Origin of the sequence: Chryseobacterium sp. GVT01B, from assembly GCF_019970045.1 — a bacterium.
GTDB lineage: Bacteria > Bacteroidota > Bacteroidia > Flavobacteriales > Weeksellaceae > Chryseobacterium.
In genome coordinates, this window is the sequence record NZ_JAHXYI010000006.1 from 461,370 (window position 1) to 505,396 (window position 44,027).

Annotated in this window: 40 protein-coding genes (1 of these 40 only partly in view); 18 read left to right on the top strand and 22 right to left on the bottom strand. The window is 35.2% G+C overall.

All coding sequences use genetic code 11. From position 1 onward, the window contains the following. Positions 1–1,287, bottom strand: partial view of an NADP-dependent phosphogluconate dehydrogenase gene (gndA, locus tag LC457_RS17000; protein WP_223600949.1) — the 5' portion only. 132 nt of this gene lie to the left of the window's left edge; the window shows 1,287 of its 1,419 coding nt (coding positions 1–1,287); the start codon lies at positions 1,285–1,287; the stop codon falls past the left edge of the window. Positions 1,288–1,538: 251 nt separating this feature from the next. Between gndA and LC457_RS17005 the strand changes: the two genes are divergently transcribed. Beyond that, positions 1,539–1,898, top strand: coding sequence for a hypothetical protein (locus LC457_RS17005; protein WP_047377503.1), 360 nt, complete (start codon positions 1,539–1,541; stop codon positions 1,896–1,898). Positions 1,899–2,066: 168 nt separating this feature from the next. Here the strand turns inward: LC457_RS17005 and LC457_RS17010 are convergent, their stop codons facing one another. Next, positions 2,067–2,822 carry a response regulator transcription factor gene (locus tag LC457_RS17010; protein WP_223600950.1) on the bottom strand — a complete coding sequence of 252 codons (756 nt, stop codon included), beginning with the start codon at positions 2,820–2,822 and terminating at the stop codon, positions 2,067–2,069. A gap of 693 nt (positions 2,823–3,515) precedes the next feature. On the opposite strand from LC457_RS17010, the gene LC457_RS17015 reads away from it, so the two are divergent. Next, positions 3,516–6,338 (top strand): T9SS type B sorting domain-containing protein, encoded by a 2,823-nt coding sequence (locus LC457_RS17015; RefSeq protein WP_223600951.1) that lies wholly within the window; start codon positions 3,516–3,518, stop codon positions 6,336–6,338. A 50-nt stretch (positions 6,339–6,388) separates the two neighbouring features. Next, positions 6,389–6,826: a hypothetical protein gene (locus LC457_RS17020; RefSeq protein WP_223600952.1), complete on the top strand. Its 438-nt coding sequence runs from the start codon at positions 6,389–6,391 to the stop codon at positions 6,824–6,826. An 88-nt stretch (positions 6,827–6,914) separates the two neighbouring features. Here the strand turns inward: LC457_RS17020 and LC457_RS23525 are convergent, their stop codons facing one another. Next, positions 6,915–7,013, bottom strand: coding sequence for a hypothetical protein (locus tag LC457_RS23525; protein ID WP_374200557.1), 99 nt, complete (start codon positions 7,011–7,013; stop codon positions 6,915–6,917). Continuing rightward, positions 6,985–8,334 (bottom strand): hypothetical protein, encoded by a 1,350-nt coding sequence (locus LC457_RS17030; protein ID WP_223600953.1) that lies wholly within the window; start codon positions 8,332–8,334, stop codon positions 6,985–6,987. The genes LC457_RS23525 and LC457_RS17030 overlap by 29 nt, the downstream gene beginning before the upstream one ends. Before the next feature lie 229 nt (positions 8,335–8,563). Here LC457_RS17030 and LC457_RS23420 point away from each other — a divergent pair, with 229 nt between their 5' ends. After that, positions 8,564–8,698, top strand: coding sequence for a hypothetical protein (locus LC457_RS23420; protein ID WP_262904083.1), 135 nt, complete (start codon positions 8,564–8,566; stop codon positions 8,696–8,698). Further along, on the top strand, positions 8,695–8,883 hold the full coding sequence (locus LC457_RS17035; RefSeq protein ID WP_223600954.1) for a hypothetical protein: 189 nt from the start codon (positions 8,695–8,697) through the stop codon (positions 8,881–8,883). The genes LC457_RS23420 and LC457_RS17035 overlap by 4 nt, the downstream gene beginning before the upstream one ends. 163 nt (positions 8,884–9,046) lie before the next feature. On the opposite strand, the gene LC457_RS17040 is transcribed toward LC457_RS17035, so the two are convergent. After that, positions 9,047–10,441, bottom strand: a complete 1,395-nt coding sequence (locus tag LC457_RS17040; protein ID WP_223600955.1) for a LuxR C-terminal-related transcriptional regulator — start codon at positions 10,439–10,441, stop codon at positions 9,047–9,049. Between the two features lie 241 nt (positions 10,442–10,682). Here LC457_RS17040 and LC457_RS17045 point away from each other — a divergent pair, with 241 nt between their 5' ends. Further along, positions 10,683–13,682, top strand: coding sequence for a reprolysin-like metallopeptidase (locus tag LC457_RS17045; RefSeq protein ID WP_223600956.1), 3,000 nt, complete (start codon positions 10,683–10,685; stop codon positions 13,680–13,682). A 343-nt stretch (positions 13,683–14,025) separates the two neighbouring features. After that, on the top strand, positions 14,026–15,261 hold the full coding sequence (locus LC457_RS17050; protein WP_223600957.1) for a PKD domain-containing protein: 1,236 nt from the start codon (positions 14,026–14,028) through the stop codon (positions 15,259–15,261). A gap of 57 nt (positions 15,262–15,318) precedes the next feature. Here LC457_RS17050 and LC457_RS17055 read toward each other — a convergent pair whose 3' ends face one another. The 3 genes from LC457_RS17055 to LC457_RS17065 all read right to left on the bottom strand — a co-directional run bounded on the left by LC457_RS17055 (position 15,319) and on the right by LC457_RS17065 (position 18,807). Continuing rightward, the gene (locus LC457_RS17055) at positions 15,319–16,506 is read right to left on the bottom strand and encodes an alpha/beta hydrolase-fold protein (RefSeq protein WP_223600958.1); all 1,188 of its coding nucleotides are present in this window, start codon (positions 16,504–16,506) and stop codon (positions 15,319–15,321) included. 192 nt (positions 16,507–16,698) lie between these two features. Further along, positions 16,699–17,865, bottom strand: coding sequence for an iron-containing alcohol dehydrogenase (locus LC457_RS17060; protein WP_223600959.1), 1,167 nt, complete (start codon positions 17,863–17,865; stop codon positions 16,699–16,701). A gap of 66 nt (positions 17,866–17,931) precedes the next feature. Continuing rightward, positions 17,932–18,807 (bottom strand): helix-turn-helix transcriptional regulator, encoded by an 876-nt coding sequence (locus LC457_RS17065; protein WP_223600960.1) that lies wholly within the window; start codon positions 18,805–18,807, stop codon positions 17,932–17,934. 310 nt (positions 18,808–19,117) lie between these two features. Here LC457_RS17065 and LC457_RS17070 point away from each other — a divergent pair, with 310 nt between their 5' ends. The 4 genes from LC457_RS17070 (at position 19,118) to LC457_RS17085 (ending at position 22,673) form a co-directional block, all read left to right on the top strand. Further along, a complete protein-coding gene (locus LC457_RS17070; RefSeq protein WP_223600961.1) occupies positions 19,118–19,705 on the top strand; it encodes a TetR/AcrR family transcriptional regulator in 588 nt (195 codons plus the stop codon). Between the two features lie 95 nt (positions 19,706–19,800). Further along, positions 19,801–20,607 carry an SDR family NAD(P)-dependent oxidoreductase gene (locus LC457_RS17075; RefSeq protein ID WP_223600962.1) on the top strand — a complete coding sequence of 269 codons (807 nt, stop codon included), beginning with the start codon at positions 19,801–19,803 and terminating at the stop codon, positions 20,605–20,607. Between the two features lie 262 nt (positions 20,608–20,869). Further along, entirely contained in the window at positions 20,870–22,168 is a 1,299-nt protein-coding gene (locus LC457_RS17080) for an epoxide hydrolase family protein (protein ID WP_223600963.1), read from the top strand. Between the two features lie 46 nt (positions 22,169–22,214). Next, on the top strand, positions 22,215–22,673 hold the full coding sequence (locus tag LC457_RS17085; RefSeq protein ID WP_223600964.1) for an organic hydroperoxide resistance protein: 459 nt from the start codon (positions 22,215–22,217) through the stop codon (positions 22,671–22,673). Between the two features lie 426 nt (positions 22,674–23,099). Here LC457_RS17085 and LC457_RS17090 read toward each other — a convergent pair whose 3' ends face one another. The 4 genes from LC457_RS17090 to LC457_RS17105 form a co-directional block, all read right to left on the bottom strand. Further along, complete coding sequence (locus tag LC457_RS17090) at positions 23,100–23,432, bottom strand: helix-turn-helix domain-containing protein (RefSeq protein ID WP_223600965.1); 333 nt, start codon at positions 23,430–23,432, stop codon at positions 23,100–23,102. Next, the gene (locus LC457_RS17095) at positions 23,408–23,827 is read right to left on the bottom strand and encodes a transposase (RefSeq protein ID WP_223600966.1); all 420 of its coding nucleotides are present in this window, start codon (positions 23,825–23,827) and stop codon (positions 23,408–23,410) included. Before LC457_RS17095 ends, LC457_RS17090 begins: the two co-directional genes overlap by 25 nt. 33 nt (positions 23,828–23,860) lie before the next feature. Then, the gene (locus LC457_RS17100) at positions 23,861–24,331 is read right to left on the bottom strand and encodes a hypothetical protein (protein ID WP_223600967.1); all 471 of its coding nucleotides are present in this window, start codon (positions 24,329–24,331) and stop codon (positions 23,861–23,863) included. Between the two features lie 115 nt (positions 24,332–24,446). Next, positions 24,447–25,334 (bottom strand): hypothetical protein, encoded by an 888-nt coding sequence (locus LC457_RS17105; RefSeq protein ID WP_223600968.1) that lies wholly within the window; start codon positions 25,332–25,334, stop codon positions 24,447–24,449. A 398-nt stretch (positions 25,335–25,732) separates the two neighbouring features. Between LC457_RS17105 and LC457_RS17110 the strand changes: the two genes are divergently transcribed. Both LC457_RS17110 and LC457_RS17115 read left to right on the top strand, forming a co-directional pair. Beyond that, positions 25,733–28,684 carry a two-component regulator propeller domain-containing protein gene (locus LC457_RS17110; RefSeq protein ID WP_223600969.1) on the top strand — a complete coding sequence of 984 codons (2,952 nt, stop codon included), beginning with the start codon at positions 25,733–25,735 and terminating at the stop codon, positions 28,682–28,684. Continuing rightward, positions 28,677–29,315 (top strand): response regulator transcription factor, encoded by a 639-nt coding sequence (locus tag LC457_RS17115; protein ID WP_223600970.1) that lies wholly within the window; start codon positions 28,677–28,679, stop codon positions 29,313–29,315. Before LC457_RS17110 ends, LC457_RS17115 begins: the two co-directional genes overlap by 8 nt. A 102-nt stretch (positions 29,316–29,417) precedes the next feature. On the opposite strand, the gene LC457_RS17120 is transcribed toward LC457_RS17115, so the two are convergent. Both LC457_RS17120 and LC457_RS17125 read right to left on the bottom strand, forming a co-directional pair. Next, complete coding sequence (locus LC457_RS17120) at positions 29,418–29,939, bottom strand: ankyrin repeat domain-containing protein (RefSeq protein ID WP_223600971.1); 522 nt, start codon at positions 29,937–29,939, stop codon at positions 29,418–29,420. Between the two features lie 5 nt (positions 29,940–29,944). Then, entirely contained in the window at positions 29,945–31,468 is a 1,524-nt protein-coding gene (locus tag LC457_RS17125) for a catalase (RefSeq protein WP_223600972.1), read from the bottom strand. Between the two features lie 263 nt (positions 31,469–31,731). Between LC457_RS17125 and LC457_RS17130 the strand changes: the two genes are divergently transcribed. Next, positions 31,732–32,253: a TlpA disulfide reductase family protein gene (locus tag LC457_RS17130; protein WP_223600973.1), complete on the top strand. Its 522-nt coding sequence runs from the start codon at positions 31,732–31,734 to the stop codon at positions 32,251–32,253. A 503-nt stretch (positions 32,254–32,756) separates the two neighbouring features. Here the strand turns inward: LC457_RS17130 and LC457_RS17135 are convergent. From LC457_RS17135 to LC457_RS17145, 3 genes are all read right to left on the bottom strand, one after another. After that, entirely contained in the window at positions 32,757–33,572 is an 816-nt protein-coding gene (locus LC457_RS17135) for a ferritin-like domain-containing protein (RefSeq protein ID WP_223600974.1), read from the bottom strand. A gap of 24 nt (positions 33,573–33,596) precedes the next feature. Further along, a complete protein-coding gene (locus LC457_RS17140) occupies positions 33,597–34,307 on the bottom strand; it encodes a ferritin-like domain-containing protein (protein WP_142718147.1) in 711 nt (236 codons plus the stop codon). 76 nt (positions 34,308–34,383) lie between these two features. Next, a complete protein-coding gene (locus LC457_RS17145) occupies positions 34,384–34,953 on the bottom strand; it encodes a fasciclin domain-containing protein (protein WP_142718148.1) in 570 nt (189 codons plus the stop codon). A gap of 377 nt (positions 34,954–35,330) precedes the next feature. Here LC457_RS17145 and LC457_RS17150 point away from each other — a divergent pair, with 377 nt between their 5' ends. Together LC457_RS17150 and LC457_RS17155 are read left to right on the top strand one after the other, a co-directional pair. Continuing rightward, entirely contained in the window at positions 35,331–35,900 is a 570-nt protein-coding gene (locus tag LC457_RS17150) for an RNA polymerase sigma factor (protein ID WP_223600975.1), read from the top strand. A gap of 6 nt (positions 35,901–35,906) precedes the next feature. After that, positions 35,907–36,728, top strand: a complete 822-nt coding sequence (locus LC457_RS17155; protein WP_223600976.1) for an anti-sigma factor domain-containing protein — start codon at positions 35,907–35,909, stop codon at positions 36,726–36,728. Positions 36,729–36,737: 9 nt separating this feature from the next. On the opposite strand, the gene LC457_RS17160 is transcribed toward LC457_RS17155, so the two are convergent. Continuing rightward, positions 36,738–38,537, bottom strand: coding sequence for a hypothetical protein (locus tag LC457_RS17160; RefSeq protein ID WP_223600977.1), 1,800 nt, complete (start codon positions 38,535–38,537; stop codon positions 36,738–36,740). Positions 38,538–39,067: 530 nt separating this feature from the next. Here LC457_RS17160 and LC457_RS17165 point away from each other — a divergent pair. Continuing rightward, a complete protein-coding gene (locus LC457_RS17165) occupies positions 39,068–39,232 on the top strand; it encodes a hypothetical protein (protein WP_223600978.1) in 165 nt (54 codons plus the stop codon). 205 nt (positions 39,233–39,437) lie between these two features. Then, on the top strand, positions 39,438–39,923 hold the full coding sequence (locus LC457_RS17170; protein ID WP_223600979.1) for a hypothetical protein: 486 nt from the start codon (positions 39,438–39,440) through the stop codon (positions 39,921–39,923). A gap of 212 nt (positions 39,924–40,135) precedes the next feature. Here the strand turns inward: LC457_RS17170 and LC457_RS17175 are convergent, their stop codons facing one another. From LC457_RS17175 to LC457_RS17190, 4 genes are all read right to left on the bottom strand, one after another. Then, a complete protein-coding gene (locus LC457_RS17175; RefSeq protein WP_223600980.1) occupies positions 40,136–41,119 on the bottom strand; it encodes a hypothetical protein in 984 nt (327 codons plus the stop codon). A 36-nt stretch (positions 41,120–41,155) separates the two neighbouring features. Further along, positions 41,156–42,070, bottom strand: coding sequence for a terpene synthase family protein (locus tag LC457_RS17180; RefSeq protein ID WP_223600981.1), 915 nt, complete (start codon positions 42,068–42,070; stop codon positions 41,156–41,158). 163 nt (positions 42,071–42,233) lie between these two features. Beyond that, on the bottom strand, positions 42,234–43,256 hold the full coding sequence (locus LC457_RS17185; protein ID WP_223600982.1) for a hypothetical protein: 1,023 nt from the start codon (positions 43,254–43,256) through the stop codon (positions 42,234–42,236). A gap of 526 nt (positions 43,257–43,782) precedes the next feature. Further along, a partial coding sequence (locus LC457_RS17190; protein ID WP_223600983.1) for a dicarboxylate/amino acid:cation symporter occupies positions 43,783–44,027 on the bottom strand: 245 nt, incomplete at its 5' end.

Here is a 44,027-nt window from a genome sequence, read left to right on the forward strand (position 1 = left end):
AAAATATCCCAAAGCTGTCTGGATTCCCAAACTTGAAATGCCGTTTGCAGCAGCATATCCGGCTGTTTTTCTCAGGGCTTTGATTTTCGATTTTACCAATTCAGAAATGTCGTGATCAAGCAGAATATTAGAAAGATCAGGGTTTTGAGTATAGGCAGAATAGAATTTTTCCAGCAATACAGAGCGAATGATACATCCTCCTCTCCAGATTTTCACAACATCTTTCAATGGAATTTCAAAACCGTATTCCGCGGATGCCTTTACCAGTAAAGACAAACCTTGTGCATAGCTGATTAATGTTGAAAGAAAAAGAGCATCACCCACTTCCCTGATAAACAATTCTGTATTTTCAGGCTTTATGATTTCTTTTTCAGTATATATTTTAGAAGCCTGAACTCTCTCCTCTTTATAAGCAGATAAAATTCTTGAAGTTACCGCAATATCAATGGTAGGAATAGAAACACCAATTTCCATGGCTTGCTCAGAAGTCCATTTTCCGGTTCCTTTTGCGCCAGCTTTATCTAAAATCTGATCAACAAGATAATTTTCTGTGAATGAATCTTTCTGAGTAAAAATATCTCTGGTAATTTCAATAAGGAATGAATTCATTTCTCCATTATTCCAATCTCTGAAAACTTCATATAGCTGTTCATTATTCAGTCCGGCGCCTCTTTTAAGCAGATCATAAGCTTCACTGATAAGCTGCATAATGGCATATTCAATACCGTTGTGTACCATTTTCACGTAGTTCCCGGCAGATCCTTTCCCCATATATGCTGTACACGCTTCGTTGTCTACTTTTGCAGCAATAGCTTCAAGCATTGGCTTAAGAAGTTTGAAAGCTTCCAGGTCGCCTCCAGGCATTATACTCGGACCTCTTCTGGCTCCTTTTTCTCCTCCTGAAACTCCCATTCCCATAAAGTGCAGTTTTTTTGATGCCAGATCAGCAACACGTCGGTTGGTATCTTCAAAATAAGAGTTCCCTGCATCTATTACGATATCACCTTCATTCAAAAGCGGGGTAATGTTTTCCAGCACTGCATCTACAGGTTTTCCTGCAGGAACCATAAGAATAATTTTTCTTGGAACTTCTAATGCTGATACAAAATCTTCTAAAGAGCCTGTACCTTTTACATTCATTTCTGAAGTGGCACCGTTCTCTAATTCTTTTACTTTCTCCTGATCAAGGTCAAATCCTGCGATTGAAAATCCGTTGTCAGCAATATTGTAAAGAAGATTCCGTCCCATTACTCCAAGGCCAACTATTCCATAACTATATCTTTCCATTATATTGGTATTAATATGAATTTTTAATTACAGAGAATAAAATTACGTAAATGCTTATAAGGAAAAAAATAAAGGAAGAAAAAAATTCATAAGACTTCTGTTTTCCCTTCATTTATAAGCCACTAATATTCACATTTTCACATGGTTTTCTTTTTATAGAATAAAATTCAATCATTATTATGGTAATGATCTATTAAAACAGTCTGTTTTTTGGTATAATTAAACTTATATTTGCCAAAATTTATAAAGTAATGAACTATAAACTTGAACTCAACACTCAGGAGCCTAATTCTAAAATCGTTTTTAATACCATCAAATTTGATTCGTTCAAGATTAATATAGTTGAAAGATATATCGGGTCAATGAAGGCTCGTCCTACATTATGTGAAGTTTTATTTAAAGTAAGAACTTTGGATGATGTAATTATCAACAGAAGAGATGGTAATATAAGAGTAAAGATTAAAGGTGATGATTTTGAAACATATCAGAAATTATCCAGAGACCTGAATTCTTATGAGTACAAAAACAAATTGATCAACAGAAAAGAGGTAGAAGAAAATTATGTTCATTTCATCCTGAGTTTAGTGATCACAAATTACCAGCTTAATTAAGCTGTTCTGAGGATTGTCTCTCTATGTTTGTGGAGAGACAATTTTCAAAAAAATATACTGCATAAGAAGCAGAGAGATTTATTATTCCTAAAACTGTAAAACTACCCGGAAAAAGATTATTTGTTTTTCAGCACTTTTGACCTGAAATACATTTAGGAAAATTAAGGTTTAAATCAAATTATTCGTAATTACGTAGGAGATTGCTTCGATAATATTTTTCACGCCAATTCTTTCGAATAATTTACTTCTGTGAAATTTTATGGTGCTGGGTGATACAAACAATTGTTCTGCAATTTCTTCTATTTTTAATCCTTGAAGATAAAGTCTTATAATTTCAATTTCCCTTGTTTTTAAGGTGATTTTACATTCTTCTGTCCATTTTCCTGTAAAGAGATTATATTTCCAATACGTTTCTGAGATATTGGATATGATCCGGATATTTCCTGCAGTCCGATTAAGGGAATAGGATACTACACAGGCTATTTTAGAAATTTCGCCATCATTATTAAGTTCTATAGGCGTAATTCTTTGATTGACAAGCACATCTATACTATTTTCATTTTTAAGATGGAAATCATAAGTAATGGTGTGTACCTTTTTCTCTTCAGGTGAAAGACATTCAAAGAATTTAAGGCCAGTAGTTCTCACTCTTCGTAGTATTTCAAGATCTTCTTTCTTGGCATATTTCCGAAAAAAATTATAACCCATTTTTTCAACCTCAGCAGCCCGAAAGCCTGAGAAAAGAAGTGGATTCCCTGAAATAAATTCTAGTTTTCTGGTATTAAGATCTTCAATATAAACAGAACCCATACTGGTTCCCAATACTGCTTTGAGCACATTAAAATATTCGTTTGTACTCTCTTTTTCAAAAATTGTTGCACCAGACGTGTTCCCGGGATACAATAAATTTATTTTATCACTCATATTCTTGACATAATAATAAGGGTGAAAAACTATTTTTCTATTGATTACTTTTGCAAACATATTCATAATTAATTTAAATAAAAAAAACATCAAAAATTAATTATAATTAAATGTAAGTTTGCAAAACATTTATTTTAACAACAAAAAACACATAAAATTAACTAATTTTAATAAATATTTAATATTTAAAAAGAAACTTTTATGTATTATGCATGTAAAGAAACAGGATTAAGTTTAAAAAATCAAAAAAAAATTTTTATTATTAAAAAAAAAATTGAATATTCTCTTTACTAAAGCACTTCAACAAAAGTTTATTTCAAATTAATTCATTAAACTTTGATTTAAAAACTATACAAAAGTATAGCCATTTTATATTTTAATTAAATTATTTTTACCCTAAACATAAAATAGAGATTAATCTAAGAAATATATAAGAATGAAGAAATCTAGACCTATTAAAAACTACTTAACTAATGGGCTTATAAGCGGATGTTTTATATCAAACCAACACTAATTTACCTTTGAAGACATTCCATCAATTTTATATCCTGTTATTTCTCTGTTAATCTATTGATTACTTTTTTGATAGAAAATAACACATTGAAACATATAATTCATAAAAAATTAATAAAGTAATCATAATCATTTTTTAAAAAAGAATTCGTAATTTTTAGATTCAAAATTCAGCAATGCATGAAAAGTTTTATATTTAGTTTATTGTTCCTGATATTGAGCTTACCTCTTTTGGCTCAAAGAGACACAGATCATTGGTTTGCACCTTATTATGCCTCTGTAAATTATACACAGGCACTATATCTTTCTACCGATTCTGTAACTCCTTTTGTTGTTACAATTAACAGTAATAACGTCCCGATTGGTAATGTAACCATCAGCAAAGGGGCTCCTCAGATTTTTGTGGTACCGGCTGAAATTATAGCTGCTAATGTTAAATCAGATGCCTTTACCACTATCAATAAAGGTTTATATGTACAAGGAACCAAGCCATTCTACTGTTCATTAAGAATGGTAAGTAATACTACACACGCTGAAATTCTAACAAGTAAGGGAAAAGCCGGGATCGGTAAAGAGTTTTATGTAGCCGGAACTCCTAGTACCGCATCATCATCTTTATATAACTTCACTGCAGGTATATTGGCAACAGAAAATAATACAGTTATCACTACTACATGGAACTCAAATGTCACATTTTTTGGAGGAATACCAGCAACCCACTCGCAAACAATTACTCTTAACAAAGGACAATCTTTTATTTTTGCAGGAGGTCCGGGAGTGGGAGGTCAAAATATATCGGCTTTTATTGGAGCTAAAATTGTTTCCGATAAACCGATTACACTTACCAACGGAAATGTCAATGGAAATTTTGGAAGTAATACTAGTATGGGATCAGATGCGATTCTTGATCAGGCCGTACCTACGGATAGACTGGGAAGCACTTTTGCTATGGTAAGAACCAGATCTACCAATGCCGATCTGGAAGGTGGCATCATTGTAGGAACAGAGAACAATACCCAAATATTCATAAATGGTTCCAACACTCCTATTGCGACCATCAACAGTGGGGAATTTTACAGAGTTTCAGGAAGCAACTATGTTCAGCAGGGAAATTCCGGGCACTTTAATATGTTTATTACGACTTCAAAAAATGTCTATTTATATCAGCTGGTTTCTGTGAATAACAGCAGTGCAACCTGTGGTTTCAATTATATCCCGCCATTGAACTGTTTTTTACCTCGAAAAATTGAAGAAATCGGGAAAATAAATGAAATGCCAACAGGGCCAGGAGTAACAAGTACTGTCCCAACCGGAGCTGTTGTAAAGCTGAATATTTTAACGGAAACCGGAGCTAATGTAACGGTAAACGGAAATACTCCCACCACTGCAGAAGGACCTTTCGCATTGACAGGAAATAGCGGCTGGGTAACATATGCTATACCATCTATCACAGGAAATGTAACGGTGGTTTCTGACAAAGCTGTAACAGCTGGTATTAACGGTGGTTACAGTACATCCGGATACGGAGGTTATTTTGCCGGTTTCTCTTCTATCCCGCTGATTTCAAAAAAAACAGGAGATTGTATTCCGGGTATTGTACTGGAAGTAAATGACAGCTACGACACTTACCAATGGTTCCTGAACGGAAACCCTATTCCCGGAGCCAATACCAACACTCATGCTCCGTTGGTTTCAGGAAATTATACAGTGAAAATTTCAGTAAGTACATGTACACCGGCAACTACCCCGGTTTATAAAGTATATACATGCCTTGTGGAATCTGCAAAAGCGATTACTGTTTGTGAAGGACAACAGGCTATCGTACCAGAATTTACCAATTCTACCCAAACTTATGTTCCAAGTACGGTGACTATCATTACTCCTCCGGCAAACGGTACAGCTACCATTGATGCAGCAGGAGTTATTAACTATGTTCCCAACTTCGGTTATTTGGGTACTGATACTATTGTTTATAAGTTTTGTGGAAACGACCCGGATTTTACAGATTGTGAGCAGGTAACTGTAACATTAACGGTTTCTGAAAGCCCAATCGTCAAAGATGCAGCCTTAAGATCATGTTTCCAGCCATCTGATCCGGTGCTTGGAGTATTTAATTTAACAACAGCTGGAGTTAATATACAACCGGGAACAATTAAGAAGTATTATCCGTCTCCTACTGATGCGCATAACGGGACAAATGAAATTCTGAATCCAGCCAATTACATTGCTCCTAACGGTGTGGTTTACATCAAGGTAAGCAATACCGACGGATGTTACAAAATTGCAGAAGTAACCCTTACTGTTATTCCTCCTACCTACTCAGAAGTATTAAAGGATAAAATTATCTGTATGGAAAATACGACAACATTAGATGCAGGACCAGGCTATACATCTTATGAATGGAGTACGGGAGCAACAACACAATCCATCAAGAATGTAGGGGTTGGAGCCTATTGGGTAGATCTGAAAACCAGAGAATGCACCACCAGACAAACAGTGAAAGTATACGCTTCTGAAAATCCTGTTATTTCAGATATTGCTATTAACAATAATACGGTTACTTTAAACGTAATTGCAGGAACAGCACCTTATCAGTATTCGATGGACAATATCAACTGGCAGGATGAAAATATATTTACCAATATATCTCGTGGAAGCCATACTTTCTATGTAAGGGATTCATACAAATGTGTTCCTCTACAGGTAGAAATTACGGTTCCTAATCTGATCAATGTTATCACTCCTAACGGTGACGGAATCAACGACGTCCTTGATTATTCTGCTTTGGCAAATAAAAATAATTTCACCTTCAGCATCTATGACAGATATGGAAGTAAGCTTCATGTAGGAAATAAATTAAACGGATTTAAATGGGACGGAGCCACGGATGGTAAAAAGGTACCTACCGGAACCTACTGGTTTGATATGGGCTGGAATGAGAATAATACAAAACAAACTCCAATAAAATACACGGGATGGGTTGTAGTAAAAAACAGGAATTAGTTCCAACCTTGCACAGTAAATCATTGGACATTTAAACCTCTATTTTTATTATGAAAAAGTTATTATATATATTCTTAATCATCACTTCAGGCTTACTTTGGGGCCAGAAAAACAGCAACGTTCAATTTGCGGTTTACAATGATGCCATAGGAACTGCCAAGATGTTTGATCTTTATAAAAACAGTATTGAAAAAGTAAACGTTTATAAAACCAAGGCCAGCCTGCCTTCTCATTTAAAGAAATTCGATTACCTTGCTGACAACGGCTTAATAGAGATCAAGTTTAAAAAAAATGAAGGCTATCCTGACAGTTTATCATTGGAAATGCTTAATGAGCAGAGCAATCTTCCTAAAGACAGCCCCGTGTTTATTGAAGGATATCAGTTTAATGACACCTCTATCAGGGTCTACAGTGAAATGATCATCAACATTGAACTTGCAGATTTTAATGGACAAAAGTGCATCCATATTTCCACCATAAAAAATTAATGACTGGCATCAACAGAGTGTTAATTTAAAAACAAGAGGCTATTTCCTAAGTGAAACAGTCTCTTTTATTTTTAATATCTGTTATTCTTTATTTCAACAATCTGGAAAACCAGACATAAATATCTGTATCACCAGGAATATTCAGTTTTTTTCTGATATTATATTTTTTGGTTTGTACGGTCCTCACTGAAGTAAATGTATATTCTGCGATTTCTTTTTGTAGAGAAATTCAGGTATAAGTAAGCGCAAAATCGTATTTCTGTTATTTTTAAATCTGAAACAGTAAGGAGTTCATCAGAAAAACGGGGGCAATATTCATTGAAACGGATCAGGAACCCAGGGTTATTTTCTTTAGCAAGCTGTATTACTTCTTTAAAAATACACTCCTGTACCGGCAACTTGTGTGGCATATCTATTTTATCCAGGTTTTTACTTTTATATTTTTTGTAATAGTGTAAGAACAGGGATATAAAAAGAACAGATATTACTCCGCTGGCAAATAAAATAAACAAAAGGCCTTGTGTCAGTTTTTTTTCATTTCTTTCCTCTGCCTCATCTTTTTTATCAATAATATCTTTTAAAACCTGATTTTGTTTTTCTTTTGCCGTTTGAATATCCAGTAACTGATTTACATAGTATGCTGTACTGTCTTTTTCCTTCATTTCTTCATATAAACTCTTCAGTTCTTTGGCTACAGACTTTTGATGAAATTCATCCTTAAAATGATGTCCCGCAATTTTTTTGCAGATCCACAGGTAATGCCGGGCACTTTTGAAATCTTTAACAGCTCTATAATATTTTGCTGCATTGAACAGATTAAAGTATACTAAACTCTTATTATCCTTTTTTTTTAGATCATCGAGGGATTCCTTAATATAACCTTTTGCCAGATCAAGCCTGCCCATATCAATGTATATTGCAGCGAGATAAGAGGTTGTCATAAAACTCCAACTCAGCTGTGCTTTGTGTATTTTATATCTGTGATTTCTATTTTCTCTGTATATTTTTGAATATTTATAAGCGATTTTTATTTTCTCCAGTGCTTTTTCCTTCTGGTTCATTTCATTATAAAACCCTGCGTACTGCCAATTGATCAGGTAAGTGTAATACGCATTCTTTTGCTTTATTGTCTCTTCATAGATTTCATCCAGAAGACCAAAGGCTGTCACCCTTTCTCCCAGGTTATAATAAAGCATAGACTTAATCATATGCTGATATAAAACGATTTCAAAGTCTGATTCTTCATTAATTAAGCCCTCTTTATCCACTTTATCAATATAATAAAATGCTTTTTTTACATCATTATTTTTATTGTAAATGTTGGCTATTTTAAGGCAGCCCAATGCTGCACCATCATGATAAGAATACTTCCGGCAAATGGTAACAATACTGTCAATTTCATGTATTTCTTTTAAACCTGCAGTGCAAAACTCAATATCAAAAAGAATGCTTTTTAGTTCTTCTTCCGTTTGCTGTGAATAAAAAAATGAGGAAATTAAAAAAAACAAGAAGGTCAGCTTTTGTATCATGGTGTATTCATAATCTGAAATACAATATTAATACTATCCCTCTACCGTACCACTCAAACCACCTACGTATCACATACACAACATCATAAAAATATAATTAAACACCATTTAAATTACAGATTTAGCAATTATTTTTGCCCCGAAAATTATTCTATGCTTTTACAATAAGATAGAAAATTGATCAAAATTTAAAATGCTATTAATTACTATGAAAAATTTATTACCCTATATATTTTTATTGGCCACCATATTGGTAAGAATACAAAATGACAACTGCTCAGGAGCAAAATCCCTTACTGTAGGAGCAAACTTAGCTTTTGCAGCTATTACAACCAACAAGTGAAGTCGGTTTGGGTTCCGGATGTTTCAGGAAAATCTGTTAAAACCATTGAAAAACCTACATCTCAGATGTATTTGAATGAATTTAAAATCAGGACTGTATTTCATTACTTTAAAAATGACGGACGGGACTTTAAAAACAATAAAAACGATCAAAAAATAACACCTATTATTCAGAATCAAAAATAGTTTTTAATAATTAGGAAATCGTGTACCTGCAGGTTGCGTGTTATTTCCCTGGAGGTACTTTTTTTAAATTTTAAAATTCAAAACAATTTATACTTTTTCACATTGACGGCAAAGGTTATTTCATTAATGGAATAGCCTTTGTTTTTATATATATCTTCAGCCCTTATTTCAATAATTTGGAAAACCACACATAGATGTCCATATCACTGGGAATATTCAGTTTTTTTCTTAGATTATACTTTTTGGTCTGTACCGTTCTCACTGAGGTAAATGTATAATCTGAAATCTCTTTGGTAGAAAAATTCAGATAGATGTAAGCACAGAATCTTATTTCCGATATTTTTAAAGGAGAAACTTTTAACAGCTCTTCTGAAAAACGGGGATAATATTCATTGAAACGGGTCAAAAACTCAGGATTGTTTTCTTTGGCAAGCTGTATCAATTCTTTAAAAATACTCTCCTGAACGGGTGACTGATGAGGAACATCAATCTTGTCCAAATTCTTGCTTTTGTGCTTTCTGTAGTAATACAGGAAAAGAAAAATAAAAAGAATACAAATGGTAACACTGACGGATAAGATGAAAAAGAGGCTTTTTGTTTCTTTTTTTCTTTTAGTGGCTTCCAATTCGTTCTGTTTATCTACAGTATCATTTAAAGTCCGGTATTGTTCACTGCTTGAAGACTCTATATCCAGCAGCCAGTTAGAATAATAGCCAATACTGTCTTTTTGTCCCACACTCTGGTATAAAGCTTTAAGTTCACCTGCTACAGCTATTTGATAATTTTCACTTTTATAGTAATTTTTAGCAATATTTTTAGAGATCCATAAATAATGCTGAGCTTGTGAGACATTTTTAATGGCTTTAAAATATCTTCCGGCATAGAAAGCAGTAATATATTTTATCCCAATATCATCTATCTTTTTTTCATTCTGAATCGCTTCATCAATATAGATTTTTGCTGAATCCAATTTATTGAGATCTGTATATATACCGCCAAGATAAGCTGAGGTTTTATAACTGTTACTCAATCTGTTTTTATCTATCCGGTAAAGGTTACCTTTATTCTCTCTGTAAATTTTAGAATATTTATAAGCTGTTTTATTATACTTTAATGCCAGATCCTTCTTATTGACTTCATCATATTTACTGGCATACTGCCGGTTAATTAAGTAAATAAAATAGGCATTATTGGTTTTCATTGCATCATCATAAATCTCATCCAGTTCTTTAAAAGAAGAAACTCTTTCCCCTAATTTCTGGTATAAGAAAGATTTCTGTAGATGAAGGTAAAATATAACTTCAAAGTCAGTGCTGGAATTGATCAGGTTTTCTTTCTCTACTTTATTGATATAATAGAAAGATTTTTTTGTATCATTAAGTTTATCATAGATATTGGCAATCTTAAGATATCCTAATGCGGCACAATTATTATAGGACTCTTTTTTACATACCTTAATAAGACTGTCAATTTTTTCTATTTCTTTGGGTCCGGCGCTGGAATAATCTATATCAAAAAGAACATTCTTCAGTTCTTCCTCAGTACGCTGTGAGTACAAAAAGGAAGAAATCAAAAAGAGCAAAAAAATCAGTCTTTTTACCATAATCCCACTAAAATCTAAATACAATATTAATACTACATCAATGCAGCTCTGCCGAAAAACACATACGTATCATATACTCTATGTAACAAAACCGCAAACATACATCGTTTGAATTACAAAATTAGCAATTACTTTTGAATACTCGAATTTTATATTCAACATTCAAATACCATTGTTAAATACCTAATTTTTTAAAATGAGAAAAACTCTATTATCATTATTTTTGATATCAGGCTTCTGTCTTTCCAATGCCCAAAAGTGGGAACCGGCTTCACAGAAAGTATCTGAAATCCGAAGAGAGGTAAAAATCCAGTATGCTTACAAAACTGATATTACTACTTTAATTCAGTTATTAAAAAACGCAGAGGAAACAGGTGCTAATGCAAAAGCAGTAACAATTCAATTACCAACGGCAGAAGGAACTGTAGAAAAGTTTGCAGTATACAGCAATCCGGTAATGGAAAAATCATTGGCTGAAAAATATGGATTAGGCTCTTATGTAGGTGTCGGGATTGATGATCCTTCCAAATATGTAAGATTCAGCACATCCCCTACAGAAATACAGTCTATGATCATCAAGGACGGTAAATTCCAGTTTATAGAACCCGTTACAGCTGATAAAAAGACTTATGGTGTATTTTATAAAACGCAGAGAACAGATTCTGAAAAAGGATTTACCTGCATGGAAGGTAAAAAAGAACAGGATTTTCACACTTTAAGAAAAGCAGGAAAAAACAAACTTGCAGGAATTAATATTACAGGAAGACCTGCTGCATCCATGTACAGAACTTACAGACTTGCTTTGTCTGCAACAGGTGAATATACAGCACTTTTTGGAGGTGTTGCAGGAGCACTCGCCCAGATGAATAATACTATGACCCGTGTAAACGGTGTTTTTGAAAAAGAATTTGCCATTCACCTGAATATACAGAATTTACCCAATATTATCTATGCCAATCCCGCTAATGATCCTTATACAGATGATTTAAATGGTCAACTGCAACAAACTTTAACCGCTCAGGTAGGTAATGCCAATTATGATATCGGGCATGTATTTAATGCAGCTGGAGGAAACGGAAATGCTGGATGTATTGGCTGTATATGTACCGATCCAACAGTTGCAGAGCCACTAGGTAAAGGTTCAGCCTTTACTCAAAACCAGAATCCTGTGGGAGACACATTTGATATTGATTATGTAGCTCATGAAATGGGACATCAGCTTGGAGGAAACCATACCTATTCTACGGTTACAGAAAGCTCAGGCGTTAATGTGGAACCGGGAGGAGGAACAACCATTATGGCATATGCCGGGATTACAGCCAATAATGTTCAGATGAACAGTGATGCTTATTTTCATTATTCATCAATCAATCAAATCCTTACCAACCTTGAAGCTAAAGTTGGGTGCGGAGTAGCTCAAAATATCGCCAACAATAATGCACCAGCTATTACTCCGCTTATCTCCTATAACATTCCTAAAGGGACAGCGTATTACCTGGATGCTAATGCAGTAGATGCCAATGGAGATCAGATAACTTATAACTGGGAACAGTATGACAGCGTGGGATCTACAAGTTCAATCTCAGGAGACAGCGGCTGGGGCTTTAATCCCGAAGGATCTCTTACCCGTTCTTATCCTGCTGTTGCTTCCGGAAGAAGATATTTTCCAGGCCTTCCTATTGTTATGAGTGGGAAACTGACTAATAAAGACACGTGGGAAACGGTTTCCTATATTCCAAGAGTCTTACATTATGCTGTATCTGTACGTGATAACAATCCGAACAGACCGCTGACTATTTCTGCTGAAAATACAGTAACTGTTGGAAATGACGGACCTTTCAAGTTTAAAGGGTTAACAGCTTCTTCTACTCTGTATAACAATGCGACCAATACTATTTCCTGGGATGTTGCCAATACAAACCAGGCTCCATACAACACAGCCAATGTAAAAATTGAATATACAACCGATTTAACTAATGGATCAGCATGGACAGAACTGGTAGCTTCAACTCCTAATGACGGTAGTTTTGAAATACAGATGCCCGCGACGCTGCAGGGAAATATTAAGCTGAGAATTTCAGCTGTAGGTAATATATTTTATGCTGTCTCCCCTACAGTGACTGTAGGAAATGCTCCGGCTTCTTTAAACAATCCACCAACAGGTCTTACTGCCTTTGAGAATGATATATTAAAAACCTCAGCAACCGTTTCCTGGAACCATGTACCCGGGGCAACCTATTCTGTAAACTACAGAAAAGTAGGAACAGCAAACTGGTCTAATGCTGCCAGCCCGGTTAGTTCTATACTATTAAGTAATCTTGAAGATGAAACTTCTTATGAAGTTCGTGTTGCATCTGTGATCAATAATGTTCCCGGAGGGTTTTCACCTGTCTATAATTTTAAAACAAAAGGATTACGCACCGGATATGATTACTGTCTGATGACTACAGGAGGTAACACTACCAATATGGAGTATTTCAGCGGTATATTAAGGGTAACTTTGGCCAATGTAGATTTAGCAGGTAACGGAACCACCGTTCAGCATGCTTATAAAGATTATTCTGAAGACCCAGCGAAACTGATCCAGCTTACCCAGGGTGCTCAGTATAATCTGAACTATATCGTTTATGCCAATCGTGCGGGAGGGGCATTCCAGGATTGGGTGCAGGTATGGATTGATTACAACAGAAACGGAGTGTTTGAAGCTTCAGAGAGAATAGGTATTAATGGAGCCATTCCTAATGCCAATGGAAGACATCAGGGCAGCTTTGCATTTGCAGTTCCGGCTGATGCCTATAATGGTGACAAAACATTAAGAATGAGAGTAGCCAGCGGATTTTTCAATGCTTCTGCTGATGCATGTACAAGTCCTTCTGTAGATGATAATGGTAATCTTTTCTCTCGTGGTTCAGTATGGGATTTCTCTGTAAAGATCAGCGCTGCTCTTGGGGTCAAAGAATCAGCGCAGTCCTCATCTGATATTGAAATTTATCCTAATCCTGCAGATACATTTGTAGAGGTGAAAAACCTGAAAGGTAAAGCTGATTACAAAATCTACAGTGCAGAAGGAAGACTTGTTCAGGGAGGAAAACTGGAGAGTCAGAGAATCAATGTTGCTTCACTGATCAAAGGAATGTATGTCATCACCATAAAGGATGATAAGACGACTTATAATACAAAACTAATCAAGAAATAGTTGTAATAATTAGTGTACCGTGTACCTGCGGAAGATTATTACTGCCTGCAGGTACTTTTTTCATCAATTATTAAATACAATCAACAAGTAATTCATGATTATATAAAAAAGATAAAACGATATCATAAAACACAATTTTTAATCATTTTTTAGTAGTGTATCTGCAGTATAAGTGATTTACTGCAGGTACCTTTTACAGGAATTACCGTTCAAAAAAAGATAATATATATCAATCTATATTTAAAAAAAACATTTTTAATTCGTCGTTTGTATTGCGTACCTGCAAGATAAGTGGTTTTCTGCAGGTACCTTTTTCTAAATTACATTTCAAAAAAAATAATATATGATAAAAAAACTACTCTTTTTAATATGTATCGGATTTTCAATGTTATCATTCGCCCAATCCGATGAGGTTCTGTTTATAGGAAACAGTATCACGTACTTTAATGACATGCCTGAAATATTTAAAAATATAGCAGCTTCAAAAGGAAAAAATGTTTCCATAACAACACATACTCCGGGAGGAACCGGTTTTGTAAATCACGTTGATGATGCATCATTGTATCAGAAAATAAGATCTAAAAATTACAAATATGTTATCCTGCAGCCCGGAAGTGCTGAATCCCCAGGTTATTCCTTTCCTGTGGCTATTACCGCTGAACGTGGCCGCAAGATCAGGGATTCTATCCGAAAATACAGTCCGTGTTCTAAAATATTTCTCTATGAAATTCCCTATGGCGTCCCTTCTGCCAATGAATACAACACTTATTTTACTATTCAGCAAAAAATAAAGGATTCCATTACTAAGATGTCTAATCTAATGCAGGTGGAAATGGTTCCTGCCGGTGAATCTGCAAGGAATTATTACAATACTACTCAGGATCTTGCTCTTCACGGATCATACAATGATATTCATCCGGGACCGAAAGGAAGTTATCTTGTGGCAGCTTCTGTATATTCAGCAATTTTCCAGGATCATGTCTTTCCATCTACTTTTTATAACGGATTACCACAGAACACTGCCGAAAATTTTCAGCATATTGCGGATCAGGTTTTTTTCAATAATTCTGCACAATGGAACAGCAACGCATTCCATCTTCATGCAGATTTTACAGCAGTAATCAATGGAACAACGGTAAACTTCACCAATCATTCTGCCAATCAGACTTCAGTATTATGGAATTTTGGAGACGGTACTACAGACCCTTCCCTGAATCCTGTTCATCAGTATACTTTTCCGGGAAATTATACGGTTACCCTTACTGTCAATAAAAATTCCTGCTTAGAAACCTTTACGAAAATAATCAGTATTGCTTCGCTCGGAACGATGAATTCTAACATAAAGCCCGAGCTTACATTTTATCCCAATCCTGTTACAGATTTTTGTTATATCAGCAGTAAAGAAAAAATGAAAGACGTTATTATTTATGATATGGCGCAAAGAAAAATTGCCGATTGGAAAAGCCTTCATGTTCATGATATGAAAATAGATTTTTCAACATATAGTAAAGGAGCTTACGTAATCAGTATTCTTTATGAAAATAAGCAGAAAGAAAGCATTAAGATTATCATTAAATAACTAAAAAAGAGCAGAAACACCAAAAGTTTCTGCTTTTTAATGCAAAGTCAGGGAAGATTATTTCCTTTTCAATTCCTGCAAAATCTTCACAGCATTATCGTTTTGTGGATTTAACTGAACTGACTTTTCATAATTTTCAATAGCCAGCCTATTGTTACCGCTTTTCATATAAGCTTCTCCTAAACTATCATATGCATTAGCAGACTTGGGATTTTCCTTCACATTTTCTGTGAAAATTTCTATTGCATGCTGAAAATCCCCATTATTTAACCTTTGGTATCCTGAATCATTGATAAAATCTTCATCAGGAACAATAGTATATCCAAATTCCCTGGAAAGAAAATCATAATGTGTTTTAATATCAGAAAATGATCGTATTGCAGAGGAATCTCTTGGATTAATAAACCATTTTGAATAGATAAACCTAAGCCCGTCATACATACTTTGGTATCCAACTGAAAAATGATCTTCATTCATGTAGGTTTTAAAATCCCATTTTAAAGACTTTGGCGCATATTTTTTAAGCTGTTCATGCAAAGTATTTAAAGGTTCTCTCCCATCAGGCTCATCGCCTATAGAAAGCTGCAGATAGCTGACCTTGTTAGTGTTATTGTTATTTTTATTCAATGCATCAGGAAACTGTTTTAGTATTTCTGAATTTCCATCGTATATTGCAGGACTGATAATGATATATGACTGAAAAAGTTCAGGGTCTTCTTTTTTACAGTAAAGCGCAAACAAACCTCCCAGTGAGTGACCTTCCAGAATATAATAGGGAGCAACCCGAAAATTATTCTTTATAAACGGAATAGCTTCCGTTTTCAGAAAGTTCAGAAATTTTTTTGCGCCTCCGGTAGTACTCAGGCTATTGTCGACTTTGCCATGAAATGTAACTGAATGTATAGGAGTAAAATCTCTTACCCGATCCGTATTTACAATTCCTACCACAATTGATTTAGGAATTCTGTAACGGTCAGAAAGAAATTTTTCCAGTTCGCTTACGTAAGCAAAATTCAGGTCCGGATCCAACAGATAAATCACTGGATATATCCGATCACTTTCAGTATAATCAGACGGAAGATTAATCCATAATGTCCTGTTTTCATCTAGTATTTCAGAGTGAATAATCTTTTTCAATTGTGTTCTTACAGGAAGATTCTCCTGTGCACTTAACAATTGAATCTGAATCAGACCGCATATTGTTAAAAGAAAAACTCTACTTATTATAAACACTTTCAAGTTCATGGTTCCTGGATTTACTCAATTACAATATCATATTGATTAACAATATAATAAAACTAATATACGGCAAATTACTTACAAATAAGCAGTGATATTTTTTTCTAACATTAAATAAAAAGAGAACTCAAATTGAGCTCTCTTTTTACTATATCATTACTACCACTAGGGTATCACAATATTATTGAATGATAAAGACTATTCTGCAACAACTTCTTCTGCATACACAACACCTTCATAACAAGCATTGTATATAGCTTTCAGTTCTTCCAAAACCGGAACCCTCGGATTGAAACCTGTACAAGGGTCTGCCAAAGCGTTGGCTGCAATATAGTCAAGGTTTTTATCCCAATCTTCTCTTGAAATTCCGAAATCTTTGATCGCTGACTGATTGTTGACTTCGGAACGTAATGTTTCAATAGCCTGAGCCAGTTCTTCGGTAGTTTCTTTCCCGATTACTCTTGCCAGATCAGGATAACGTTCTGTAGCCAGCGCATTATAACGGATCACATTCGGAAGAAAAATAGCGTTTGAAGCTCCATGAGGAATTCCATACAAGGCTCCTACCTGATGAGACAAAGAGTGTACAATTCCCAACCATGCATTGTTGAAGGCTAAACCAGCCATAAATGATGCATCATGCATATTCTGACGAGCCTGAATATTCCCCGGATTTTCTACTGCTTCTTTTAAATTATCAAAAACAATCTCTAAACCACCTTTAGACAAGGCATCAGCAATATTATTATCAATATTTGAAACATAAGCTTCCACACAGTGTGTTAAAGCATCAAGTCCTGTATTGGACGTCACATGAGCTGGCATTGAAGCACAGATTTCTCCATCAATAATCGCGATATCCGGTGTCAATTCGTAAGAAACAACAGGATATTTCACTCCTTTTTCTCTATCGGTAATTACCGCAAGACCAGTAGTTTCAGTTCCAGTTCCACTTGTAGAAGGAATAGCGATAAATTTAGCTTTATTTCTCAGAACCGGTACTGTGAAGGGTTTAATCAAAGCATCAAATTCCACCTCAGGATATTCGTAAAATACCCACATGATTTTTGCAGCATCAATTGCTGAACATCCTCCTAAACCGATAATCCAGTCAGGTTGAAATGTATTCATGACCTCTGCACCTTTCAGACATGTTGCTGATGATGGATCTTCTTCTACCCCTTCAAAAATCCGTGTTTCGATTCCTGCTTCATTAAGGTACGCTACCGCTTTGTCAAGAGTTCCGCTTTTTCTCATGGAACTTCCACCTGTTACAATAACGGCTTTTTTTCCCAGAATATTTTTTAATTCGTCAAGACTTCCCGCACCATGGAAGACTTCGCCTGCAATAAATAATTTGCTCATTTTCTTATCTGATTTTAATAAGACAAAATTAGACAAGCCCTCACAAGCCCTGTTATACAAACGGGACTATGCGTTATACATTTGCGCCAATTCCTGCTGAAGTTCGGTGGGAGTTTCTTTGAGTTTTGCTTTTACAAATTTATTAAGAGCAGAAGGAGAATTAAAACCAAGATCGAAAGCAATTTCTTTATGGGAAAGATCGGAAAACATCAGCTGTCGTTTAATTTCCGTTAAAATGCGGTTGTGTATTGCCTGAATGGCGGTCTCTCCGCAATGTTTTTTAGTAATAGAGTTTAACTTTTTAGTCGTAATAGCCAATTCTTCTGCATAATACTGAACGGTTCTGTATTGTTTGTAATGCTCATTCAACAGCTTTTTAAACTTTACATAGACAGGCTGGTCCGTTGTTTTTTCATGTAAAACAGGATGTAAACCGTGAATGGACTCAATAAGCCCAAGAAGAATAATTTTGATATAAAACCTTGCCTGTTCTTTCTTTATTAGGGTTGGCTGTTCATAAATTTCTTGAATGATTGAAATGTTGTGTATGCTTTGTTCAAAATCCTCACGGGAAAGTATTGTGCAGTTGAGCTGTGTAGAAAGATTGACATTATAAGTACTCAGCTCATTCTTCAGAATATCCGAACAAAACAGGATTTCCTCAAACAGAATAATTTTCCCGATCAGATCTTCACTTGACTGCGCAACACAGTGTACCTGCTCCGGAAATATCACAGAGATTTTTCCTGCTTTTATCCAATGAACCTTATCTTCAATATAAATCTGAAGTTTTCCCTGTTCTACAATAAAAATGCAAAAGTGATCCTTTTTATGGGGTTTTGTATAGTGATCCAAATGATCGTTATTCAAATCAAAAACCCGGAAAGACAGATTTTTATCTTCCTGCTTCTGAATATTTTTTTTGATCTCCAGTTTCTTCATAATTCCTTTTACCAAGGCAAATTTATGATTAAAAAAAGGATATAAACCATTATCAGCAATGATAAATAACGAGTGCAACAATTTTTGAAGTATCATAAGACCTTACATCAAAAAACAGTTTTTCCATTTTGAAATCGTATTCCGGCTCAATTTAATATTCTTAAGTGAAATTTTATTTTGCTGGCGAGTTTATGAAAACATTTAAAATTTTGATTTACAGTATTTTAAAAACAGATAGTAAAAAAAAGTTAAAAAGATTTTGTTTTTATGACCAATCGGTCATATATTTGCATCATTATTTAAACTCATCATGGCAAAAGGGGAAGAAACCAGACAGTTCATTATAGAAAAAGCAGCACCTATTTTTAATACAAAAGGGATTGCAGCTACTTCTATGAGTGATATTATGGAAGCGACCAGGTTGTCTAAAGGCAGTATGTATGTTCATTTTGAAAATAAGGACGTTCTTGCCTGCGCTGCCGTTGAGCATAATATGAAACTATTAACTGACGGACTTCAAAGAGTTTTGAGTGGCCATAAAACTGCTGAAGAACAATTATTAGCTTATATTGATTTTTTTAGTGATCCCAATCATCCCCCGGTTGTTGGAGGCTGTCCTCTATTAAATTTTGGAATGGAAGCTGATGACACCAATCCTATAGTCAAAGAAAAGGTAAACCGTGCGATTAAACAGGGACAGAAATTACTTACCGGTATTATCGAGAAGGGAATTGCCAATAAAGAATTCAGAGCAGACTGGAGCCCGTCGGATTTTGCAACCGTTCTTTTTGCCATGCTTGAAGGAGGTCACTTAATGTCGAGAATGTCTGGTAACAATGACAGAATGGAGGTTATCGGAAACAGCCTGAAAAAAATGATTGAGGAAAACAGAGTGTAATTTTTTTTATCAAAAATATGACCGATCGGTCATATAAATTTAATATAAAACTTTATAAAAAGTATAATCATAACAATTAATTAAAAAACAAAACAATGTCAAAAACAGTTTTAATTACAGGAGCATCAAAAGGTTTCGGAAAAGCATGGGCAGAAGCATTTTTAGCAAAAGGATATAACGTGGCAGCAACAGCCAGAAACGTTGAAACACTTAATGATTTAAAAGAAAAGTATGGCGATTCTGTATTGCCTTTAACCTTAGATGTAGACAAGCGGGAAGAATCTTTGGCTGTAGCTCAGAAAGTACAACAGCACTTTGGAAGCATTGATATCCTGATCAATAATGCAGGATATGCATTAACGGGAGCTATTGAAGAAACGAATGAGCAGGAAGCCAGAGCACAATTTGAAACGAATTTCTTTGGAACTCTGTGGCTAACACAGGCAGTACTTCCTATCATGAGAGATCAGAAAAGTGGTCATATTATTCAGGTCTCTTCTATTCTGGGATTAGCCACTTTACCAACGATGGGACTATACAATGCGTCTAAATTTGCATTAGAAGGGTTAAGTGAAACGTTAGCTACGGAAGTGAAAGAATTCGGAATTCATGTTACTTTGGTAGAACCTAATGGCTATGCTTCCAATATCTGGCATACAGGAATTAATACTCAAAGCAATCCTGTTTATGATGGTCTTAAAAAAGCTTTTTCTGAAGCTGAAACCTCTTTCGGAAGTGTAGAAGCTACAGCACCGGCACTTATCAAATTAGCGGAAACTGAAAATCCTCCATTGCGTTTATTACTTGGAAAAGTAGCTCTTCCTTTTGTAAAACAGAATTATGAACAACGACTAAAAGTGTGGGAAGAATGGAATGAGGTATCCGTAGAAGCTCACGGATAATTTTCACAACAATACTATCATAAAATAAGCTCCGTCTTTATAAGAACGGAGCTTATTTTTTATCCTTTTTTGGATTGAAAACCCCAGTTAATTTACTCAGATTTACTGTTCCATATCTCATTTTCCTGTTCACCTCCTATAATGTCTATTTCGCTGCAAAATATGGCTGTTTGAACACATTACCCGTTTACCACCCGCTTTTCAGCACCTAATTTTGTCCCATCAAAAAGAAAAACAGATTTAAAATTAAAACAATAAAGCAATGAAAACAACAATTTCAACCATCCTGTTAGCAGCAACTTTTATTCTAAGTACTCCTTCAATTTTAAAAGCGCAAGCTAATAATCCCCAGACGACTTCGTCAAAATCTGACACCAGTATCCGTCCTTTTCACATCAATATTCCACAATCTCAGCTGGATGAGCTCAAAAGAAGAATTTCAGAGACGCGTTTTCCTGATAAAGAGACAGTAAAAGATGCTTCTCAGGGAATTCAGCTCGCTCAGTTACAAGAATTGATCACCTATTGGGGGAATGGTTATGACTGGCGAAAAGTGGAAAATAAATTGAATGCCCTTCCGCAATTTGTAACAAATATTGATGGTCTTGATATTCAGTTTATTCATGTTCGTTCAAAAGAGTCTAATGCAATGCCCGTGATCCTTACTCATGGCTGGCCGGGTTCTCCTTTAGAATTTATTGATGCCATAGATCCTCTGACCGATCCTGTAAAGTATGGTGGAAAAGCAAGTGATGCTTTTGATGTGATTATTCCAGCGATTCCCGGGTATGGTTTTTCAGAAATCCCTACTGAATTGGGCTGGAATCCGGACCGTGTTGCCCGCGCCTGGGATGTACTGATGAAAAGACTCGGTTACAAAAAATATGTTTCTGAAGGTGGAGACCATGGTTCTGTAGTATCTGATGCTTTGGCAAAACAAGCTCCTTCTGGTCTTTTGGGTATTCATCTGACCATGCCGGCTACTATTCCTGCTGAACTTGTAAAACCCATCAATGCAGGTGATCCTGCTCCTTCCGGACTTTCCGCTCCAGAAGCACAGGCATATAATGCGATGAGTACTTTCTTTGGAAGAAATGCAGCGTATGGAGGAATGATGGTAACACGTCCACAGACGACAGGATATTTACTTTCCGATTCTCCAACTGCATTAGCAGCATTCCTTTACGAGAAGATCGCTGAATGGAGTGAAAGTGACCTGCATCCTGAAAATGTAATCGGCCGTGATGCAATATTGGATGATATTACACTTTACTGGCTTACCAACACAGGAGCATCCTCTTCGCGTTTCTATTGGGAAAACAATAAAAATAACTTCAGCGCTGATGCACAGAAAACAAAAGATATTAAAGTTCCTGTAGCGATCTCTGTATTTCCTCACGAGATTTATCAGGCTCCGGCAAGCTGGTCAAAACGTGCCTACCCTACCTTATATTATTATCATAAAGCTCCAAAAGGAGGACATTTTGCCGCCTGGGAGCAGCCACAGGTCTTTACGGAAGAACTTAGAGCAGCTTTCAAAGATCTAAGAAAAAAACTTTAATAACGGATCAAATCAACAAATATTGTTCAATCTAAATAATAAAAATATGGAATTAAATACCATTCAGGAAGTAGAAAATACAACAGTAGTAAACATTAATAAAGTGTTGTATTCCGGTAACGTTGTAGTAACCGGAGGACGTAACGGAGAAGCTAAAAGCAGTGACGGAAAACTGAACATTGAGTTGACGTCTCCCGGTGCCAAAGGAAACGGAACGAATCCGGAACAGTTATTAGCAGCAGGATGGTCGGCATGTTTTATCGGAGCGATGCATCTGGGCGCTGCCAAAATGGGAGTTACTCTTCCTTCGGACCTGTCTGTCAATGCCTCAATAGATCTGGCGACCAATGAAGACGGATTTTTCCTACAGGCTCATTTACAGATCATTTTACCGGATCTCCCCGTAGATGAAGCCAGAAAAGTTGTAGAAACAGCACATGCAACATGCCCCTACTCCAAAGCAACCCGTGGAAATATCAATGTGAAGATAGATGTTGTGGTGTAGTTATCAGAATGTTCTTATAACGTTTTGATTAAAGATCTTCCTTGCCTTTTGGTAAGGAAGGTTTTTATTTTTAATGAAAAAGAAAATATTCAAAACACAAATGAAATACCTAGAAAGAAAGCGATCTCTCCAGATATTTCATCCTTAGTCTTTAGAACCGATAGTAATTAAATGCAATCAGGGATTTAATTTTAATCTTTAGTGTGTCTCCAAAGGTCTGATAATTAAGAAAAAAGACAAAACAGATTTTGTAAATATTCTAAGCTTATTATGTAAAAAGAAATCTCAGCTATTGTAGATAAAATACTACTCAATATTACCATAAAAAAGAGCATATCTGCAATCAGATATACTCTAAAACTTAGAAAAAAACAAAATATAAACAACATTGCTTTAGTGGGAATGTGTTCTTCTCTTTATATTAAATTATATTAAAAATGTACGTTTCCATTTGGTCACCGTATTTCGGCTCAGCTTAAAGTGACTGGCCAGTTGGGTGTTATTTAATCTGTGTGCTTTTTGATAGTCAAGGATTTCGAAAATAGCCTGTTTATCATAGGATTTAAATTTCTGGCTTTCGGATGATCCATCAAAAAAAATAATATTATTAATTTTCAGTACATCGGATACAGATAGACTGTCTTTGGATAAAAACCCTTTGACAAATTTTCTTTTATCAGGACATTTTGCTTCTATAAAATCATGATAAATCTGTTTATAATTAGGGCCGATATTTATGATCTGTATTTGCTTATCCATTTATTGAGCGTTGATTTTGGAATTCTGTATTGAGTCATAATTTCTAAAGTCGTCATCTGCTTATTCTCCAGGAGTTCCAGCATAAAATCTATAATCTCTTTGGTATATAAATTTTTCCTGAATTGAGGCAGCTGGGACTGTTTCTCTTTTTTATTGGGGCTTGAAGCGGGAGCATATAAAATCAAATGATTAGAGTACAGCCGGAAAAAGTCATATTCAAGCAGTTTACACCACTTTAAAAGTATATCTGCACCTACAGACTTTTGAGAATACATCTCTGTAATTTCCTTTTCTGTTTTCTGTAGAAACTTACAGATTCTGCTTATTTCTACTTCTTCTTCCTTTACTCTTTTATACAGCAGATCTCCGATATGAATATCTTTCAAATTTTCCATCCTATATTAATTTATTTACTGCTCAAAACACCATTATCTCCTGTCGGAAATAAACTCATGGTCTTTCATAGTCATATTTTTCGTAATATCTTTGAAAAGTAAATTCACCTGATTTTCATTGCAAAAGGTAATATCAATGTCCATTCTTAAAACCTTTTCCGAAGAACCTGAGAACAGAATAACCAGATATTTTTTTAAAATGCCTTCCTTGATTTCAATATTTAAGATTTTTCTGTGCGGCATTTCAAAACGAGGTTTTTTACATCCTGAAAGCCATTGATAACTTTTTATGGAAAGGATCTCTCCGGAATTTTCATATTCAAAGATAAATCTGTTTTTAAGCTTCCCATATAGCAATACCAAAAGAGTAATAAAAACAAACAATATTGAAAGTAAATGATAATTAAGGAATCTAAGTGTAAAAATTACTCCCAAGAGTAACACAATCAGAATCAGCTGAAAAATCATATGATGAATTACTTTTTTCTTATTGTTTATTTTCATTGAACTCTCAAATTGTGAAGATTGCTATGTTAATATATTGTTTTCTATAAAAAATGGTTTGAATTCAAATGGCGGAATATTTCTACTCCGCTCATTCTAAAATGTAATTAAAAATTTAATTCTTGTAAAAACTATATCCTGTAGACTGTACTCCCCAGTTTTGTAAAAAAGCAGTATCGGTAATGTTAGCACGGGAAGATAAGTTTTCAATTCCGTATAGTAATTCTACTTTGTATTCAGAATCCGGATCAATACTAATCCCTGTTCCATCACCTACACTGTAATTGGCATAAAGAAAATACCTGTAATTGGCATTGGTAGCACCTCCTGTAGCATATGGATTACCTGAGCTGTCTAAATTTGCTGCGTCAAAGAAATACGGTGAAATCTGCGATGTCTGCATTACCACAGTTACGGTATTTTGTTCCGTCCAATCGTTAACTCCAGGTCCTGTTTTTTTATAAAGTCTTGCGTATGCTCTGCTATTGAACAATACAGGAACTTTAATCTTTCCTGTTCCACCTTCAATGGAAGTTTGAGAAAACGGACCTAAATCAGCGTAATTCATCTCAAACCATAATCCCCAGGATACAGTACCTCTTCGTATAGAGCTTGCAGGAAATTTCAACCCAATTGTAGAATTGGGAACTACCCAGCAATTACTGGCGTCAATCTGAGGAGAACCTCCGTTTTGAGCATTATTTCTTATCGAAGTCAAAGCTACATTCCTGGAATCATTCTGTCTGATATTACTATCCAAATTATATACAATAAAATCGTTGGGATTGACGGGCTTAAATATTCCTATATTCCCATCTGCATCTGCAACCACAGGAGTTCCTCCGGGAATTATAGGTAGTGTACGGGTACGCAATTCTCCATTGATATCTAATGTTTTTGTAGGAGAAGTCGTATTGATTCCTACATTTCCGGCTTGTCCGGATACGGTAATGGATAGTCCAAGCATTACCACTGCTAAGGATGTAATTTTTCTATTTTTCATAACCTTTGGTTTATTTTTTCTGACATTCATTTGCTTATTGACTACCTGAATTTTAACAGAGGAGATCTAAGTCTCCCCTGTATAAACCACCTTGAAATTTCACTTAAAATACGTGGGAACATATTTAACATTCATTGTTAAATCAGGTAATAAATTGTTGGGACAAAGATCAGATAACCTGTACGGCTGGTAAAATAATTATTGTAAAAATAGATAGCCATGATTGTAATTTTAAATTTAATACTGTGTAGTTTAAAAATGACATTGTATACTTTTGCTGGCCATTAATTTTTCATAACTTTATAATAATAATTCACTATTTCTATTAAAAACACAAACATAATTTCCTACCCATAATGATGTCCTGCAAAACCCATATATTTTTTCTATTATTCTGTGTGCAACTCTGTTATAGTCAGGAGATAGCTTCTGTATGGTATGATACAGACAACGGACTTCCGCAGAATAGTGTGAAGGATATTACCAAAGACAAATATGGATTTATCTGGCTGAGTACAGAAAACGGACTTGTGCGTTATGACGGATATAATTTTGTAACCTTTAATCATCTTAATCTTAAAAATAACAGGTTCACCATCTTTTTTGGACATGCGGAAAAAGACTCTATTTATAATCTAACGGCATACAATGAGAATACCATTTTACTCTCCAAAAGAAATGTAAATGTTTTACAGAAACAGACCAGCTGCATCCGAAAGGTATTGAGTGAAAGCAGATCACATTCCATTTTTTTTAAAAACAGTTTATCAGAAGAGGTAGAACATTTAAAATATTTTATTTATTTTGACAAAAACAACTACTATCACCTTGCCAACGATGGGACTATTCAGTATAAACACCAAAACATAGCCCCCATCAAAGGACTGCATCAGAACTATATACTGGATACATTCTGTTTTGGACAAAACATTTTTATCACCTCCAGGAAGTTAAAAAAGATCATTAAAATATTCTCCGGAAAAGTAACTTATCTGGATGCCCCTGATGTATTTTTTCAGGGGAAAGCGAAAATATACTGGAGCCAGATCAACAATCAGTCCTTCATCATTCATAATCACGTTTTATATAAAGTACTGTATGATCACAATGAGATCAATGTAAAAAAAATTGCAACTTATGACCTGAATAAAAACTCTTTATCTTCCATTTACCACGATGAGAACAATAATAAGCTCTATCTGGGAACCTTATCTGACGGTCTGAATGTCATTAAATTCAACAACTTCCATGTTGTCAACAAATCCGACAGATCTCATGATAATATTTTTTATTCCCCGCTGCCTTTCGGAAAGGATAAAGTAATCACCTCATCAGGAGACGTTTATAACGAAAACGGATTGCTAAAACAATATCATTTCAACACCACCAGCAGATATTTTTTATTGTGTGATAACAAAAAAAACATCATTGTTCAAAAAGATCAGTCTTTGCTGCGCTATCTCAGAGACATCGATTATTCGAAAAAAGAACAGCTGAATTTCGGGAAAACAGTTTCTTACGTTTGGAATATCAAAGATTATTATGTGGTAGTATTTCATCAGCCTTCGCTAAGATCTCAACTGGTTTTTTATAAGGATGCCAGCTTCAAAAAGTCTTTTTTGCAATTTTCCGTCTTCAATATTGTAACCTCTGTGCAGGAATATGGTCGGAATAAATGGCTTATAGGGACCAGAGATGCCTTATATTCCATAGAAGCACCCTATTTTACACCTAAAAAAATATCTTCAAAACCGTTGAATGTAAGGGAAATTGTAAAAACCCATGATGGTAACTTTTGGATTATGACCCAGGGAAACGGTTTTTTCCTTTACAAAAACAAAGAATTAATCAGAATGCCTGACGACAAGGACGGCTACCTTTTATTTTCGCATACGATTCTGGAAGATAAAAAAGGATTTTTCTGGATCAGCACCAACAACGGACTGTTCCAGGTGCTGAAAAACAATCTTCTGAATTATTCCAGAGATAAAAAATCTCCTGTATATTATTACAGGTACAGTAAAGAAGACGGATTCAATACGAATGAGTTCAACGGAGGGTGTTCTCCAAGTGCGGCAGTGCTTCAAAATGGAAGCTTTGTGCTGCCTTCTATAAAAGGACTGGTATTTTTTAATCCTAACAAGATCAGAAGTTATTATCCGAAGAATTTCTTTATAGAACGTGTGGTATTTTATGATTCGAAAAGCAGTATAAAAGAGAATACCATCAATCTGGAAAACAATTTTTATAAAGCTTTAATCCTGGTAGATGTACCTTATTATGCCAACCGGGTAAACCTTGTAATTGAAGCCAAACTGAAAGGCTCTAAAAATGAGAAATGGGAAAAAGTAAGCAGCGACGGGAAATACTACATCACCAATCTGGAGCCCGGAAAATATCAGCTTATCGTAAGAGTATTAGCCTCTCCAAAAGGAAAATACATTTACAAAACATTAAATATTGATGTAAAATATCTGTTCTATCAAACATTACTTTTTAAGTTTTTCATCATTTTAATTGTATCACTCATCTTATTAAAGCTAGTCAAACTACGGATAAGAAGACAGGAACTGAAAAAAAGAGAACTGGAAAAAATCATTGAAATAAGAACGCAGAAATTATTAAAAACTGTTTCAAAACTGGAGTATACAAAGGAACAGCTCCGAAAAGAAAGTGTTCAGCAGAAAAAATTACTGGAGACGATAAGCCATGACATTATCACTCCTATCAAATATCTGTCTATTGCGGCAAAGAAATTGTATGAAACAGATGAGCACGATCATTATATACAAAAAAAGCATTTTGAAAGCTTTTATAAATCTTCTATAGAGTTCTACAACTTTGTAAAAACCCTGAAAGAATACGCCGAGATTTATAACATTTCCGAAAAAAAGGAAACTTATAATATTTACGAAGTTATTGAATCCAAAAAAACTCTTTTTGAAGGAGCTGCCAGAGAACAAAATACGAAAATCATTAATCATGTTAAAAACCCTACTTACTCCCAGATCAATCAGAATGTAGTAGCGGTAATTATTCATAATTTAATAGATAATGCGATAAAAAACACAACAAACGGAACCATAGAACTGTCCACCATTGAAGATGACAGCATCTTTTTTCTGGAAGTAAGAGATACAGGAAAAGGAATGAGTATGGAACAGATGAAGTATTATGAAAAGCTTCAGAATAATATTGAAAATGAAAAACTCATTTTACAAAAGTACAGTCTGGGGCTGCATCTTATTCTTCAATTACTCATGATGATCAACGGTAAAATAGACTTTAAAAACAATACTCCACATGGAACAATAGTATCAATTAAAATAAAAAAACAAAAATATGGATAGAAAAATTATTATTGCGGATGATCATTTTGTGGTGAGATTGGGAACCACCCTTATTTTGGAATCCCACTACAAAGATGTGAAGATTTCTTACGCGGAATCTTATACAGATTTGACAGATCAGTTACTCATTGAGAAATTCGACTTATTGATCCTGGATATCAATATGCCGGAGAGTAAATATCTGAGCATGATTGGTGAAGTAAAAAAAATACAGCCGGATCTTAAGATTCTTGTGTTCTCAGTGTATGACAATGATATTGCAGTACAGTATATCATTGAAGGGGCTGACGGCTACATTAATAAATTATGTGATGAAAACAATATCCTGGAAGCCGTAGAAAACATTTTTGAAACCGGAACTTATTATTCCCCGGACATTGTTAAAAAGCTGGTCTCTTCCGCTAAAAAAGACACTCCTGTCAACCCTATAGAAGCTTTATCCGAAAGAGAAAAGGAAATATTTGATTTATTAATAAAAGGATACGGTAATATTGAGATCTCGAATGAACTGAACCTGCACCTTTCAACAGTAAGCACCTACAAAGCAAGGGTCTACAAAAAACTGAGCATCAAAAACACAGTAGATCTTGTACGGTTAGGAGATAAAAATAAGGCACACAAATACAAATAATCACTCGTATTTTAATAAACACTAAGATGTAATACCCAAACAAAATGCCCAATATCAGATTGATATTAGGCATTTTTATTTTTAATCAGCAGATCAATTGTATTATCTGATTACTGACTGTCTTTGAAGCAATTTTACAGCTTCTTCATTATTCTGCATCAGAGCATGCTGCAGGGCGGTGTTTCCTCTGTTATCCTTTATATTCTTATCAGCTCCTTTTTCTAAGAGCATTTTCAGAATTTCTGCTCTGCCAAAAACTGTGGCATAGATCAGGGCTGTTGCATCATTGTAATTTATGGCATTTATATCCGCTTTAAAGGAAATGAGTAATGAAACCATTTCTTTGTATCCTTTAAAAGCAGCACCCATTAATGCTGTATTACCACTTTTATCCTGCAGATCAGGCTTAGCTCCGTTTTCAAGCAGCCATTGGGCAGTTTTGTAATGATTATGATATACGGCTAAAATTAAGGGAGTATAGCCTTCTGTGTTTTTAGAATCAATATCTTTTTTAAATTGAGACAAGGCTTCTGCATTACCTGTCTTTGCATACGAAAAGATGTCTTGTGCACTCATTCTGTCAATCGTAAAAAACAGAATGAAAGCGGAAATAAAATATTTCATTATTCTTATTTTGAAGATAATAAAGATTCCAGCTGCTGGCGGTCCATTTTAACATATTGTGCTAAACGTTTTCCATATTCTGAATCTGCCTGATAAAAGTAAGAGATCATTTTAGCCACTACTTTTTTATTGGTAACGCTGTTCAAAGCATCTCCAAGGTTTTTAATCAGGTTATCCTGATCCTTTTTAGAAAAAGACCTGTACAGTTCTCCGGCCTGTTTAAAGTTATTTTCCTTATCTATTTTCGCCTGTACAGATGATGTACCTGCAGGAAAAACAGCCTGAGAATATTTGAATTTTTTGTTATCGGTCACTTCCGGTTTACCTGCTGAAGGCTGGTAATTGACTTCACCACTTTGAGGTCTCACAGACATGTACCCGTTTTGATTATAAGTCATGACTTCATTCTTTGATGCATTAACTGGCAATTGCTGGAAGTTCCCTCCGATCCTGTGTCTCTGCGTATCAAAATAAGAGAACAGTCTTCCCTGTAGCAGTTTATCTTCTGACGGCTCAATTCCAGGCACAAGAGTTCCGGGAGAAAAAGCAGCCTGCTCTACCTGCTGAAAATAGTTCGTCGGATTCTGATTAAGAGTCATAGTTCCTGCTTTTACCGATTTTGCAATAGATTCCGGCCAAATTTTGGTCACATCTACCGGATTGAAATCAAGCTTTTCAAAGTCCTCTTTCTTCAGCATCTGTACGTACAAATCCCATTTCGGAAAGTTTTTATTCTGAATAGCATTGTACAAATCTCTCGTAGCATGTTCTATCTGTGTAGATTGAATTTTATTGGCTTCTTCCTGGCTAAGATTTTTTTCACCTTGCTGAGGAACCCATTTATACTTCACATACGTTACTTCTCCTTTGGCATTGACCCATTTGAAGGCATGTACTCCATTTCCCTGCATTTCCCTGTAGTTGGCAGGAATTCCATAATCTGAAAATAACCAGGTCAACATGTGTGTAGCTTCCGGAATATTAGCCATAAAATCAAAAACTCTGTTATTATCAGAAGCATTATTGGTAACCGGAGAGGGTTTAAAAGCGTGAACCATATCAGGAAATTTCATGGCATCCCTGATGAAGAATACTGGTAGATTATTACCCACTAAATCATAATTTCCCTGATCAGTATAAAATTTAACCGCAAACCCTCTCGGATCTCTGAAGGTTTCGGGAGATCCCTGCTGATGTACTACAGTTGAAAATCTAACTAATACGGGCGTTTTCTTTCCCGCTTTTGATAAAAAATCAGCCATGGTAACCTCTGAAAAATCAGCATCTGCAACAAATTCACCAATGGCTCCGGCCCCTCTCGCATGTACTACTCTTTCAGGAATTCTTTCTCTGTCGAAAGCTGCCAATTTCTCAATTAAATGAATATCTTCCAGTAAAACCGGTCCGTTATTTCCTACCGTTTTAGAATTTTGGTTATCCCCTACAGGACTTCCCGTATTAGTTGTCAGTTGTTGAGAATACAGTGTAGACGTGATAAGAATCCCGGCTAAAAGCACATTTTTTTTCATAATTTTCTTATTTATTGTGGGGCAAATATAGACCGTTGATGTCCTGAATCCTTCTCAATAAATTCAATTCTAAAAATTTACAAAATCTATCGAATTAAATAAATTCAATAGATTTAATCTACTTTATTATAAAAAAAATAAGACTTATAAAATGATAATCAAATCTGATCTGTGACAATTTAATTTGCTGTTCCTGTAGTTTAATATCTACAACTTTGATTATTTATCAGATTAAATAATTACCTAGTTTTGCAAAAAAACAAATGATAAAAAAAATAATACTAATTATAATTATTCCGGCAACAGTTATTTTTCTGGGATTAAAATTCATCAAAATAAGTACTGTTGATCCTCCTATAGTCAATCATCTTAAAACAAAATTCTCCGGAAAGATTGAAGACAGCCCTTTTCAAAAAGAATATCTGAATAAAGGCGGAATCGTTGTGGTGAATGTTTGGGCCACATGGTGTAAACCCTGTATCCAGGAAATTCCTACTTTCAAAAAAATAAGTAAAGAGAATCCAAACATAAAGTTTGTTTTTTTATCTATTGATGAGGACCCTGAAAAATTAAAAACTTTTCTCGCTAAGAATACAATAAATGATATTACCCATCAGAATATGGAATATATGGATGCCATCAAAACCTTTTTAGGTGGAAATGGTCTGTTGGGATATAGTGCCATCCCATTAACTTTTGTCATAAAAGACGGAAAAGTAATTGATAAAAATGTAGGCAGTATAGACTACACGGAGTTTACCACTCAATTGAAAGGACTACGATAAAACCCATCATTTAATCTAAAAATATAACATTTCATATTAACTCACCGCTGGAAACCTGAGGATTACGGATGTTAAACAGCGGTTATATAAGATAGGCGTACAGCTTATCTTTTTTTAAGATTTATCTACAATTAAAAATATCTTATTTTTTTGAGATGCTTCCGGTCGGCAAACATTGAGACTTTTCATAATTTTTTTTAAAAAAACAGAAAAAAATAATTCAAAATAATGGGACTTTGAATCTTTTTTCAATACATTTGCGGCTTGATTATCTCATTAATTTGAGTTTCATGGTTATTAGTTTTTATCCCCAGGACTTACTGGGGATTTTTTATTTAAACCAATACCTGCCCAACTTTGTTCCATCAGTACTTCAAAGATCTTATTAAGGAAAACCAATTTCTTACATTAAAACACTTATTTTCAATTCGATAGAATATAAAAAAATCCATTTCCGGAAAATTCCGGAAATGGACACCACTTTATCATCATCCAAATCACAACTAAACTATGAACAGGGAAGCAATAGTTTGTGCATCGCTGCCACTTAATATTTCATCATAAGCCGCAGAACCGGCTGCCGCTCCAAATAAAGTTCCTGTATTATAACCTGCCTGGTTTACATTGTCTTCTCCGGCATACACAGGATTGGTTGCGGATGGCATACTTCCTCCGTCTGCAAGCTCAATCCACCCTTTATTGGCTCTCATTCTTCTTACCTGTGAAGCATGTCTGGCTTCAACAGAGTGAATCTGTAATGCTGCCTGAAGCACCACTTTATTGGACATTACATTTCCCGCCTGCCCTTTATAAGCTCTTACTCCCGTATCTTCAAAAGCCTGGGCAAGAATAAGAAACTGGCTATAATCTGTAAAAGGTGAAAAATTTCCGCTGGCTGTAAAGTCAAAGGTTGGTTTACTTCCAGGTGTTGTTCCCAGAGAAGTCAGTGTACTTTTCAGAAAACTGACGTGTGCTGATTCATGTTTTGAGATCTGCATAAAAACAGTTCTGTCTCCGGTGGGAATCAATCCTGGTGTGGATAGTCCTATGCTGTAATATTCATTTTCAAGATATTCCAGAACCAATGCCAATTGTAAGGCATCGGTCAGGGTACTTTTTAAAGCATAGCCTGTTAAATTCGTTTTCGTAGTTTCCGCTTTGGCAGAAGTAGCCATTAAAGTTCCCAATCCAAGCGGTACAGCTGCAGTAGCTGCCTTTTTCCCGAATAATGACATATTCGTGATGGTTTCCAGTCTTGATGCTTCCGTTGTGAAAAATTTATCATAAGAAAGCTTATCCAGTAATCTAAGAATATTCATAATGTAATTTTTAAAGGTGAATGATTAATTAATGCCTCTTTCCTTCCAGGTAAAAGGTGTTTTGATAAAAGCTCCGGCAGCCATTACGATATCTTTAGGCTCTTTTGCAAGATCAAGCCCATTCGCATCTATCACATCATCTCCCGAAAAATCAGCAGATCCCGGATTGATCAGATTTCTGATGGCAGAAGCATGTCTGGCTTCCACCGAAACTATTTTACCGGCAATGACCAGATAAGCAGGATTGGAAATATATTTTCCGGCTCCATTATAAGCTGCCACACCAGTGTCTTCCAGTGCTTTTGCTGTAGCTAAAACTGAATTACGGTCATTAAAATTCACATTCGGATACTGAAACTCCAGTTTGGGAAGCACATGGTCTGTAGCACCGCTGATGGCTGCTTTAAAGAAATCCCTGTGAATGACTTCATGATGGTAGAGGTCTGTAAAAACTTGTTTTTCAATACTGGAAATTCCCGTATAGAAATTGTTTACCACTTTGGTATAGAAGTCAGCTTCCAGCTGTTCGAGTGCGTAGGCGTAATTTAATACTCCTACATCACCTGTTCCCAAATCATATTTAGATTCCTCCATGATCTGAAAATCATCATTGTCATCACAGCCAATTATAGTAAGACCTGCGATGGCTAATCCTACTCCACTTAATTTTAAAAAGTTTCTTCTACTGGTATCAAGGGTAGCACCCTGATTAGAAACCTGAATTGTCTTTTTCATACTATTATTTTTTAGTGTTAGGATAAAAGAAGAAAAACAGCATACTGAAATATGCTGTCTGAAATCTTATAAATTGTTATGGCATTAAAACCGTATCTATTACATGAATTACCCCATTAGACTGGTTCACGTCTGCAATAGTCACTTTAGCACTGTTTCCTTTTGCATCTTTTATGTAAAGGTCTTTTCCTTTAGTCCAGAAAGTAAGGTCTTCTCCCTGCACCGTTTTCATCATGCTTTTTCCGTTACCGGCTTTTACAGCAGCCCAGATTTCTTTTGCACTGTATTTTCCCGGCAAAACATGGTAAGTCAAAATGCTGGTAAGCGTAGCTTTGTTTTCAGGTTTTACAAGATTTTCCACTGTTCCTTTCGGAAGTTTTGCAAAAGCAGCATCTGTGGGTGCCAATACAGTAAAAGGTCCTGCTCCCTGTAATGTTTCTACCAGGCCAGCAGCTTTCACTGCGGCAACCAGGGTTTTGTGATCTTTGGAGTTGACTGCGTTTTCAATAATATTTTTGGATGGATACATGGCAGCTCCTCCTACCATTACTGTTTTTTCTTTCATCATTTGTGCCGTTACCTTCCCGCTAAAAGCAAATGATAAAGCAACCATTGCTAAAACTGTGATTTTCGATTGTGTGTTCATTGCGTTATTTTTTAATTAATTATAAATAATTGTGTGTTTAATGTCATTTACGAGGCTGGTTTTATTTTAGATTGAAAAAAAATGAAATTATTTTTAATTAACTGATTTACAGTTAATTATTTTTCGTTCAGAATAAATTAAACATATAAAACTTATTTCAAATCGGTTTCTTATAGATTTTCAGACGATAAGAATTTTCAATTAAAAAAACAGCTCTTTCCTTTTCTAGAAATGAGTGAGCAAAGCAATACTAAAGACAAGTACAGCGCTTGAAACAAGACTTTCATATTGAATATTTTTTAGTGATTTCTTAAAAATCATGTACGAAATAAAAGATAGATTGTATTTTATTGACTATATGTTTTATTTTGTTACATTTGAACAGAAAAATAAAAGCTATTAAAACAACCTATTCGGAAGAGGAACTTATCGTTTTATTAAAAGAAAAAAACGAAACCGGTTTTCATTATCTGTATGACCACTATTCCGGTGCGCTGTACGGAATCATTCTCCGAATTGTTCAGTCTAAAGAATACACTGAAGAAGTGATTCAGGATGTTTTTGTTAAAATATGGAACTCTATCCATCAGTACGACGCTTCCAAAGGGAGGTTTTACACCTGGATCATCAATATTGCAAGGAATACGGCTATTGATTATTTAAAATCCAAAGGATTCCAGAATGAGCTTAAAAACCAACCACTTCCGGATTTCGTATATAATACTACAGAACTTTCAACGGTTAATAATTCCTCTGATTATATTGGATTTACCAATGTGCTTGAAGGGCTGGAAACGGACAAGCAGGAACTCATTGATCTTGCTTACTATCAGGGATATACCCAGCATGAAATTTCCGAAAAGCTGAAGATACCGCTGGGAACCGTGAAAACGAAAATGCGTAATGCACTGATGAAATTAAGAGATTTGCTAAAAGATTATCAATAAAATAAATTGAACACAAAAGAATACATATCATCCGGAATTATAGAATCTTATATTCTTGGCCATGCTTCTCCTGAGGAAGCGGGGATTTTGGAGTGTGTGATGAAGAATAATGCTGAAGTAAAAGCAGCTTTTGAAGAAGCGCAAAAGACTTTAGAACATCTTGCTACCGCTCAGGCTGTAACACCTCCAAGCGATTTGAAATCTAAGATCTGGAATAAAATTCAGCAGGAACAGACTGTTGAAGAGGTAATTCCGTCTGTTTCTACAAATGTTCCTGAAACAAAAGATCACAGAGAAGCTACAGAAAGAGTAATTATTAAGGAAAATACACAATGGAAAACGTATGCAATAGCGGCTTCCGTATTATTCCTGATCAGTGTTGCGGGCAATTTATTCTGGATGAATAGCCAATCGTCTGATAAAAAGGAAATGGCTTTACTGGCTGCAGAAAAGCAAGCCCAGGATCAGGCAATGGAAAAAATGGACCGCAAGATTGGCATGTTCTCCAATCCTGATATGCAGATGGTCATGCTTAAGGGAGTTGAAAAACATCCGGATTCCAAAGCAATGGTTTTTTGGGATAAGAAAACAAAAGAAGTCTATCTGAATGCCGAAAAACTTCCTAAAGCTCCTGCAGGAATGCAATATCAGCTTTGGGCCATCGAAGACGGGCAACCTGTAAGCGCAGGAATGTATACTGAAGATAAAGACAGCAGAATTGCACTGTCCAACATTTCCAATGCTCAAGCTTTTGCCATTACCCTTGAAAAAGAAGGCGGAAGTAAAGTGCCTACCATGGAGAATATGTTTGTGATGGGTGAAATTTAAAATACTTCATCAATTCCCAAAGTTCACAAAATGAGGAACATCTGTTGCAAAATTATTCATTGGTAACAGATTATTTCTATTGCTGTTAAAATCAAAAACCGAGTTATTATCAAACGGAACCCGTGGATAATACATGAAAGAAATCTGGATTCTGTTGAAAACCAGGTACGGATTATTAATCAATACCCCAATACCAATTTTTGTATTTGCTTTTGTTTTCAATAGCTTATCATCAGGCATTCCCAACCACCCCACTGCAGTGGTTAAGTAAGGACTAAAATGGAAATTCTTCCACGTTTTATTAATGAACAGTTGAAGCTGATACCTTAAAACCAGTTTTTTAGTCCCGATATAATCCGAATTATAAACAGGAAATTCATCTGTGGAAGAAAGATTGATCCTGTCTTTATAAGAATAGTTATGCTGTGGATTTCCTAAGGCAATCGTCGGAGAAAAAAAATGTCTTGCTTTGGCAAATTTCCAATCCATAAGATTCGTAAAGTATGTTCCATCCACGCGGAAAGACTCGCGATTTTGGTTGTCTTCATTAAAAAAACGTCCAAACTGCCCTTTTACAGTAAAGTATCCCAACTTTGTAAAAGTACCATAAGAAGCAGAGATTCCTACATAAGGGTTCACTTCTTTATTTCTTGATAAACCTCCTGCAATAATGTTCACAGAATTACCATACGCAACATCTTCAGGCAAGTCATATTGAAAGATATTTCTCTGAACCGAAAAGTTTCTGTGGATAAACCCCACAGACATGAGAAAACTGTTGTACGAACTAAAATATTTATACTGGTCTATTCCCGGACTGTCTTTATACTGATAATTCTGAAATCTTCCTATTATTGCAATATTGCTGGATACTTTTTCGTTGGGATCAGATGAAACGGGAATCTGATAACCACCCCATAAATCCTGACTGTACACTTTGATCTGAACTTCCGGAAATGCAGTATCAGTTTCTGTAGGAAGTAAAACCTTCCGCTTAAAATATTCAAATGTAAAACCACCCGCCCATCTCGTTAAAGGCGAGAAAAAGTCTCTTCTTAAGCTGAAATTAATTCTTTCATTTTTTGAAAAATCCCTTTCCCCAAGAAGCTGGGCATTGATATATGTCCCTAAAAGGTTATAGGTTGTATAACTTCCCAAAAGATAATCCTGCTTTTCTTTGGAATCGTTTCTGTAAAGGAAATCAAGAGTGTGGCCTAATCCCAATACATTTTCCTCAGTAGCTCCTAAACCGATTTTACTTCCGGAATAGCTGATTCTCGGCTTCAGGCTCCAGGAATCCAGAACTTTTACCACAACATCAATAGAATCTTTACTGGAAGTACTATCGGAAACACTGATATTCACCCTGTTGACAAATGGCATTGCTCTAAGTAAACGCTCAGATTCATAAAGTTTCTGGGCATTATATTCTTCCCCTTCTTCAAAAAGTAAATAATTATTAACCGTAGAGTTTCTTGTATTGGCATGAAGATGATCTGCTACCCAATCATACCATCTGGCCTTTTCTTTAGTATCTTTAGAGCCGTATCCAAAAGGATCAATGGTTTCGATCCTGATTTTTCTGATGTACTTTTTATTATAAGCCTCCTGCGACAGTTTTTCTGTTCTGGACTTCACAGAAGTAGAATCCGGCTCTCTACGAAATATAAAGCGGTGAATGAATTTGGTAACCTTTCTCTTATCCGAAAATTCTTCTATTTTGTAATACAGCGAGTCTTTCTTCTCCTGTGCATGTAGAAAGAAAAAACCAGTTAAAAAGAAAATCAGAGTTACAGCGAGTCTAGTCATTAGTCATCAAAATTCAGTTCAGTTTGTTGTATCAATTTATACGCCAATAAGCTTACAATATAAAGAAAAAACATTTTTAGATATAATAATGAAAGATCTTTCCGAATACAAGGATCTAAACAGATTTTTTTTAAAATACACTACCGCTTTTTAATACCTCTGTAGTAAGTCTACATTTTCAACGGTCTTGTTTTTCTATTTTTTTGTCTGATTACGGAATCCCGTAATTATCACATGGATAAATTGATTTTGTTTGCAGAAAATATATGATGAAAAAAATACTTTGCTTTTTAAATATCCACCAATGGAAATACACTAGCAATACTGAAAGAGAATGCAAGCATTGTAAAAGATCAGAGTATTTAGATGTCGATTCCGATGTTAATGCATTTGGCAATCCCTTATGGCTGAAGAAATCAAAAAAAAATTGATTTTATACTTGCCATTGAATCGTTCCTCATTCAAAAATTCACTTAGCTCTTATTATTTTTGATGATTTTTTCCTACAAAACGTGATCTGAAAAAAGAAAATGAAAAAAAGAATCAATAGAGGTGCTGAAAATAATCTTACAGGACAGTTTTCAACACCTTTACAAAAGGTTCAATATGATCTCACATATAAGTATAAGTATATGATTATATTTAATCCTATTCTGAGTCTTGTTTATAATTGCATCTTACTTGAAATCGGATAAGCTTTTCTGTAATTGGAAGGCTTATTTTGTGAGATAATTCTTAGAACACAACTCCCAAGCAGATACTATTGGTCACAATGAAAAGCTGACTGAAAAGCACATTCAGCCGTATGAAACTTAAAAGAGCTAACTTAAATCATGAAAACAAAAAGATTTCAATACGATTTTTTTTGTTATTTTTACTAATTATAAATAAAAATAAGATATGAGAAAAGTTATATTCTCGGGAATAGCTGTTATTGGAGGATTTCTAACTGTAAGTGCACAGTGTAAACCGGTATCGACCCTTGCAGAAAATTTTGACACCTGGAAAGATATCAATAAATGTTGGACTGCTCAGCCAGGGAAAGCCATGCTGTATGCGAGTGATAAAAGAATTGTTTTTTATTCAATGAGCAACCCAGGAGAAAATATGTATCTGGTAACTCCGGAAATAAAAGCCGGAACCTATACCCTTTCTCTTGATCTTTCGGATAACGGAGGAGAAACAACATTAGAGCTTTTCTCCGTAAACAGCCCTTCTGATGCAAAATCTTATGTTTCAATCACTAAACCTTCAAAGATAACAGGAGAGAAAAAAACATATACCATTTCTTTGAAAAAAGACTCACATCTGGGACTGAAAGTTTTACTGAATGGAGTACATCAGGCTGTTTATATGGATAATCTATCCTTAACTGCAAAGAAATAAACCGGAATTATCACGAATTATTTAACTTTTGTTTACACTCTACAAAATCTTCAGATTTAAATTAGAATACAAAGGTTATATGAACAAAAAGAGGTTGTCCCCTATCAAATGTTGGAGACAACCTCTACTCTAAGAAAGATTACAGAAGTAAAGTTCAAACTGTTATTGAATACAGGTGAGCAGAATTGATGCTATCTGTGATTCCATTAAGGTTAATGCACAGTTATCCCGTATTCAGGCTTAGGAAATTCGCCGGGAATTTTGTATCTGGTGGAATTGCCTTTATGATACCATGTTCCCAATCCTGAGATCATGAGTGCCATATTATGTATAAACCGTACAACATTCTTTTGCTGAAGACCGAAATCAGGTAAATTATTCTGAAGTTCAACAAATTCCTGAACATATGAATCATGGATATGCATTGCTTCAGCAATAGCTTCTTCCAATGAAACTTTATGCTGGTTCCTGATAACCAATATAATATTCAGAATTTCTGTATCAATCCCCATCTCCTTTTCTATGGAAGCAAAATCATTCTGAATGGCTATTATTCTGCACATTAACATTTTTAACCTTTTTATAATAGGATGTTCAGAAATATATCCAGGAACAATATAATTAATAGAAGGCTCTACCGGATCTCCATAGGGGTACATAGAAATCGAATACTCACGGATAAGCAGAAGGTTACTAAGACTTGGAAATTCTTTTTTTAACTTGTAGGGTGTTTCTTCCATAAGTCCATAAGTAGTATAATTATAAAAGTTTTTAGTCCAGCGTGCCAACCAATCATCATTTACGTAAGGAATAAATTCCTGCCTGCTTAAAGCCACCTGCTTTACCAGTCCGATGTCATCTGCTTTAGGTTGTTCTCCCATCATGATATCCATAATATGGTCTCTGATATCTGCAAATCGATCAACCGGGCACAATTCGTAATAATCATCCAATAGAGTCAGCCAAACCATAAATCTTGCTATAGGCCGGATCTGATCTTTGGTGCTAGCCGCCGGAAACATATATGACGCAGCCTCTACAAGACCATGCTTCTTGTATTTAGTTCTTGTAGCTTCAGACATAAATTGGTAATCCGTATCAATCCAATTATTCTGTTCTTCATAAAAAGATTGTGAAAACGGACCTATTTCATAGGGCCAGGGATATTGTAAAACCGGAACGTCTTGTTGTTTCATCTTTAAAATTTAAAAGTTATTTTAAATTAATCTTATTTACAGACTTTTATTTGCAGCATGATCTTCAGGCCAGGCAAAACCAACTCCTCCATGCTTATATCTGTTTGTTTCCAGATAAAAAGTGTTAACTCCCTGAAGCCCAACACCGGCATAATAAACAAATTTGTCGACGTATTCCTGATATTCACCGAATTCCCGATACTCTTCATGTAAACCATTCAAACTGGCCAGCTCTTCATTATGAATACGTAAAGCCTCTGCACAGGCATCTTCCAAAGAAAGATGATACTCCTGCTGCAATACAAAAACCAGATTAAAAACTTCTGTCCCCTTCGCCATCTCTTTTGGCAGGGAGTGAAGGTCATTTTGCCACGCAACGACCAGAGTCATATGGGAAATCATCTTTTGCACTACGATATGCTCAAAGATATGCTCCGGCAGAACAAGACCTGATTCAATCTCACCAAAGATCAGATAAGGACGCATGAGAACAGAATATTCTCTAATGGTTTTGTAAAGATTGAGTGATGGTGGACGGTGGGCTATTTTATATGGATACTCTAATTCGATTCCGTATCTGAAAGATTGATAAAAATAGTACACGAACCGATCAAACCACAGATCTGGCATGAAAGCACGAAACTCATCCCGGATCATGGCCATATGATGATAGAGAGCATTTTCCTCCGGCATAGCCTGAGCGCCTCTGAGAATATCTGTACAACGAATCCTTAACTCCTGAATTTCTTCAAGTGACGAATGCTCCACCTGGTCATCGAGAGCAACATATTGAAGCATGAATCTATTGCATGGAATGGCCTGCTCATAGGTCAAATGCGGCCACATACGTGCTGTACACATATGAAGTTCCATTTTTTTATAAATTTTCCGTTGTTTTTCTGTCAGGAAAGTATAATCATTATCAATCCAGCCATCCATATCTTTCCCCATTTGTTCAGCATGTGGATTTATAAGATCGGGCCATGGGTAGCATCCCCGTGGTAAGTAATCTGCACTATTAAATTGTTCTGGTGTCATTTTATCTGTATTTTAAAATTATTGTACTTAAATAAACATCATCTGTTTACTGAAATGCCATAGTACTTGTTCAATTTTATTGAAATTGGTTGTGTCCCAATGTTTCTTTTAATTCGGAAACACTTGGAAATTCTGTTTTGTTATAGCGGTCAAGCTTAGTGGATATATTTTTCCAGCCGCTCAATACCATACTCATATAGTGTACCCAATTGACCACATCCTCGTGCCATATACCAAAGTCAGGAAGTGAGGCCTGCAGAGCTACAAATTCCTTAAGATCTTCATTATGGAGGCGCAGATCTTCCAGACAGGCTTCCTCTAACGAAACCCTGCGTTCATTCTGAATTACCTTTACAATATTATAATAGATACTTCCCGTAGCTTCATCTTTTACGACAGATTGAACTTCATTGAAAAAAGTTACCAAATGACAGGCAAGTGCCTGGAGACGGCGGATCACCGGATGATCATGAATTTCCGGCGGCAGGGTAATACCGGTCTCAACCTCAGTGAGCTGCAGGAAAGGATACAGACAGATTGAATCTTCCCTTAAGACAATGCATTCTGCCGTTGTAGGAAAGATCTTATTCTCTTTGTATTCCTGTTCTTTTTTAAGCCCGCTAAAATACCTGCTGATCATCTGTGTGAAACGATGCATCGATTCTTTCGGAATAAACTGAAGCAATTCCTGTCTTAATGAGAAAAGCATAGAGGCCAAAGGTATTGTAGACTGAGAAACAGAAATTTCACCATTCAATATAGCAATGGATTGAGCATGTACCTCATCAATATCATCAGGTTTACTTTCTTCATACAGATCATCATTGTAAAGAGTCCAGAGCATCAGCCTGCAGATAGGCCGGAAACGTTCGGCAGAAGCAGTAGGAAACCATTGGGCAGCAATGTGGGCCGTTTTGGTTTTCTTGTACTTTTTACGCAGATCAGGATTATTCTGATACAGCCACATATATTCACCATCAATCCATTGATTTTCGGTGATGTCCTGCAATTGATCTGCATGGGGATTTTTTAAGGTTGGGAACGGATACCTGAACTTTGTACGAAGCAGTTCAAGAGGGTTAAAATTTTCATTACTCATGATTATATGTTTTAATGGTTTTACCTTTTACAGCACAATAGTTTATTTAAATAATGGTACTTTATAAAAAAAGCAGTCATATTTTAAAAACATATCACACTAAATACCAATAAGATACATTCATGAACAATGAAATAAATGTACAAATTAATTTTATTAAATCATATGGAATTTTGCCATATGATTTAATAAAATTTAACTATTTGAAAATCAACAATATACAGCTAATCTTCAACAATAATTCAAATTTACACCACAGATTATCAGCAACTTAACATTTAAAAAACAAAAGTTATTTAGTTATTTTACCTACATTATTAAAATTACTGATTAACTTTTACAGTGAAAACTATTATATAGCAGCTATCAATCAAATTGTATTATATTTCTTAATCTTTCAGCATTTTAACTTTTTTACAGAATTCTATCACTAAAAATGGGCCTAAGAAAATTATCGTAAAATAACTTTTCTTCATATATTATAAACAATATAGTTCTCTGAAAAGAGACTATATTGTTTTGATGATTATACAATTTCTGATGATTTTCCAAGCTGTCCTTCCCATTTGGAAACTGCAGAAGTTGCCAGAGCATTTCCTAACACATTGGTCATACTTCTTCCCATATCACAGAAATGGTCAATCGGTAAGATCAAAGCAATTCCTTCCGGCGGAATACCAAACATGGAACACGTTGCTACAATAATTACCAAAGAAGCTCTCGGAACACCGGCAATTCCTTTTGAAGTAAGCATTAATACCAATAGCATGG

Bases quoted from the DNA above. Each gene is read 5' to 3' on its own strand.
- LC457_RS17005 (WP_047377503.1), top strand. From the start codon at position 1,539: ATGAACTATAAACTTGAACTCAACACTCAGGAGCCTAATTCTAAAATC.
- LC457_RS17010 (WP_223600950.1), bottom strand. From the start codon at position 2,822: ATGAGTGATAAAATAAATTTATTGTATCCCGGGAACACGTCTGGTGCA.
- LC457_RS17015 (WP_223600951.1), top strand. From the start codon at position 3,516: ATGAAAAGTTTTATATTTAGTTTATTGTTCCTGATATTGAGCTTACCT.
- LC457_RS17020 (WP_223600952.1), top strand. From the start codon at position 6,389: ATGAAAAAGTTATTATATATATTCTTAATCATCACTTCAGGCTTACTT.
- LC457_RS23420 (WP_262904083.1), top strand. From the start codon at position 8,564: ATGAAAAATTTATTACCCTATATATTTTTATTGGCCACCATATTGGTA.
- LC457_RS17045 (WP_223600956.1), top strand. From the start codon at position 10,683: ATGAGAAAAACTCTATTATCATTATTTTTGATATCAGGCTTCTGTCTT.
- LC457_RS17050 (WP_223600957.1), top strand. From the start codon at position 14,026: ATGATAAAAAAACTACTCTTTTTAATATGTATCGGATTTTCAATGTTA.
- LC457_RS17055 (WP_223600958.1), bottom strand. From the start codon at position 16,506: ATGAACTTGAAAGTGTTTATAATAAGTAGAGTTTTTCTTTTAACAATA.
- LC457_RS17060 (WP_223600959.1), bottom strand. From the start codon at position 17,865: ATGAGCAAATTATTTATTGCAGGCGAAGTCTTCCATGGTGCGGGAAGT.
- LC457_RS17065 (WP_223600960.1), bottom strand. From the start codon at position 18,807: ATGAAGAAACTGGAGATCAAAAAAAATATTCAGAAGCAGGAAGATAAA.
- LC457_RS17070 (WP_223600961.1), top strand. From the start codon at position 19,118: ATGGCAAAAGGGGAAGAAACCAGACAGTTCATTATAGAAAAAGCAGCA.
- LC457_RS17075 (WP_223600962.1), top strand. From the start codon at position 19,801: ATGTCAAAAACAGTTTTAATTACAGGAGCATCAAAAGGTTTCGGAAAA.
- LC457_RS17080 (WP_223600963.1), top strand. From the start codon at position 20,870: ATGAAAACAACAATTTCAACCATCCTGTTAGCAGCAACTTTTATTCTA.
- LC457_RS17085 (WP_223600964.1), top strand. From the start codon at position 22,215: ATGGAATTAAATACCATTCAGGAAGTAGAAAATACAACAGTAGTAAAC.
- LC457_RS17090 (WP_223600965.1), bottom strand. From the start codon at position 23,432: ATGGATAAGCAAATACAGATCATAAATATCGGCCCTAATTATAAACAG.
- LC457_RS17095 (WP_223600966.1), bottom strand. From the start codon at position 23,827: ATGGAAAATTTGAAAGATATTCATATCGGAGATCTGCTGTATAAAAGA.
- LC457_RS17100 (WP_223600967.1), bottom strand. From the start codon at position 24,331: ATGAAAATAAACAATAAGAAAAAAGTAATTCATCATATGATTTTTCAG.
- LC457_RS17105 (WP_223600968.1), bottom strand. From the start codon at position 25,334: ATGAAAAATAGAAAAATTACATCCTTAGCAGTGGTAATGCTTGGACTA.
- LC457_RS17115 (WP_223600970.1), top strand. From the start codon at position 28,677: ATGGATAGAAAAATTATTATTGCGGATGATCATTTTGTGGTGAGATTG.
- LC457_RS17120 (WP_223600971.1), bottom strand. From the start codon at position 29,939: ATGAAATATTTTATTTCCGCTTTCATTCTGTTTTTTACGATTGACAGA.
- LC457_RS17125 (WP_223600972.1), bottom strand. From the start codon at position 31,468: ATGAAAAAAAATGTGCTTTTAGCCGGGATTCTTATCACGTCTACACTG.
- LC457_RS17130 (WP_223600973.1), top strand. From the start codon at position 31,732: ATGATAAAAAAAATAATACTAATTATAATTATTCCGGCAACAGTTATT.
- LC457_RS17135 (WP_223600974.1), bottom strand. From the start codon at position 33,572: ATGAATATTCTTAGATTACTGGATAAGCTTTCTTATGATAAATTTTTC.
- LC457_RS17140 (WP_142718147.1), bottom strand. From the start codon at position 34,307: ATGAAAAAGACAATTCAGGTTTCTAATCAGGGTGCTACCCTTGATACC.
- LC457_RS17145 (WP_142718148.1), bottom strand. From the start codon at position 34,953: ATGAACACACAATCGAAAATCACAGTTTTAGCAATGGTTGCTTTATCA.
- LC457_RS17160 (WP_223600977.1), bottom strand. From the start codon at position 38,537: ATGACTAGACTCGCTGTAACTCTGATTTTCTTTTTAACTGGTTTTTTC.
- LC457_RS17165 (WP_223600978.1), top strand. From the start codon at position 39,068: ATGAAAAAAAGAATCAATAGAGGTGCTGAAAATAATCTTACAGGACAG.
- LC457_RS17170 (WP_223600979.1), top strand. From the start codon at position 39,438: ATGAGAAAAGTTATATTCTCGGGAATAGCTGTTATTGGAGGATTTCTA.
- LC457_RS17175 (WP_223600980.1), bottom strand. From the start codon at position 41,119: ATGAAACAACAAGACGTTCCGGTTTTACAATATCCCTGGCCCTATGAA.
- LC457_RS17180 (WP_223600981.1), bottom strand. From the start codon at position 42,070: ATGGGGAAAGATATGGATGGCTGGATTGATAATGATTATACTTTCCTG.
- LC457_RS17185 (WP_223600982.1), bottom strand. From the start codon at position 43,256: ATGAGTAATGAAAATTTTAACCCTCTTGAACTGCTTCGTACAAAGTTC.